Annotated in this window: 51 protein-coding genes, 5 tRNA genes and 1 other RNA gene (1 of these 57 running past the window's edge); 33 read left to right on the top strand and 24 right to left on the bottom strand. The window is 73.3% G+C overall.

Annotated features, from left to right (window positions below; translation table 11 throughout):
• The 5 genes from purM to ACGFSH_RS13860 all read right to left on the bottom strand — a co-directional run.
• Positions 1-657: the 5' portion of a phosphoribosylformylglycinamidine cyclo-ligase gene (gene purM, locus ACGFSH_RS13880; RefSeq protein ID WP_393348021.1), read on the bottom strand. Its footprint begins 411 nt before the window's first position; 657 of the gene's 1068 nt are visible here — the first part of the coding sequence; it begins with the start codon at positions 655-657; the stop codon falls past the left edge of the window.
• 45 nt (positions 658-702) lie between these two features.
• Entirely contained in the window at positions 703-2229 is a 1527-nt protein-coding gene (purF, locus tag ACGFSH_RS13875) for an amidophosphoribosyltransferase (protein ID WP_393348019.1), read from the bottom strand.
• Positions 2230-2459: 230 nt separating this feature from the next.
• The gene (locus ACGFSH_RS13870) at positions 2460-2966 is read right to left on the bottom strand and encodes an META domain-containing protein (protein ID WP_393348017.1); all 507 of its coding nucleotides are present in this window, start codon (positions 2964-2966) and stop codon (positions 2460-2462) included.
• Between the two features lie 160 nt (positions 2967-3126).
• A complete protein-coding gene (locus tag ACGFSH_RS13865; protein ID WP_393348015.1) occupies positions 3127-3924 on the bottom strand; it encodes a sterol carrier family protein in 798 nt (265 codons plus the stop codon).
• Positions 3925-4158: 234 nt separating this feature from the next.
• Positions 4159-4803, bottom strand: a complete 645-nt coding sequence (locus ACGFSH_RS13860) for a TetR/AcrR family transcriptional regulator (RefSeq protein ID WP_393348013.1) — start codon at positions 4801-4803, stop codon at positions 4159-4161.
• A 95-nt stretch (positions 4804-4898) separates the two neighbouring features.
• On the opposite strand from ACGFSH_RS13860, the gene ACGFSH_RS13855 reads away from it, so the two are divergent.
• The gene (locus ACGFSH_RS13855) at positions 4899-6359 is read left to right on the top strand and encodes an MFS transporter (protein WP_393348011.1); all 1461 of its coding nucleotides are present in this window, start codon (positions 4899-4901) and stop codon (positions 6357-6359) included.
• 113 nt (positions 6360-6472) lie between these two features.
• Here ACGFSH_RS13855 and purL read toward each other — a convergent pair whose 3' ends face one another.
• The 3 genes from purL to purS are packed head-to-tail and all read right to left on the bottom strand — an operon-like array spanning position 6473 to position 9677.
• Positions 6473-8731, bottom strand: coding sequence for a phosphoribosylformylglycinamidine synthase subunit PurL (purL, locus tag ACGFSH_RS13850; protein WP_393348009.1), 2259 nt, complete (start codon positions 8729-8731; stop codon positions 6473-6475).
• Positions 8728-9408 (bottom strand): phosphoribosylformylglycinamidine synthase subunit PurQ, encoded by a 681-nt coding sequence (purQ, locus tag ACGFSH_RS13845; RefSeq protein WP_393348008.1) that lies wholly within the window; start codon positions 9406-9408, stop codon positions 8728-8730. The genes purL and purQ overlap by 4 nt, the downstream gene beginning before the upstream one ends.
• On the bottom strand, positions 9405-9677 hold the full coding sequence (purS, locus tag ACGFSH_RS13840; RefSeq protein WP_190154033.1) for a phosphoribosylformylglycinamidine synthase subunit PurS: 273 nt from the start codon (positions 9675-9677) through the stop codon (positions 9405-9407). The genes purQ and purS overlap by 4 nt, the downstream gene beginning before the upstream one ends.
• A gap of 345 nt (positions 9678-10022) precedes the next feature.
• On the opposite strand from purS, the gene ACGFSH_RS13835 reads away from it, so the two are divergent.
• The 8 genes from ACGFSH_RS13835 (at position 10023) to ACGFSH_RS13800 (ending at position 15098) form a co-directional block, all read left to right on the top strand.
• Positions 10023-10340, top strand: coding sequence for an Lsr2 family protein (locus tag ACGFSH_RS13835; RefSeq protein WP_329411467.1), 318 nt, complete (start codon positions 10023-10025; stop codon positions 10338-10340).
• A gap of 233 nt (positions 10341-10573) precedes the next feature.
• A tRNA-Gly gene (locus ACGFSH_RS13830) sits at positions 10574-10645 on the top strand.
• A gap of 80 nt (positions 10646-10725) precedes the next feature.
• Positions 10726-10798, top strand: a tRNA-Gly gene (locus tag ACGFSH_RS13825).
• A 193-nt stretch (positions 10799-10991) separates the two neighbouring features.
• Positions 10992-11981, top strand: a complete 990-nt coding sequence (locus ACGFSH_RS13820; protein WP_393348006.1) for an ABC transporter ATP-binding protein — start codon at positions 10992-10994, stop codon at positions 11979-11981.
• Positions 11978-12793: an ABC transporter permease gene (locus ACGFSH_RS13815; protein ID WP_393348004.1), complete on the top strand. Its 816-nt coding sequence runs from the start codon at positions 11978-11980 to the stop codon at positions 12791-12793. The genes ACGFSH_RS13820 and ACGFSH_RS13815 overlap by 4 nt, the downstream gene beginning before the upstream one ends.
• Positions 12794-13003: 210 nt before the next feature.
• On the top strand, positions 13004-14380 hold the full coding sequence (locus tag ACGFSH_RS13810; RefSeq protein ID WP_393348002.1) for a sensor histidine kinase: 1377 nt from the start codon (positions 13004-13006) through the stop codon (positions 14378-14380).
• A complete protein-coding gene (locus ACGFSH_RS13805; protein ID WP_329411473.1) occupies positions 14377-14985 on the top strand; it encodes a response regulator transcription factor in 609 nt (202 codons plus the stop codon). The genes ACGFSH_RS13810 and ACGFSH_RS13805 overlap by 4 nt, the downstream gene beginning before the upstream one ends.
• 37 nt (positions 14986-15022) lie before the next feature.
• Positions 15023-15098: transfer RNA gene (locus ACGFSH_RS13800), tRNA-Gly, on the top strand.
• A gap of 45 nt (positions 15099-15143) precedes the next feature.
• Here ACGFSH_RS13800 and ACGFSH_RS13795 read toward each other — a convergent pair.
• The 6 genes from ACGFSH_RS13795 to ffs all read right to left on the bottom strand — a co-directional run bounded on the left by ACGFSH_RS13795 (position 15144) and on the right by ffs (position 24695).
• A complete protein-coding gene (locus ACGFSH_RS13795; protein ID WP_393348000.1) occupies positions 15144-16043 on the bottom strand; it encodes a phosphoribosylaminoimidazolesuccinocarboxamide synthase in 900 nt (299 codons plus the stop codon).
• 138 nt (positions 16044-16181) lie between these two features.
• Positions 16182-17696, bottom strand: a complete 1515-nt coding sequence (locus ACGFSH_RS13790) for a N,N-dimethylformamidase beta subunit family domain-containing protein (RefSeq protein ID WP_393347998.1) — start codon at positions 17694-17696, stop codon at positions 16182-16184.
• A 336-nt stretch (positions 17697-18032) separates the two neighbouring features.
• A complete protein-coding gene (locus ACGFSH_RS13785; RefSeq protein WP_393347996.1) occupies positions 18033-20333 on the bottom strand; it encodes a hypothetical protein in 2301 nt (766 codons plus the stop codon).
• A gap of 340 nt (positions 20334-20673) precedes the next feature.
• Complete coding sequence (gene purD / locus ACGFSH_RS13780; RefSeq protein ID WP_393347994.1) at positions 20674-21927, bottom strand: phosphoribosylamine--glycine ligase; 1254 nt, start codon at positions 21925-21927, stop codon at positions 20674-20676.
• A gap of 117 nt (positions 21928-22044) precedes the next feature.
• The gene (locus tag ACGFSH_RS13775) at positions 22045-24522 is read right to left on the bottom strand and encodes a DNA polymerase III subunit gamma and tau (protein WP_393347992.1); all 2478 of its coding nucleotides are present in this window, start codon (positions 24520-24522) and stop codon (positions 22045-22047) included.
• A gap of 74 nt (positions 24523-24596) precedes the next feature.
• Positions 24597-24695, bottom strand: an RNA gene (ffs, locus tag ACGFSH_RS13770) — signal recognition particle sRNA small type.
• Between the two features lie 71 nt (positions 24696-24766).
• On the opposite strand from ffs, the gene ACGFSH_RS13765 reads away from it, so the two are divergent.
• A tRNA-Ser gene (locus ACGFSH_RS13765) sits at positions 24767-24854 on the top strand.
• 283 nt (positions 24855-25137) lie between these two features.
• On the opposite strand, the gene ACGFSH_RS13760 is transcribed toward ACGFSH_RS13765, so the two are convergent.
• Positions 25138-25554 carry a VOC family protein gene (locus ACGFSH_RS13760; RefSeq protein WP_393347990.1) on the bottom strand — a complete coding sequence of 139 codons (417 nt, stop codon included), beginning with the start codon at positions 25552-25554 and terminating at the stop codon, positions 25138-25140.
• A gap of 110 nt (positions 25555-25664) precedes the next feature.
• On the opposite strand from ACGFSH_RS13760, the gene ACGFSH_RS13755 reads away from it, so the two are divergent.
• Positions 25665-26726, top strand: coding sequence for a helix-turn-helix transcriptional regulator (locus ACGFSH_RS13755; protein ID WP_393347989.1), 1062 nt, complete (start codon positions 25665-25667; stop codon positions 26724-26726).
• A gap of 50 nt (positions 26727-26776) precedes the next feature.
• Here the strand turns inward: ACGFSH_RS13755 and ACGFSH_RS13750 are convergent, their stop codons facing one another.
• A complete protein-coding gene (locus ACGFSH_RS13750; protein WP_393347987.1) occupies positions 26777-28078 on the bottom strand; it encodes a wax ester/triacylglycerol synthase domain-containing protein in 1302 nt (433 codons plus the stop codon).
• Positions 28079-28375: 297 nt separating this feature from the next.
• Here ACGFSH_RS13750 and ACGFSH_RS13745 point away from each other — a divergent pair, with 297 nt between their 5' ends.
• Positions 28376-29539, top strand: a complete 1164-nt coding sequence (locus tag ACGFSH_RS13745) for a macrolide family glycosyltransferase (RefSeq protein ID WP_393347985.1) — start codon at positions 28376-28378, stop codon at positions 29537-29539.
• Between the two features lie 29 nt (positions 29540-29568).
• The gene (locus ACGFSH_RS13740) at positions 29569-30063 is read left to right on the top strand and encodes an acyl-CoA thioesterase (RefSeq protein ID WP_393347983.1); all 495 of its coding nucleotides are present in this window, start codon (positions 29569-29571) and stop codon (positions 30061-30063) included.
• Between the two features lie 47 nt (positions 30064-30110).
• Here the strand turns inward: ACGFSH_RS13740 and ACGFSH_RS13735 are convergent, their stop codons facing one another.
• From ACGFSH_RS13735 to ACGFSH_RS13725, 3 genes are all read right to left on the bottom strand, one after another.
• On the bottom strand, positions 30111-32048 hold the full coding sequence (locus tag ACGFSH_RS13735) for a copper resistance CopC/CopD family protein (RefSeq protein ID WP_393348145.1): 1938 nt from the start codon (positions 32046-32048) through the stop codon (positions 30111-30113).
• 269 nt (positions 32049-32317) lie between these two features.
• Positions 32318-32923, bottom strand: a complete 606-nt coding sequence (locus tag ACGFSH_RS13730) for a GNAT family N-acetyltransferase (protein ID WP_393347982.1) — start codon at positions 32921-32923, stop codon at positions 32318-32320.
• A complete protein-coding gene (locus ACGFSH_RS13725; protein ID WP_393347980.1) occupies positions 32916-34997 on the bottom strand; it encodes a penicillin acylase family protein in 2082 nt (693 codons plus the stop codon). Before ACGFSH_RS13725 ends, ACGFSH_RS13730 begins: the two co-directional genes overlap by 8 nt.
• A gap of 78 nt (positions 34998-35075) precedes the next feature.
• Here ACGFSH_RS13725 and ACGFSH_RS13720 point away from each other — a divergent pair, with 78 nt between their 5' ends.
• The 4 genes from ACGFSH_RS13720 (at position 35076) to ACGFSH_RS13705 (ending at position 37269) form a co-directional block, all read left to right on the top strand.
• Complete coding sequence (locus ACGFSH_RS13720; protein WP_393347978.1) at positions 35076-35819, top strand: siderophore-interacting protein; 744 nt, start codon at positions 35076-35078, stop codon at positions 35817-35819.
• A 24-nt stretch (positions 35820-35843) separates the two neighbouring features.
• On the top strand, positions 35844-36440 hold the full coding sequence (locus ACGFSH_RS13715) for an HhH-GPD-type base excision DNA repair protein (RefSeq protein ID WP_393347976.1): 597 nt from the start codon (positions 35844-35846) through the stop codon (positions 36438-36440).
• A gap of 321 nt (positions 36441-36761) precedes the next feature.
• The gene (locus ACGFSH_RS13710; RefSeq protein ID WP_393347975.1) at positions 36762-37091 is read left to right on the top strand and encodes a hypothetical protein; all 330 of its coding nucleotides are present in this window, start codon (positions 36762-36764) and stop codon (positions 37089-37091) included.
• 46 nt (positions 37092-37137) lie between these two features.
• Complete coding sequence (locus ACGFSH_RS13705; protein ID WP_393347973.1) at positions 37138-37269, top strand: hypothetical protein; 132 nt, start codon at positions 37138-37140, stop codon at positions 37267-37269.
• A 27-nt stretch (positions 37270-37296) separates the two neighbouring features.
• On the opposite strand, the gene ACGFSH_RS13700 is transcribed toward ACGFSH_RS13705, so the two are convergent.
• Positions 37297-38919 carry a helicase HerA-like domain-containing protein gene (locus ACGFSH_RS13700; protein WP_393347971.1) on the bottom strand — a complete coding sequence of 541 codons (1623 nt, stop codon included), beginning with the start codon at positions 38917-38919 and terminating at the stop codon, positions 37297-37299.
• Positions 38920-39024: 105 nt separating this feature from the next.
• Here ACGFSH_RS13700 and ACGFSH_RS13695 point away from each other — a divergent pair, with 105 nt between their 5' ends.
• On the top strand, positions 39025-39321 hold the full coding sequence (locus ACGFSH_RS13695) for a type II toxin-antitoxin system VapB family antitoxin (protein WP_004943146.1): 297 nt from the start codon (positions 39025-39027) through the stop codon (positions 39319-39321).
• A 279-nt stretch (positions 39322-39600) separates the two neighbouring features.
• Positions 39601-40266: a LytR C-terminal domain-containing protein gene (locus ACGFSH_RS13690; protein WP_393348143.1), complete on the top strand. Its 666-nt coding sequence runs from the start codon at positions 39601-39603 to the stop codon at positions 40264-40266.
• A 79-nt stretch (positions 40267-40345) separates the two neighbouring features.
• On the opposite strand, the gene upp is transcribed toward ACGFSH_RS13690, so the two are convergent.
• Complete coding sequence (gene upp / locus ACGFSH_RS13685; protein ID WP_069773435.1) at positions 40346-40981, bottom strand: uracil phosphoribosyltransferase; 636 nt, start codon at positions 40979-40981, stop codon at positions 40346-40348.
• Positions 40982-41146: 165 nt separating this feature from the next.
• On the opposite strand from upp, the gene ACGFSH_RS13680 reads away from it, so the two are divergent.
• From ACGFSH_RS13680 to ACGFSH_RS13665, 4 genes are all read left to right on the top strand, one after another.
• Complete coding sequence (locus ACGFSH_RS13680; protein WP_393348141.1) at positions 41147-41341, top strand: hypothetical protein; 195 nt, start codon at positions 41147-41149, stop codon at positions 41339-41341.
• A gap of 337 nt (positions 41342-41678) precedes the next feature.
• Positions 41679-42227 carry a hypothetical protein gene (locus ACGFSH_RS13675; RefSeq protein ID WP_393348139.1) on the top strand — a complete coding sequence of 183 codons (549 nt, stop codon included), beginning with the start codon at positions 41679-41681 and terminating at the stop codon, positions 42225-42227.
• Between the two features lie 50 nt (positions 42228-42277).
• On the top strand, positions 42278-42709 hold the full coding sequence (gene tadA, locus ACGFSH_RS13670; RefSeq protein WP_393347968.1) for a tRNA adenosine(34) deaminase TadA: 432 nt from the start codon (positions 42278-42280) through the stop codon (positions 42707-42709).
• Positions 42710-42766: 57 nt separating this feature from the next.
• A tRNA-Ser gene (locus ACGFSH_RS13665) sits at positions 42767-42851 on the top strand.
• Between the two features lie 219 nt (positions 42852-43070).
• Here the strand turns inward: ACGFSH_RS13665 and ACGFSH_RS13660 are convergent.
• The gene (locus ACGFSH_RS13660; RefSeq protein WP_393347966.1) at positions 43071-43217 is read right to left on the bottom strand and encodes a hypothetical protein; all 147 of its coding nucleotides are present in this window, start codon (positions 43215-43217) and stop codon (positions 43071-43073) included.
• A 78-nt stretch (positions 43218-43295) separates the two neighbouring features.
• Here ACGFSH_RS13660 and ACGFSH_RS13655 point away from each other — a divergent pair, with 78 nt between their 5' ends.
• The 6 genes from ACGFSH_RS13655 (at position 43296) to ACGFSH_RS13630 (ending at position 48630) form a co-directional block, all read left to right on the top strand.
• Positions 43296-44630: a M48 family metalloprotease gene (locus tag ACGFSH_RS13655; RefSeq protein ID WP_393347964.1), complete on the top strand. Its 1335-nt coding sequence runs from the start codon at positions 43296-43298 to the stop codon at positions 44628-44630.
• Between the two features lie 215 nt (positions 44631-44845).
• Positions 44846-45022, top strand: coding sequence for a hypothetical protein (locus ACGFSH_RS13650; RefSeq protein WP_393347963.1), 177 nt, complete (start codon positions 44846-44848; stop codon positions 45020-45022).
• A 30-nt stretch (positions 45023-45052) separates the two neighbouring features.
• Complete coding sequence (locus ACGFSH_RS13645) at positions 45053-45346, top strand: Dabb family protein (RefSeq protein WP_393347961.1); 294 nt, start codon at positions 45053-45055, stop codon at positions 45344-45346.
• 208 nt (positions 45347-45554) lie between these two features.
• Positions 45555-46451, top strand: coding sequence for an RNA polymerase sigma factor SigF (locus ACGFSH_RS13640; protein ID WP_393347959.1), 897 nt, complete (start codon positions 45555-45557; stop codon positions 46449-46451).
• 354 nt (positions 46452-46805) lie between these two features.
• Entirely contained in the window at positions 46806-47723 is a 918-nt protein-coding gene (locus ACGFSH_RS13635) for an RNA polymerase sigma factor SigF (RefSeq protein WP_393347957.1), read from the top strand.
• Positions 47724-47784: 61 nt separating this feature from the next.
• Complete coding sequence (locus ACGFSH_RS13630; protein ID WP_393347955.1) at positions 47785-48630, top strand: hypothetical protein; 846 nt, start codon at positions 47785-47787, stop codon at positions 48628-48630.
• Positions 48631-49008: 378 nt separating this feature from the next.
• Here the strand turns inward: ACGFSH_RS13630 and ACGFSH_RS13625 are convergent, their stop codons facing one another.
• Positions 49009-49206 carry a hypothetical protein gene (locus tag ACGFSH_RS13625; RefSeq protein ID WP_329411524.1) on the bottom strand — a complete coding sequence of 66 codons (198 nt, stop codon included), beginning with the start codon at positions 49204-49206 and terminating at the stop codon, positions 49009-49011.
• A gap of 244 nt (positions 49207-49450) precedes the next feature.
• Here ACGFSH_RS13625 and ACGFSH_RS13620 point away from each other — a divergent pair, with 244 nt between their 5' ends.
• The 4 genes from ACGFSH_RS13620 to ACGFSH_RS13605 all read left to right on the top strand — a co-directional run bounded on the left by ACGFSH_RS13620 (position 49451) and on the right by ACGFSH_RS13605 (position 54189).
• Positions 49451-50032 carry a MarR family winged helix-turn-helix transcriptional regulator gene (locus ACGFSH_RS13620; RefSeq protein ID WP_393347952.1) on the top strand — a complete coding sequence of 194 codons (582 nt, stop codon included), beginning with the start codon at positions 49451-49453 and terminating at the stop codon, positions 50030-50032.
• Between the two features lie 13 nt (positions 50033-50045).
• Positions 50046-52625 carry an MFS transporter gene (locus ACGFSH_RS13615; protein WP_393347950.1) on the top strand — a complete coding sequence of 860 codons (2580 nt, stop codon included), beginning with the start codon at positions 50046-50048 and terminating at the stop codon, positions 52623-52625.
• Between the two features lie 117 nt (positions 52626-52742).
• A complete protein-coding gene (locus ACGFSH_RS13610) occupies positions 52743-53564 on the top strand; it encodes a YceI family protein (RefSeq protein ID WP_393347948.1) in 822 nt (273 codons plus the stop codon).
• 154 nt (positions 53565-53718) lie between these two features.
• Complete coding sequence (locus ACGFSH_RS13605) at positions 53719-54189, top strand: PPOX class F420-dependent oxidoreductase (RefSeq protein ID WP_393347946.1); 471 nt, start codon at positions 53719-53721, stop codon at positions 54187-54189.
• 51 nt (positions 54190-54240) lie between these two features.
• On the opposite strand, the gene ACGFSH_RS13600 is transcribed toward ACGFSH_RS13605, so the two are convergent.
• Positions 54241-55005, bottom strand: a complete 765-nt coding sequence (locus tag ACGFSH_RS13600) for a TetR/AcrR family transcriptional regulator (protein WP_393347944.1) — start codon at positions 55003-55005, stop codon at positions 54241-54243.
• Positions 55006-55136: the final 131 nt, after the last annotated feature.

The raw sequence follows: 55136 nt of genomic DNA, 5'->3' as shown, positions 1-55136 counted from the left end.
GCCGAGGTCGTCGACGCGCGCTTCCAGGGAGAGACCGGCCTGGTTCAGCAGGACGTGCCGGACCAGCGAGTACCCGTTGGAGTGGAGTCCGGAGGCTGCCATGGCGATCACCGCGTCACCCGTGCGGATGCGGTCCGGGCCGAGCAGCCGGTCGGCCTCCACGACGCCCGTACCGGCGCCGGCGACGTCGAAGTCGTCCTCGCCCAGCAGTCCGGGGTGTTCGGCCGTCTCGCCGCCGATCAGGGCGCACCCGGCCAGCACACAGCCTTCGGCGATGCCCTTGACGATGGCGGCGACCCGTTCGGGGTGGACCTTGCCGACGCAGATGTAGTCGGTCATGAACAGCGGCTCGGCGCCGCACACCACGATGTCGTCCATGACCATGGCGACCAGGTCGTGGCCGATCGTGTCGTACACGCCGAGCCGGCGCGCGATGTCGACCTTCGTGCCCACGCCGTCCGTGGCGGAGGCGAGGAGCGGGCGCTCGTAGCGCTTGAGGGCGGAGGCGTCGAAGAGGCCGGCGAACCCGCCGAGGCCGCCGAGGACCTCGGGGCGCTGCGTCTTCTTCACCCACTCCTTCATCAGCTCGACGGCGCGGTCGCCCGCTTCGATGTCGACGCCCGCGGCTGCGTAGCTGGCACCAGTTGTCTCAGACATGGCTAGTGAGAACCTTCGTGTCGTACGGCAGGTGTGGCGGGCCGTCTACGGGCGACGGATCGCGTCGGCGGCGGCCGTGGCGGCGGGCCCGGCTGCCAGTTCCGTCTCCAGGAGCTGCTTGCCGAGCAGCTCGGGGTCGGGGAGGTCCATCGGGTACTCGCCGTCGAAGCAGGCGCGGCAGAGGTTCGGCTTGGCGATGGTGGTCGCCTCGATCATGCCGTCGATGGAGATGTAGGCGAGGGAGTCGGCGCCCAGGGAGGTGCCGATCTCGTCGATGGTCATGCCGTTGGCGATCAGCTCCGCGCGCGTGGCGAAGTCGATGCCGAAGAAGCAGGGCCACTTCACGGGCGGCGAGGAGATCCGGATGTGGACCTCGGCCGCGCCCGCCTCGCGGAGCATGCGGACCAGGGCGCGCTGGGTGTTGCCGCGCACGATCGAGTCGTCGACGACGACCAGGCGCTTGCCCTTGATGACTTCCTTCAGCGGGTTCAGCTTCAGCCGGATGCCCAGCTGGCGGATCGTCTGCGAGGGCTGGATGAAGGTCCGGCCGACGTAGGCGTTCTTGACCAGACCCGCGCCGAAGGGGATGCCCGAGGCCTCCGCGTAGCCGATGGCTGCCGGGGTGCCGGACTCCGGAGTCGCTATCACCAGGTCGGCCTCGACCGGCGCTTCCTTGGCGAGCTTGCGGCCCATCTCCACGCGGGAGAGGTACACGTTGCGCCCGGCGATGTCGGTGTCGGGGCGGGCCAGGTACACGTACTCGAAGACACAGCCCTTGGGCTTCGCTTCCGCGAACCGGGAGGTGCGCAGTCCGTTCTCGTCGATGGCGATGAACTCGCCGGGCTCGATCTCACGGACGTAGGCGGCGCCGCAGATGTCCAGGGCGGCGGACTCGGAGGCCACCACCCAGCCGCGCTCCAGTCGGCCGAGGACCAGCGGGCGGATGCCCTGCGGGTCACGGCCGGCGTACAGGGTGTGCTCGTCCATGAAGACGAGCGAGAAGGCGCCCTTGACCTGCGGGAGGATGCGGTGGGCCGCCTCCTCGATGGTCAGCGGCTTGCCGTCCTCGTCGACCTGGGCCGCGAGCAGCGCGGTGAGCAGGTCGGTGTCGTTGGTCGCCGCGACGCGCGGGGAGCGGCCCTCCTGCTTGGGCAGGTCGGCGACCATTTCGGCGAGCTGGGCCGTGTTGACCAGGTTGCCGTTGTGACCGAGCGCGATCGAACCGTGCGCGGTGGCGCGGAACGTCGGCTGCGCGTTCTCCCACACGGAGGCGCCGGTGGTCGAGTAGCGGGCGTGTCCGACCGCGATATGACCCTGGAGCGAACCGAGCGAGGTCTCGTCGAAGACCTGGGACACGAGGCCCATGTCCTTGAAGACGAGGATCTGGGAGCCGTTGCTGACCGCGATTCCCGCGGATTCCTGGCCCCGATGCTGGAGGGCGTAGAGCCCGAAGTAAGTGAGCTTGGCGACCTCTTCACCGGGAGCCCAGACCCCGAAGACGCCGCAAGCGTCCTGAGGGCCTTTCTCGCCGGGGAGCAGATCATGACTGAGTCGACCGTCACCACGTGGCACGCCTCCGAGTGTAGGCGAGGTCGACCACTGGTCCGAATTGGGGATACCCGCGGGTAACTGGATCACCGGTCGGCGGCCGCTGTCCCGCCGGGTGCGTTTGCGCAGCTCAGGGCGCGATTCCGATGATCCGTCGGCGGGTCGCGCGCACCGCTGCCACCGTCTCGCCGGCCGGCCTCGGGCGGGCGCGAGTGAGGTGTCGCACACCGATCGGGCCGGCGACGGGTCGCGTCTCACATCCTGGTCAGCCGGACCAGGCCGCCGCCGGCCGCGCCGAGCGTCAGCCTGTCGCCCTTGACCTCGGTGGTCAGCGGCCCGTCGGCGAAGGTGCCGGCCAGCAGCCGCTCGAACGCCATGACCGGGCCCGCGCAGGCCATCCGGGTCGTTCTGGCGTCGCCGAACCGGACGCTGCCCCCCTCGATCACGGCCGTGGCGGTGAAGTCGTTGCATCCGTAACTTCCGGCCGCCTTGCCGTCCGTGATCGTCAGCCGGGCGCTGCCGGGCGACCGCCGGGTCTCGCCGTCCACGGTGACGCTGTCGACGGTCCACCGGACGCCGGTCAGCGGCGGTTCGGCGCTCACCGAGGCGCTGCCGGGCCGCCGTCCGTCGGCCTGCTCGTCGCCGCAGGCCGCGGCGAGCGGGGCGAGCACGAGGACGGCCGCAAGGACCGGCGCCGAGCGGGTGCGCCGCTTGCCGGTGCGCGGGGTGCGCGGGGTGCGCGGGGTGCGCGCGGTTCTCATGGGGCGCGTGGCGCGCGTGAGGCTGTGCCTGTGCCGGTGCATGCCGGTTCGACGGGACGGATGGGGCGACCGGTTCCACGCGGGCTCCGGATGAGGACGTTCAGGGGCAGGGCGGGCACCCGGATCGGCCGTCGGGCGGGGAGGGGAGGCGGAGCCGGGATCAGCTCATGAGCGGCAGGAGGGCCGCGAGGTCCGCCCGTTCGCCGCTCGCGCCGACCTTCGCCGACTCGACGGCTTCCTGCCAGGTCACACGGCCGGTCGCCAGCCGGATCCAGGTGAGCGGATCGGTCTCGACGACGTTGGGCGGGGTGCCCCGGGTGTGCCGGGGCCCCTGGACGCACTGGACGACGGCGAACGGCGGGATCCGCACCTCGGTCGCGCCGCCGGGGGCCTTCACGGCCAGGGCGTCGGCCAGCAGCCGGGTGGCGGCGGCCAGCGCCTGACGGTCGTACGGGACGTCCAGCCCGGGGACGGCGTCGTTGAGGTCGTCGGTGTGGACGACGAGTTCGACGGTACGGGTGACCAGGTAGTCGGCGAGCGTGATGGCGCCGGTGCGGGCGGCGAGGACGCGGTCGCCGCAGGCGCCGTCGAGGGCGGCGGCCAGCCGCTCCCCGGCACGGGCGTAGAGGGCGACCGGATCGGGGTGGGCCGCGGCCAGGGCCAGGGTCCCGTCGGAGATGTCGGCGGCCCGCGCCCCTGTGGCGAACGGCCAGTCCAGGAGGGTCAGCTCCGCCTTCGCCGGTTCGTCGCGCTCCAGGTTGCGGCTGACGGTCTCCACCGCCATCGTCACGTGCGCCGCCAGGTCCCGCACGGTCCAGCCCGCCAGCCGGGTCGGCAGGGCGAGCTGCCCGGGGGTCAGCGTGCCCACGGCCCGTTGCACGTTGCCGAACTGCGCGAGGACGGCGGCACGGATCTTGACGGGGTCGTACGCGCGGGCGCGCTTCTTGGCCGGAGGCATGGCGGTGAGCCTAGACCGCCTGGGCGCGGGCGGGCGATGGCGGCGATGACGGTACGCGGTGGCGGTACGGCGGTCGCGTCCGGCTGTCGCGCACGGCGGGCGTGTACGGCGGGCGTGCAGGGCCGGCGTGTACGGCGGTCGTCGCCAGTGGGGCGCAGACGTGGGCGCGGAGTGGGGCGGAGGCCCGTGCGCGAATGGGCCGAGACGTGGGCGCGGAGTGGTCGCGTGGTGCGGTCAGGCCTTGCGGGCGTAGTCGCCCAGGCCCGCTTCCACCAGGGCGAAGGCCCTGCGGGCCCGGTCGGCGGCTTCGGCCGCGACCTCGTCCACGCTCTCGCCCGCGGCGATGCGGCGGTGGTGCTCTTCGACGAGGGCGTTGCGGGCGGCGGTGAGCGTGGCGGCCGCGATCGCCGCGAGGGTCTCGTCCCCCGTCTCCTCGGCCAGCAGCCCGGCCAGCTCGCGGGCGCCCTTCTCCGACAGGACGTAGGCGCGCTCGCGCAGGACGGGCGTCGCGAGGATGACCGAGCGGATCTCACGGGCGAAGGGCTCGCTGTGCAGGCCGATCGCGGGATCACGGCCTTCGATCATCTCCAGGAACTGCCGTCGGACGGCCTCGGCCGCGGACTCGCCCCGGCGCCGCTCCCGTACCGCACGGGCCGCGTCGGAGAAGTGCTCCTCCATCGGCCGGAAGACCAGGTCCTCCTTGGTGCCGAAGTAGTTGAACACCGTCATCTTCGAGACGTCGGCGGCGTCGGCGATCTCCTGGACGGAGACGTCGTCGAAGCTCCGCTCCAGGAACAGCTCCACCGCGGTCCGGTAGATCCGCATCGCGGTCTGGAGCTTCTTGCGCTCGCGCAGGCCCATCGTCGCTTCGGCAGCCATGACGCCACTGTACCAAGCTCATTCTTGAGCCCGGATGAAAAGTAGTACCGGATAAAAGATTGACCCGGTCCACGGATTCCGGGCATGGTGGGCGCATGACCGACACCCAACGCAGAATCGGCTTCCTCGTCTGCCTCGTCACGATCGTGCTCGCCGTGCTCGACCTGCAGATCGTGTCCGCGGCCACCGTCCCGATCGTCCGCGACCTCGACCCCGCGCACGGCATCGACCGCATCCCCTGGCTGGTCAGCGCCTTCTCCCTGGCGTCGGCCGCGGTACTCCCGCTGTACGGCAAGCTGTGCGACGTCCTCGGCGCCAAGAGGGTGTTCCTGGGCGCCGTGGGCACGTTCCTCGTCGGCTCGGCGCTGTGCGGGGCGGCGCAGTCGCTCGACCAGCTGATCGCCGCCCGAGCGGTGCAGGGCATCGGCGCCGGCGGCCTGATGAGCGTCACGATGGTGGTCATAGCCCAGCTCAGAGGAGCCGGCGAGAAGGACGCCAAGGGCGCCGGCGTGGGCGGGGTCGTCGCAGGCGGCGGCATGGCGGTGGGCCCCTGGATCGGCGGGCTGCTCGCCGACCACGCGAGTTGGCGGTGGATCTTCTACGTCAACCTGCCCCTCGGGGCCGCCGTGCTGATCGTCGGCGCACTCGCCCTCAAGTTGCCCCGGAACGGTCCGCGGCACCGCATCGACTTCCTCGGGGCGGGCCTGGCCGCCGCGTTCTCCACCGCCCTGCTGCTGGTCACCGAGTGGGGCGGCAAGCAGTACGCGTGGACGTCGCCGCAGATCCTCGCGCTGACGCTCGCCACGGCGGTCACCCTCGGCCTGTTCCTGCGGCGGCAGGCCACGGCCGCCGAGCCGATCCTCCCGCTGTCCCTCTTCCGCGTACCCGAACTGCGCTGGGGCTTCGCCATACAAGGGCTGATGGGCGCGGCCATGGTCGGCTCGATGTACTACGTGATGGTCTACCTCCAGGTGGCCCGCGGGATCGCCAGCTCATCGGCGGGCCTGTACCTGCTGCCCATGGCCGCGGGGATGACGGCCGTGGGCATCGCCTCCGCCAGGCTCGCCGCGCGCGGCTGGGCCGAACGGACCTTCGCCATAGCGGGGTCGGCGCTGGCCGCGGTCGCCTTTCTGTTCCTGGCCACGCTCGGCACCGACACCTCACTGTGGCTGCTGCGCGGCTACCTGCTGCTCGTCGGCACGGGCTTCGGCCTCCTCCTGGGCCAGCTCATCCAGCTGGTCCAGGACGCGGCCCCGCGCCACCAACTCGGCGTGGCCACCACCGGCGTCCGCTTCTTCCAGACCCTGGGGACCGCCCTGGGCGCGGCTCTCTTCGGCACCCTTATCACCAGGCTCTACGACGGCCCCGGTCAGCTCGCCTCCCTGGCGGGCGCGGCCCGGCCGGCGGCGCTGGAGTCGTACGTGTCCGCCATGGACACGGTGTTCCTGTGCGGGGCGGGACTGATGGCCGTGTGCCTGGTCCTGGCGCTCCTGCTGCCCACGTCCCGTCCGACGGCGAGCACCCCCGAGCCCGCGCCGGAACCGGTGACGGTATGACAGCCGCCCCCGTCCGACCGCGGGGCCCGGCTTCGAACGCCGGTGGACACGGGGAAGGCCCCGCCCGTGGGGAACGGGAGGGGCCTTCACCACCGCGGGTGCGTACGGGCGGGTTACGCGAGCAGCGCCGGGATGGTGTCCTCGTGCGCCCTGCGCAGCTCCTCCAGGGACAGCTCGAACTCGCCCTGGAGCTCGACCGTGTCGCCGTCGACGACACCGATGCGGGTCACGGGCAGACCGCGCGCCCCGCACATGTCGTTGAACCGCAGCTCCTCCGAGCGCGGCACCGCGACGACCGCGCGGCCGGCCGACTCGGAGAAGAGGAGGGTGAAGGCGTCGAGGCCGTCGGGCACGATCAGCCGCGCACCCTTGCCGCCGAGCAGCGCCGACTCGACGACCGCCTGGATCAGACCGCCGTCGGACAGGTCGTGCGCGGAGTCGATCATGCCGTCGCGCGAGGCGGAGATCAGGATCTCGGCGAGCAGCCGCTCCCGCTCCAGGTCGACCTTCGGAGGCAGTCCGCCCAGGTGGTCGTGGACGACCTGGGACCAGGCCGAGCCGCCGAACTCCTCACGGGTGTCGCCGAGGAGGTAGAGCAGCTGGCCCTCCTCCTGGAAGGCCACGGGCGTGCGGCGGGTCACGTCGTCGATGACGCCCAGCACCGCGACCACCGGAGTCGGGTGGATGGCCGCCTCGCCGGTCTGGTTGTAGAGCGAGACGTTGCCGCCGGTCACCGGGGTGCCGAGCTGCTGGCAGGCGTCGGCAAGACCGCGGATGGCCTCCGCGAACTGCCACATCACCGCCGGGTCCTCGGGCGAGCCGAAGTTCAGGCAGTCGGAGACGGCGAGCGGCTTGGCACCGGTCGTGGCCACGTTGCGGTACGCCTCGGACAGGGCCAGCTGCGCGCCCGCGTACGGGTCGAGCTTGGCGTAGCGGCCGTTGCCGTCGGTCGCGATGGCGACGCCGAGGCCGCTCTCCTCGTCGATGCGGATCATCCCGGAGTCCTCGGGCTGGGCCAGCACCGTGTTGCCCTGCACGAAGTGGTCGTACTGGGACGTGATCCACTTCTTGGAGGCCTGGTTGGGGGACGACACCAGCTTCAGGACCTGGTCCTTCAGCTCGTCGCCCGTCTGCGGCCGGGGGAGCTTGCCCGCATCGTCGGCCTGGAGTGCGTCCTGCCAGTCGGGGCGGGCGTAGGGGCGCTCGTAGACCGGGCCGTCGTGGGCGACGGTGCGGGGGTCGACGTCGACGATCTTGCCGCCGTGCCAGAAGATCTCCAGGCGGTCGCCGTCGGTCACCTCGCCGATGACGGTGGCGATGACGTCCCACTTGTCGCAGATCTCGAGGAACCGGTCGACCTTGCCCGGCTCGACGACCGCGCACATGCGTTCCTGCGACTCGCTCATGAGGATTTCCTCGGGCGAGAGGGTGGAGTCGCGCAGCGGGACGTCGTCCAGCGTGACGCGCATGCCGCCGGAGCCGTTGGAGGCCAGCTCGGAGGTGGCGCAGGACAGCCCGGCCGCGCCGAGGTCCTGGATGCCGACGACCAGCTTCTCCCGGAAGGCCTCCAGGGTGCACTCGATGAGGAGCTTCTCCTGGAAGGGGTCGCCGACCTGCACGGCGGGACGCTTCGACGGCTTGGCGTCGTCGAACGTCTCGGAGGCGAGGATCGAGGCGCCGCCGATGCCGTCGCCGCCGGTCCGGGCCCCGTACAGGATGACCTTGTTGCCGGCGCCGGACGCCTTCGCGAGGTGGATGTCCTCGTGCCGCATCACACCGATGGCGCCCGCGTTGACCAGCGGGTTGCCCTGGTAGCAGGCGTCGAAGACGACCTCGCCGCCGATGTTCGGCAGGCCCAGGCAGTTGCCGTAGCCGCCGATGCCGGCGACGACGCCGGGCAGGACGCGCTTGGTGTCGGGGTGGTCGGCCGCGCCGAAGCGCAGCGGGTCCACGACCGCGACCGGGCGCGCGCCCATCGCGATGATGTCGCGCACGATGCCGCCGACGCCCGTGGCCGCGCCCTGGTAGGGCTCCACGTAGGACGGGTGGTTGTGCGACTCGACCTTGAAGGTGACGGCGTAGCCCTGGCCGACGTCGACGACGCCCGCGTTCTCGCCGATGCCGACGAGCAGCGCGTCGGATTGCGGGGCCTTCTCGCCGAACTGGCGCAGGTGCACCTTGGAGGACTTGTACGAGCAGTGCTCCGACCACATGACGGAGTACATGGCCAGCTCGGCGCCGGTCGGGCGGCGGCCGAGGATCTCGACCACGCGCTCGTACTCGTCCTTCTTCAGGCCGAGTTCGGCCCAGGGCAGCTCGACGTCGGGGGTCTCGGCCGCGTGCTCGACCGTGTCCAGAGGCGTCCGGCTCATGCGTTGACCAGCTTCTTGAGGATCGAGGTGAAGAACGGGAGGCCGTCGGTGCGGCCGGAGCCGATGAGCGGCTCGACGGCGTGCTCCGGGTGCGGCATGAGACCCACGACGTTGCCGGCCGCGTTGGTGATGCCGGCGATGTCGCGAAGGCTGCCGTTGGGGTTGACGTCCAGGTAGCGGAAGGCGACCCGGCCCTCCGCCTCCAGCTCGTCGAGCGTGCGCTCGTCGGCGACGTACCGGCCGTCCATGTTCTTCAGCGGGATGTGGATCTCCTGGCCGGCCGAGTAGTCGGTCGTCCAGGCGGTGTCCGCGTTCTCCACCCGCAGCTTCTGGTCGCTGCAGATGAAGTGGAGGTGGTCGTTGCCGAGCATCGCGCCCGGGAGGAGGTGGGCCTCGGTGAGGATCTGGAAGCCGTTGCAGATGCCGAGGACCGGGAGACCGGCCTTCGCCTGCTCGATGAGGGGCTCCATCACCGGGGAGAAACGCGCGATGGCGCCGGCCCGCAGATAGTCACCGTAGGAGAAACCACCGCACAGCACGACTGCGTCGACCTGGTGGAGGTTCTTGTCCTTGTGCCAGAGAGCGACGGGTTCCGCGCCCGCGAGGCGGATCGCGCGCTGGGTGTCCCGGTCGTCGAGGCTGCCCGGGAAAGTGACGACGCCAATACGAGCGGTCACTTCGCGGCTCCCGCGACGGCTTCTTCCGACTCGACCTTGACGGTGAAGTCCTCGATCACGGTGTTGGCGAGGAAGGATTCCGCAAGATCGTGGATGCGGGCGAGGACGGCCTCGTCGACGGGGCCGTCAACTTCCAGTTCGAATCGCTTTCCCTGACGTACGTCGGAGATGCCCTCGAAACCCAGTCGCGGCAGTGCGCGCTGCACCGCCTGGCCCTGGGGGTCGAGGATCTCCGGCTTGAGCATGACGTCGACTACGACGCGTGCCACTGGCACTCCCGGTGGTGTGGTGCTGAGCAGGTTCCTGCGGGTGTCTCCGACAGGTGGCTTCAGACTACCCGCACAAAATTTCTACGCGAGTAGAGTTGGAGGAACCTACGTGACGGCCATCACGAAGGCCCTCGCGATCCGGTACCTGCCGGGGATGTTCACGAAAAGTTACGGGAAAGATCCCCGGCCATCCGCGGATACCTATTGCGCCCGGACACGCGGACAGATTTAGTCGGGCTTCACAATGCATTGCCGCGCACTGTACAAATGAATTGGAAATAGCCGAGACTCGGCACGACGCCACGGCCGAACGGTTTGTGGCGCCGGACGAAGGGACCGATATTCGTGGCGCAGAAGGTCGTGGTCACTCTCTTTGACGACATCGACGGCTCGGAAGCGGCGGAAACGATCGCCTTCGGGCTCGACGGCAAGTCGTACGAGATCGACCTGAATGAAGGCAATGCCGAGAAACTGCGTAAGGCGCTCGAGCCCTACGTCGAAGCCGGCCGCAAGCGGTCCAGATCGGGCAAGGCCTACAAGCAGACGGAGGTCGCCCCCGACCCCGCGGCGGTCCGCGCCTGGGCCCAGGCCAACAAGATGGAGGTGCCGGCCCGGGGCCGCATCCCCAAGAGGGTCTACGAGGCGTTCACCGAAGCGCAGTGAGCCGAGCCCGGTGAGCCGAGGGCGTGAGCGGGGACCGGTGAGCGGGGCTCGTCGGGCGGCGTCCGGTGCGGGGCGTCCGCGGGTGACGCTCGTCGCGCCCTCCCCGCGGGGCCCGACCGACGGCCGGTCACCCGCCCCTCGAACGACTCGACTTGCGCTGCACCCCTCCCGGTCGGCTAGAGTCTGGAGCACGCCGCCGGGCGAGGCCGAAAAGCCCAGCTCACGGAGTACGTGCGGGTGTAGTTCAGTAGTAGAACATCCCCCTTCCAGGGGGAAGGCGCAGTGTGCAATTCCTGTCACCCGCTCTGCACCGCCGATCTGACCGGTCTTCTGGATCAGGTAGGCTGGTGCTCGCGCCGATCGGTGAGAGCCGGTCGGAGGCAATGCGGACGTAGCTCAGTTGGTAGAGCGCAACCTTGCCAAGGTTGAGGTCGCGAGTTCGAGCCTCGTCGTCCGCTCGGGAATAAGGCCCCGGTCCACTGGACCGGGGTCTTTTCGTGCGCCCGGAACATGGCGCGTACGGGCGCCGCGCCGCCGGGCTCGCGCATCCGCCGACCTCGCCGGGCGCTGCCGGGGCCGTCTGACATATGTCATGGGGAGTGGTGACACCTCGCACTGCTCCGGGCCTGCGGTCGCCGGGAGGCTTGGGGCATGAACGCGAATGAACACGTGATCGAGGTCACCGACCTGCGGCGTGTGTACGGGGGCGGGTTCGAAGCGGTCCGTGGGATCTCCTTCCACGTCGGCCGCGGCGAGATCTTCGCGCTGCTCGGCACCAACGGCGCCGGAAAGACGTCCACCGTCGAGCTGCTGGAAGGGCTGGCGCGACCGGACGGCGGGCGGGTCTCGGTGCTCGGCCACGACCCCTTCACCGAGCGCGCCGTCGTCCGGCCGCGGACCGGCGTGATGCTCCAGGAAGGGGGATTCCCCTCCGAGCTGACCGTCGCCGAGACGGCGCGGATGTGGGCCGGCTGCGTGAGCGGCGCCCGTCCGGTCGACGGGGCGCTGGCACTCGTCGGGCTCACCCGGCGTGCCGGCGTCCGGGTCAAGCAGCTGTCCGGCGGTGAGCGGAGGCGTCTGGACCTGGCACTCGCGGTCCTCGGCGAACCCGAGGTGCTGTTCCTCGACGAGCCCTCCACCGGCCTGGACGCCGAGGGCCGGCGCGACACCTGGGAGCTGGTGCGCGCCCTGCGCGACGCGGGCACCACGGTGCTGCTGACCACCCACTACCTGGAAGAGGCCGAGCACCTCGCCGACCGGCTGGCCATCCTGCACCAGGGCCGCATCGCCGCCGCCGGAACGCCCGCCGAGGTGACCGCCGCCCAGCCGTCCCGGATCGCCTTCGAACTGCCCGAGGGGTATCTCCCGGGGGATCTGCCGCCGCTCGGCGAACTGGGCGTGTGCGGGCACGAGATCGACGGCCGCATCATCCGGCTGCACACCCGGGAACTCCAGCGGGCCGCCACCGGGCTGCTGATGTGGGCGCGGCGGACGCACGTCGAACTGCGCCGGCTCGACGTGCGCTCGGCCTCGCTGGAGGAGGCGTTCCTGGGAATCGCCCGGGAGGCGTCGTCCGGCCCGGCGGCCGACGAGACCGGCAGGACCGGGAAGACCGACGGGGCCGAGGGGGTCGCGGCATGAGCGGGACGACGGTGCGCGAGACGGCCGGGCGGGAGGCCGGGCGGATGATCACGACCCCCGCACGCCGGATGGCCGCCCTCGGGCGGGCCGAACTGACGCTGCTCGGCCGCAGCCGGAGCACGCTCCTCATGGCCGTGCTCGTGCCGCTGGCGCTGCCGGTCAGCCTCGCCCCGACGATCGACGGCATGGACCTCAAGGACGCCGGGCTCACCGCGGGCCTGGTGCTGCTGCCCGCCGCGATCGGCTTCTCGCTGCTGTTCGGCGTGTATTCGGCGCTGACCGTCATCTACACCGCCCGGCGCGAGGAGTTGGTGCTGAAGCGGCTGCGCACCGGCGAGCTGCGCGACGCCGAGATCCTCGCCGGGTCCGCGCTGCCGGTCCTGACGACGGGACTGGTGCAGTCGGCGGTGCTGGTGGCGGGCTCCACGGTCGTGCTGGACGTGCCGGCGCCCGAGGCGCCCGTTCTCGCCGTCCTGGGCCTGCTGTTCGGCCTGGTGATGTGCGCGGCGCTCGCGGCCGTCACGGCGACCGCGACCCGGTCCGTGGAGAGCGCGCAGGTCACCACGGCGCCGCTGGTGCTCGTGTCGATGGCCGGCTCCGGGGTGGCCGTCCCCCTGGACCTGCTGCCCGACGGCCTCGCCTCCGCGTGCGCCTTGCTGCCGCTGTCCCCGGTGATCACTCTGATCCGCGGCGGCTGGACCGGCGCCCTGTCGGCGCACGAAGCCCTGGGCGCCGTCGGAACCGCACTGGCCTGGACGGCGCCGGCGGTGTTTGCTGTACGGCGGTGGTTCCGGTGGGAGCCCCGGCGCTGAGCGCCAGGGTCGCGACGGGAGCCCCGGCGCCGGCGACCCGCGGCACCGGCCCGCGCGGAACGGACACCGGCACGGATACGGGCACGGACCCTGACACGGGAGCCGGCACGGGGGAGCACGTGCACGGGGGAGCACGGGGACCGCGGGACACGGGGCACCACGGGACACGGGACGACCGACGCGGCTCATGGGCGAGGAGGGGGCGTGCGGATGCGCAGGCCGGGAGGCTGGTGGCGGCGCAAGAGCACGCCCGCGAAGGTCGAGACGTACACACGGTGGTCGTTCCACTTCTTCGCCGTGGCCGAGTTCATGGCCGTGGGGCTGCCCTCCGCCGGGGCCCTGCCGGCCGGACCCGGGCTGTGGCTGCCGGCGTTGACGCTGGTGCACTGCACGCTCGGCGGGGTGACGGCGTCGCGGGCGCTGGACTGGACGCGCGGACGCCGGCCCCGGCCCGTCCGCCTGCTGTGGGCGCTCGCCGCCCTCACGGCGGCGGTCGCCGTCGCCGCGGCCCTCGTCGCGCAGCGCGGCCCGGACCACGACAGCGTGGACGCCGCCGCGGGCGGTGTCTTCGGCGTCGTCCTGGCCTTCGGGTCCGGGTTCATCGCGCTCGGCGTACGCGTGCGGCGGCGGGTGTTCGCGGTCGTGGCCGGCTTCGCCGTGGGCGCCGCAGTGGTGGCGTACCCGGTCGGGCTGTCGGGCGTTGCCGTCCTGGCGACGATGGCGGCGGTGTTCGTCGGCGGCGGCTTCCTCGCGTTCACCTCGGTCTTCTCGGTGTGGCTGCTCGACGCGGTCTTCCGGCTGGACGAGGCCCGCGACACCCGCGCCCGGCTCGCCGTCGCCGAGGAACGGCTGCGGTTCGGGCGGGATCTGCACGATGTGATGGGCCGCAACCTGGCGGTGATCGCCCTGAAGAGCGAACTGGCCGTGCAGCTGGCCCGGCGCGGACGGCCGGACGCCGTGGACCAGATGATCGAGGTGCAGCGCATAGCGCGGGAGTCGCAGCGTGAGGTGCGTGACGTCGTCCGCGGCTACCGCGAGGCCGACCTCGGCGTGGAACTCGCGGGCGCGCAGGGCGTGTTGACGGCGGCGGGCATCGACTGCGCGGTGAGCGGGGAGCCCGGCGGACTGCCCGCCGAGGTGCAGTCCGCGCTGGGCTGGGTGGTGCGCGAGAGCACCACCAACGTGCTGCGGCACGGAGACCCGGGCCGGTGCTCGGTGGCGTTGCGGAGGACGGCGGGGAGCGTGGTGCTGACGGTGGAGAACGACGGGGCGGGGCCCGTCGGCGCGGGCGGGAGGCCGGGGCCCGCCGCGTCGGGCGGCGGGTCGGGACTCGCCGGACTGCGGGAGCGGCTGCGGGAGGTCGACGGGACACTGGAGGCCCGGCTCGTCGGCGCGGGCACGTTCCGGGTGGTCGCCGAGGTGCCTCTGAACGAGGCGCCGGGGAGCAGGACGCCGCTCGACGGGAAGACACGCGACGGGAAGCCGCTCGACGGGCGGTCGCCCGGCGAGGCCCCGGCCGGCGGGACACGGCGGCTCGGTGAAGGGGCGTCCGGGGAGGCGTCCACTGTGAGAGAGGTCACTTCATGACGGTCCGGGTGCTGCTCGCGGACGACGAGCACCTCATCCGGGGCGCCCTGGCCGCGCTGCTGTCCCTGGAGGACGACCTGGTGATCGTCGCCGAGGCCGCCACCGGTCCGGAGGCCCTGGCCATGGCGCGGGCGCACGAGCCCGACGTGGCCGTCCTGGATCTGCAGATGCCGGGTGCCGACGGTGTGAAGGTCGCCACATCCCTGCGGACCGAACTGCCCGGCTGCCGGGCGCTGATCGTCACCAGCCACGGCCGGCCCGGCCATCTCAAACGGGCGCTTGCGGCCGGTGTGCGCGGTTTTGTGCCGAAGACCGTGAGCGCCCAGCGGCTCGCCGAGATCATCCGCACGGTGCACGCCGGAAACCGTTACGTTGACCCGGAGTTGGCGGCCGACGCGATCGCCGCAGGTGACTCGCCGCTGACCTCGCGCGAGGCGGAGGTGCTCGAACTCGCCGCCGACGGAGCGCCGGTCGCGGAGATCGCGGAGCGGGCCGCGCTGTCTCAGGGGACCGTGCGGAACTACCTGTCGTCGGCCGTCTCCAAGCTCGGGGCGGAGAACCGGCACACGGCGGTGCGGATCGCGCGGGAGCGGGGTTGGGTATAGTTGGCGTCGCGCCACGGCACGTTCACCACGGCGCAGTGCGGACGTAGCTCAGTTGGTAGAGCGCAACCTTGCCAAGGTTGAGGTCGCGAGTTCGAGCCTCGTCGTCCGCTCCACAGCAAAGGCCCCGGTCATCGACCGGGGCCTTTCGCGTGGGCCGCTCACGCCCAGGCGGTGCCCGTCAGACGCTCGTAGGCCTCGACGTACTTCGCGCGGGTGGCGTCCACGATGTGCTGGGGCAGCGGCGGCGGGGGCTGCTCGCCGTGGCGGTCCCAGCCGGACTCGGCGGAGGTCAGCCAGTCCCGCACGAACTGCTTGTCGTACGAGGGCTGCGCGCGGCCCGGCTGCCACTGGTCGGCCGGCCAGAAGCGGGACGAGTCCGGGGTGAGGACCTCGTCGGCGATGACCAGCGTCTCGCCCTCGAAGCCGAACTCGAACTTGGTGTCGGCGAGGATGACGCCCCGGTCGCGGGCGATGTCGCGGGCCCGGCCGTACACGGCGAGGGTGGCCTGCCGGAGCTGGGCCGCGGTGTCGGCGCCGACCTGGCGGGCGACCTCCTCGTAGGAGACGTTCTCGTCGTGCTCGCCGACGGCGGCCTTGGTCGCCGGGGTGAAGATCGGCGCCGGAAGCTCGCTGCCGTCGACGAGGCCCTCGGGGAGGGCGAGACCGCAGACCGTGCGGGACTCCCGGTACTCGACGAGCCCCGAGCCGGTGAGGTAGCCGCGGGCCACGCACTCCACCGGGACCATCCGCAGGGACTTGCAGATCAGGGTGCGTCCGGCCCAGTCGGCGGGGGCGCCGGCGGGCGGCTCCGTGCTCAGGACGTGGTTCGGGACCAGGTCCGCGAGCCGGTCGAACCACCACAGGGAGAGCTGGGTGAGGATGCGGCCCTTGTCCGGGATCTCGGTCGGCAGCACCCAGTCGTAGGCGGACGTGCGGTCGCTGGCGACCATCACGAGGTCGCCCGCCTCGTTCTGGTACAGCTCGCGCACCTTGCCGGTGTGCAGATGCACCAGGCCCGGCACCTGAAGGGGCTCGGGCTTTTCTACGAATCCGGACACGGTTCCTCCCCGTGGTTCTGACCTGGAGGCTCGATTGTCCCTTAGTTCAGCATTGGCCTCGGACGCCGGGTGGCCGGGCCGTCCGGGACGATGACCGAACAGCCGCCGGCCTGCCACTCGGGGACGGCCGGGCGTGGGTCAGTCGCGCTTGCAGATGCGGTCCAGGAGATTGGCCGTCGCACGTTGGACCCGGGGGTCGACATGGCCGGGGCGGTCGAGCGCCGGGGACCAGGCGAAGGTGCCGGAGGCGAACACCAGGGCGCCCGACGGCGCGCGGTAGAGGGACGTCTCCTGGTGCCGCCGGACGCCCTCGCCGTCACGGTACGGCGAGTGGGCGAGGAGGATGCGGTCCTCGTGCCGCGGGAGCGGGGTGCGCGGGAAGTAGCGGTCGGCCTCGCCCGCCACCAGCCCTTCGATGCCCTCGCCCTCTCCCGTGCCGGTCGCCTCCCACAGCCAGTGGCCGGCGTTGCGGACGATCAGCGGATGCGGCTCGGGCACCCGGCCCGCGTACTGGATGCCCACCAACTGCTGCTCGGCGCGGTCGATCTCCCGCCACAGCACGGCCCTGCCGGGCCCCCTGCGCTTGCGGCAGGTGAGCAGACGGCTGGGCACACCGGACGGCGACGGCCCCAACTCCACTTGCCAGTAGACGGAGTTCGCGGACAGGAACACGAGCGATGTGCCGGTGTCGCGGGCGAGTTCCACCGTGCGGCGCATGTTCGCGGACCAGTACTCGTCGTGGCCGGGGAAGACCAGGCCCCGGTACCGGGTGGGGTCGATCAGGCCGGCGTGCAGATCGCGGGCGTCGGCGTAGGCGAGGTCGTAGCCGTAGCGCTCGGCCCAGCGGATGAAGTCGTAGGCGTGACCGACGTGCAGCGGTAAGCCCGCGCCCGCGTACGGCCGGTCGAAGGAGACCGTGGTCGCCGCGTCGGCCTCGCCGAGCAGACGGCCGTTCTCGTCCCAGGCGTGGTAGAGGCTGGCGCCGGTGCGGCCGTCCTCGGGGTAGAGGTTGTAGGCCTGCCAGGTGATGTCGGGCAGCACCAGGAGCAGGTCGGCGGGACGCTGGTCGCGGACGGTGAAGGGCACGTGGGAGCGGTATCCGTCGGCGGTGGTGAGGACGGCGACGTACGCGCCCACGTTCCAGTACGACGGGACCTGCAGACGCCAGGAGAGCCACCAGTGGTGGCAGGAGACCGTGCGGTCGGCGGTCAGAGGCGGCGGCTGGACGATGCCGGACAGGCGCGGGCTGGTGGTGATCTTGGCTGCGCCGTCGCCGTCGTAGTGGCCGATGCGGTAGACGTCGACGCTGAACTCCTGGGGCGGGTCGACGGTGACGTGGAAGTCGACGGCGTCCCCGGGGGCGACCGCGCCCGTCGAGACGAAACCCTTGATCTGACGGCCCACGTCGTCGGCGGAGCGGGGACCGCCGGGCCGCGGGGCGGTCCGGGGTCCGGGGACGCGGGGGGCGCCCTGCGCCGGGGCGGGCGCCGCCTGGTCCACGTACCAGGGGACCACCTGCCCGGTGTCGTCGAAGTACGTCTCGCTGCCGCGCAGCCAGGGCACCGGGCCCTGGCCGAAGGGGTCGGTCACGGCGTGGGCCAGTGCGCCCGACTCCCATCGGCGGATGTGCTCCGGTCCTGGTCCGGGTCCCATGGTGCTCCCCTCCCTCGTGCCCCGTGCCGGCCCGTACGGACGTGACCGTCCTGTGCGTCCGGTCCCGTGCCGTGTGTCCTATGTCGCGAGCCCTTGCCATGGGCCCTATCGGTCCCAGCACATCACATAACGCGCGCATGCAGTCACTAGTCGTTGCGAATTGGCCGAAAGTGGAATTCACTCCTCCGTTAGCCCCTCCGGGGGCGGTGGCCGGCGGCGGCCTGCGGTGGGCCGAGCAGCACCACGACGCCCCCGGCTCCGGGCCGGAGCAGCCAGGGCGGGGCTATGCGGGGAGACGGCGGGCGGCGGTGAACGGCGGGGGTGTCCCGTTCGCGCTCAGCCCAGCCGCACCGGCTTCTCCGGCCGTATGCCGAGTTCCACGAGCCATGTGCGCAGGGGGCCCGCGTCGCCGTCCTCCACGAGGCTGAGGACCCGGGGCGTCAGGTCGGGCACGCGCTCGCCGTCGACCAGGAGGGTCGGCCCGTCGAGCCAGTCGAGGCCCGGCGTCGCGCCGACGGTGTCCATCGCCGCGCAGCAGACCATCGCCGTGACGTGGTCGGCGAGGAGTTCCCGGTCCGTGCGCGGGGGCTGGAGGGGGAAGAGGGGCAACGCCGAGTCGTCCCAGAGGGCCGTGTCGGGCCCCTGCCCCGCGGCGAGCGGCCCCGCGCCGGCCGCGGGCACGGCCGCCGCCTCGTCGCGGCCGACCTCGACACCGAGCCGGGCGGCGAGCGCGGCGCTGCGGGGGTTGGCGGGCGGAAGCTCGTCGTCGCCGTCGGGGGCGAAGGCGGAGGCGAGGTGGGCGAGGTCGTCGGGGGTGACCTCGGGAACCTCCGGGTCTTCGGGAGGCTCGTAGGCGTCAGAGGCCTGAGAGGCCTCCGGGGTATCCGAGTTGTTCGTGGGAATCGCGAGGACCTCGGGGGGCTCGGAGTACTCGGGCATCTCCGGACTCTCGGGGACTTCGGGGGTTTCGGGGGACCCCGGGGTCGCGAGGTGGCCGGCGGGTGCCCCGCCGAGGGAGGGGTCGGGGTGGGCGACGGGGTCCGCCTCAGGGGGGACGACCGGCTCATCCTTGCCGCCGGTGGGCCGCGGGGAGCCGGACGCCGACGTCTGGCCGAAGGACGAGGCCGGGTCGGTGGGCCGGGTCTGCTCGGTGCCACGGGCGGGGTTCGAGGCCTGGGCCGGGCTCGGAGCGGGCGCCGACGCGGAGCCCGCTGTCGGCGCGGGCGGGTCCGTCTGCTGGTGGGCCGGGCCCGTGGCCGGCGCAGGCGGGTCCAAGGGCTGATGGGCCGGGCCCGTGGCCGGCGAGCGGTACGCCGTCGTGCCGGGGGTCGCGGGGAGGCCGTCCGTGAGGTGGTCCAGGACGCGGGCCAGGGTGGGCCCGCCGGGGTGGCGGACGGCAGCGGCCTCGGGAGCGCGCCGGACGCCGAGGGCGTCCAGGACGCGGTGCAGACGGGCCGCGTCGGTGCGCCACTTGCGGTCGACGACCTCGTCCGGGTAGTCGTCCCAGGCGATCGGCGACCAGTCGGGGCCGGGCTCCGCCGGGCCGCCGTGGAAGAGGCGGGCCGCGAGCAGCGAGGCGGCCTCGTCGACCGTGCCGGGCTCTTCCAGCAGGTCGCAGGCGGGACGCTCGCCGAGGCGGGAGGCGAAGCCCTCGGCCAGCCGGTCGCGCCGGGACAGTTCGGTCAGCGCCGCAACGACCCCCGCGTCCAGCCGGGAGGGCCAGCGGCCCATGCGCCACGCGGGCAGCGCCACGCGGGTGAGCAGCCGGTCCCAGCCCGCGTACGCCAGGCCCACCTGCTCCTGGGCGACGATGCGCAGCCCGTAGTCCACGGCCTGGGCGCGCTCGGCGGCCGCGGCGGCCACCGCGCGCTCCATCTCGCCCGCGTGCGGCTGGCAGCCGCGCAGCATCAGGCGCGCGACCCAGCCGACGCCGGCGCACGCGGGCCGCAGCACGGGGTGCCTGCCGCCCTGCTGGACGCAGACGGCCACCGCCGCGTCGAGACCGCGCACGAAGCGCCGCGCCGCCGCTATGTCGGGGTGCGCCGAGGGGCCCGTGCCGGCGACGACCGGGGCGAGGACGGCGCGCAGTTCGCCGACGCGCATCCACCACAGGAACGGGGAGCCGATGACGAGGACGGGCGCCGCGGCGGTACGGCGGTGGAGCGGCCCGTGGGCGCCGCCCGGACCGGCTATCTCGTCGCCCTCGCGGGCCGGGGGCGGGCCGTGGGCCGGATGGGTGCGGTCCTCCAGCCAGCTGTCGCAGTCCGGGGTGAGGGCTATCGCCGAGGGCGCCGGGACGTCGAGACGGTCGGCCAGGTCGCGCACCAGCCGGTACAGGTCGGGGGCCGCTCCCTCGGCGACGGCGACCGTGGGGCTGACGGCCGGCCGGGCCCGGGCGACGACCAGGCCGACGACCGCGGCGGCGAGCAGCACGACGGCGGCGACGGTGCACACGGCCACACGTGCGCCGTCCCAGCCCGGGCCCACGAGGTGCCCGGTGGCGCCGCCCGCGCCCAGGATCACGGCGGCCGCCGCGGGCAGCAGCGCGACGGCCAGCGCCCGGCTGCGGATCCGCAGCACGGCCAGTGCCCTGGCACGGGCCGCCTGCGCGCCCGCCTCCACACCGATACCGGTCACGACCGGACGTCACCCCCTCCCTGCAGTCCTGTGTCCCCCGGCTGTCTTCGCAGTGCTCACTCCCCCACTGTGGCACCGCCCACTGACATCGCAATGCCGGTGGGCCAAGTGCCGGAACGAGGGCCGGGAGGCTTGCGCCGCACCCTAGTTGGCGGTCCGGCCCTCGTCAGCCGGATGCTTCAGCGTCACTCGATGGAATGGCTTTGGGGAAAGGTGTATGACGGTGGGCAACGATCAGGCCCCGGGTTTCCGGGGACCTCCGCGCGGAGGTCCCCGGAAACCCGGGGCCTGGGAAACACCTGGTGAGGCGCCTGGGGCGTCGTCCGTCACGCGACGCCGGTCACGCTTCGGCCGCCGCCTTCGCGGCGATGTCCGTCCGGTGCTGGGAGCCGTCGAGGCCGATGCGCGCGACCGCCCGGTACGCGCGGTCACGGGCCTCGGTGAGACCGGCGCCCGTCGCGGTGACGGACAGCACGCGGCCGCCGGCGCTGACGACGTCGTCGCCGTCGCGCCTGGTGCCGGCGTGCAGCACGTAGGCGTGCGGGGCGTCCTCGGCGGCCACGTCGGCGAGCCCGGTGATCGGGTCGCCGGTGCGCGGGTCGCCGGGGTAGTTGTGCGAGGCGATGACGACCGTGACGGCGGCCTCCTCGCTCCAGCGCAGGGGCGGCAGGTCGGCCAGCTCACCGGTGGCGGCCGCCGCGAGGACGCCCGCCAGCGGCGTCCTGAGGCGGGCCAGGACGACCTGCGTCTCGGGGTCGCCGAAGCGCGCGTTGAACTCGATGACCCGGACACCGCGGCCGGTGATCGCGAGGCCCGCGTACAGCAGCCCGGAGAACGGGGTGCCGCGGCGGCGCAGTTCGTCGACGGTCGGCTGGAGAACGGTCTCCATGACCTCCTCGACCAGTTTCGGGTCCGCCCACGGCAGCGGCGAGTACGCGCCCATGCCGCCCGTGTTGGGGCCCTCGTCGCCGTCGAGCGCGCGCTTGAAGTCCTGGGCGGGCTGGAGCGGGACGACCGTCACACCGTCGGTGATCGCGAAGAGGGAGACCTCCGGCCCGTCGAGGAACTCCTCGATGACCACGCGGTCGCAGGCGGCCGCGTGCGCCGCGGCGGCTTCCAGGTCGTCGGTGACGACGACGCCCTTGCCGGCGGCGAGACCGTCGTCCTTGACGACGTACGGCGCCCCGAACGCGTCCAGGGCCTCCGCGGCCTCTTCCGGGGTGGTGCAGACGTAGGAGCGGGCGGTCGGCACGCCGGCCGCCGCCATCACGTCCTTGGCGAACGCCTTGGAGCCCTCCAGCTGCGCGGCCTCCTTCGAGGGGCCGAACACCGGGATGCCCGCCTCGCGCACGGCGTCGGCGACTCCGGCGACCAGCGGCGCCTCCGGGCCCACGACGACCAGTTCGGCGCCGAGTTCGACGGCCAGCGCTCGGACGGCCGCGCCGTCCAGGGCGTCGACCCGGTGCAGCTCGGCGACCTCGGCGATGCCGGCGTTGCCGGGCGCGCAGTGCAGCGCGGTGACGGCGGGGTCGAGGGACAGTGAGCGGCACAGGGCGTGTTCGCGGGCGCCGCTGCCGATGACGAGGACGTTCACGGGGTCAGCCTAGCCGTCGCGCGTCGGGGCGCTTTGTGCGGGCTGCCGAGGGACGGTCGCCCGGAACCCTGTGCGTTCCTCCAACCGAGACCGCCGGGCGGGCCGGCGCGGGCCGCGCTACTCGTTGGTGAACTCCTCCACCACGGTCGCTCCCAGCTCACGCACGATCAGCTCGTAGCCGGAGAGGGCGGACTCGTTGAGGTCGGGATCGTCGTCCTCGGGGGTGTCGTCCTCGGGGGCCACCGGCTCCGGGGCCGACGGGCGGGACGGGCCGGCCGCGGGACCGGCGGAACCGCCGGAGGCCGTGGACCGCGGCGACGCCGGGGCGGGTCCGTGCCGGTCCGGGCCGCCCCCGGCCGGTCCCGAAGCCTGCGACGAGGAGTAGGAGGAGGGCGGGGGACCCGCCGCCCCGGCGTCCCCGTGACCGCCGTAGCCGCCGCCGGAAGCGGCGGAACCGGCCGGGCCGCCGCCGTGACCGCCGGGCCCGCCGGTCGTCCCGGCCCCGCCGGGAGCGCCTGCGCCGAAGCCGCCCCCGCCGCCGCCGAACCCGCCGGAGGGCGACGGACCCGAACCGCCGGACGGGTCGACGACCGCGTCGATCTTCCACTGGACGTTGAACTGCTCGGCCAGCGCCTGCCGCAGCACGTCCTCGCTGCCACTGCTCGCGAAGTTGTCGCGGGCGCCGGCGTTGACGAAGCCGATCTGGAGGGTGGTGCCGTCGAAGCCGGCGACATGGGCGTTCTGGCTGAGCAGGATCCAGGTGAAGCGACGCCTGTTCTTGACGGCTTCGAGGATGTTCGGCCAGAGCATGCGGGGATCGGGACCGCCGGAGGGCGGCGCATACCCGGCGGGCGCGGGCGCGGCCGCCGGCGACGAGGGCGCGGGGGCCGCCGCCGGTGCGGAGGCCGGGGGGCCCGGGTGGGAGGCGGGGGCCGGGCCGGCCGGGGGCCGTCCGCCGCCGCCCGCGGGCGTGGCCGTGGGCCAGCCGCCGGGTCGCCGCCCGCCGCCGGCCGCCGTCGCGGTGGGCCAGGCGCCCGGAGCGGGCTGGGCGGCAGGCACGTCGGCGGGCGGGGCCGGGGCCGCCTGGGCGGCGGGAGCCGGTGTGGAGGCGGGACCGGCCACGGGTGCGGACGGGTGCGCCGCAGGGGTCGCGGGAGACGCGGCCGCGGGCTGGTCGGGCGCGGACGTCACCGGCGGCCCGGCCGGCGAAGGCGCGGCTCCTTGGCCGGCCCCCTGCCCTGGCCCCTGCCCCTGCCCGGGTGCCTGGCCCCGCACCGCGGCGCGGGCCGCGGCGGCTCCGCCGCCCGGCGGGATCGACGCGTCGTCGCCCACGGCGGCGGCGCCGTGGGCCTGCGGCCCGGGCACGTACCCCATCGCCGGCATGGCGGGCGCCGCCTGCGCGGGCTGCCCGGACACGGCCCCGCCCGCCGAGAAGTTCACGCCGCGCTCGATGCGGTCGAGGCGGGCCATGACGGACCGCTCGTCGCCGTAGGCGGCGGGCAGCATCACGCGCGCGCAGATCAGTTCCAGCTGGAGGCGGGGCGAGGTCGCGCCGCGCATCTCGGTGAGGCCCTCGTTGACCAGGTCGGCGGCCCGGCTCAGCTCGGCGGCGCCGAAGACGCCGGCCTGCGCCTGCATCCGCTCGATGACGTCGGCCGGGGCGTCGATCAGCCCCTTCTCCGCGGCGTCCGGGACGGCGGCCAGGATGACGAGGTCCCGCAGCCGCTCCAGCAGGTCGGCGACGAACCGCCGGGGGTCGTTGCCCCCCTCGATGATCCGGTCGACGACCTCGAAGGCCGCGGCCCCGTCTCCCGTCGCGAAGGCCTCGACGACGGAGTCGAGCAGCGAGCCCTCCGTGTAACCGAGGAGGGAGGTCGCCATGGCGTATGTCACACCCGCGTCGCTCGCGCCGGCGAGCAGCTGGTCCATGACGGACATGGAGTCACGCACGGACCCTGCGCCGGAGCGCACGACGAGCGGCAGCACCGCCTCGTCGACGGGGATGCCCTCCTGCCGGCACACCTCGCCCAGGTACTCCCGCAGCGTGCCCGGCGGGACGAGCCGGAACGGGTAGTGGTGCGTCCGCGACCGGATGGTCCCGATGACCTTCTCGGGCTCGGTGGTGGCGAAGATGAACTTCAGATGCTCCGGCGGCTCCTCGACGACCTTGAGCAGCGCGTTGAAGCCGGCCGACGTGACCATGTGGGCCTCGTCGATGATGTAGATCTTGTAGCGGCTGCGGGCTGGCCCGAAGAACGCCTTTTCCCGCAGGTCACGGGCGTCGTCCACGCCTCCGTGCGAAGCGGCGTCGATCTCGATGACGTCGATGGAGCCCGGCCCGTTCCTGGCCAGGTCCTTGCACGACTCGCACTCACCGCACGGCGTCGGCGTGGGGCCCTGCTCGCAGTTCAGGCATCGCGCCAGGATGCGCGCGCTGGTGGTCTTCCCGCACCCACGCGGACCGCTGAACAGGTACGCGTGATTGACCCGGTTGTTCCGCAGCGCCTGCTGCAGCGGGTCGGTGACATGCTCCTGCCCAATGACCTCGGCGAACGACTCCGGGCGATAGCGGCGGTACAGCGCGAGAGACGACACGCATACGAGGTTATAGGCGACCGCTGACATCGGACCCACGCCCGGCTTCCGCCCGCCCGCCCACCCGGCCCGGGAACGCAAGCGCCCCCCACGCACCCGCCAGAGCCGACCTACCCTTGCTGCCTTCCGGCCCTGGGGGAGTTCAGTCAGATAGCGCCGCGTGAGGGGCTCCGCACAGGCTACAGGATCCGAGCGGGGGGAACGAGTTCGCGAGCACTCCTCAACGTCTTGTATTGTTTGCCGCGGAGGATTCGCCTAGTGGCCTAGGGCGCACGCTTGGAAAGCGTGTTGGGGGCAACCCCTCACGAGTTCGAATCTCGTATCCTCCGCCAGTGCCTCACCGGGCACGATGTCGAAGGGCCCCACCGCTTGCGGTGGGGCCCTTCGTCGTTGTCCGTCCCAGTTTCCCTCTCAGTTCGTCTCTGGGTCGGTTTCCGGGAGCTCCCAGAGCGTCGCCGACTTGCTGCGCGACTCTGCGAAGCTTGGTCCCCGTCACATGCATGTACTGAGCGCGCCGCCTTGGCCGACGACCGCTACCCGAAGACCGAGTTCACCTGCTGGAAGGGCCCCTGCGCCTCGCCATCGGCTGAACCGCGTCCCGGCCCCTCGCCCCGTTCAGCGGGCGTACTTCTCGCGGGCGGCCGCCGTCACCGGCGTGAAGAAGTTGACGAGGTTGCCGTCGGGGTCGCGGACCAGCAGCGAGCGGTTGCCCCAGGGCATCGTGGTGGGCTCGGCCACGACCTCGACGCCGGAATCGGCACCGGCACCGGCGCCGGAGAGGTTCGCGTGCACATCGTCCACGTGATCGACGAGGAACTCGATGATCACGCTGCGGTTGTCCGCCGGGCGCGCGGCCCCCGGGGCGAACAGCGCGACCGTGCGGACGCTCCCGATCGCCAGGGTGGCCGTCGCGGTGGCGAGTTCGGCGAAGTCCTCGGTGGCCCAGGCCGCCGACGCCCCCGTGGCCTTCTCGTAGAACGCGACCAGGCGTGCCACGTCGCCGGTGATGATGCGGGTCGAGACGAAGTTCATGGTGTGCTCCCAGGCCGTCGCGGCGCCGTCCGGCCGCTGTGCACCGCAGGTTAGGACGGCTTCTGGACAGAATCCGTCCACTATTCGCGGAATCGGGCTACCCTCCGTCCATGTCCCGACCCACCGGACGCGTCCTCACGCTGCTTGAGCTGCTTCAGTCGGGCGGTGTCCGGACCATGGGCGAGCTGGCCGACCGGCTCGGCGTGGACGGGCGGACCGTGCGTCGCTACGTGGACCAGCTGGTCGACCTCGACGTGCCGGTGGAGGCCGTGCGAGGCCGCCACGGCGGCTACCGCATCGGTGCCGGATACCGTCTGCCTCCGCTCATGCTCAGCGACGACGAGGCGCTCGCCGTCCTGCTCGGGCTGCTCGCGGGCCGCCGGGCGGGGCTGACGGCGACGGGGGACACCGCGAGCGAGACGGCGGCGGCCAAGATCCGCCGAGTCCTGCCCCCTCGGCTGAGCCGCAGGCTCGACGCGGTCCTGGAATCCCTCGCGTTCACGGCCGCGCCCGAGGCGTTCGCCACCCCGGACGCCGAGATCCTGCTCACCGTCGCCGACGCGGTGCGCCACCGGCGGCCGCTCCGCATCGGATACGCCGACCGCGAGGGCCGCCGCAGCGAACGCAGCCTGCACCCCTACGGGATCGTCGCCCATGCAGGCCGGTGGTACGTCACGGGCACGGACCCCGGGATCGGCGGGGACCGGACCTTCCGGCTCGACCGCGTCGCCGCCGCGCGGACCCTGCCCGGTTCGTTCGAGGCGCCTGACGGACCCGGTCCCGCGCAGCGCGTGGTGTCCGGGTTCGCCGCCGCCGAGTACCGCCACGAGGTCACCTTGCGCATCCACGGGACGGCCGACGCGATCCGCGCCCGCCTCCCGGCCACCGTCGCGAGCCTGAGCCCCGAGGAGACACGGCCCCAGGGGGATCCCGCACCCCAGGACACGGGTGATCCGGCGACCCGGGCCACTAGTGATCCGACCACCCTGGACCCCGGCGATCCGGGGGTCGAACGCTGGTGGCGGGTCGAGTTGCGGGTGGAGCGGCTGGACTGGCTGCCGTCCGTGCTGGCCTCGCTCGACCGGCCGTTCGCCGTCGAGCGACCCGACGAACTGCGCGGCCTCGTCGTCGCGTTCGCCGACCGTCTCGCGTCCCGCGCGCGCCGGGCCTGACGGCGGGGAGGGCGGCCGCCGGGCGGGGGCGGGGGCGGACCGGCGTCCGGTCACCCCCGGCCGGTCTGGGACGGGGTCCGGTCCCGGCCCCGTTCCGCCAGTGCGGCGAGTTCGGTCAGGAAGGCGTCGGCCAGGAGGGCCGCGTCCCGGCCGCCCGAGTTGGTGGCGACGCTCAGCGTGTGGCCCTGGGCGCAGCCGCCCAGGGCGAAGGTGGCCGTGCCCGCCGGGGGCACCATGGGGACGATGTTCAGGCCGCGCAGCGGCCGTCCGGCCAGGGTCTGCCCCTGCTCGCGCAGGTGGACGTAGGAGCAGGCGGCCGGGGCGTAGGCGGGGGCGAAGATCCTGCCGCCGGCCAGCGCCATGGTCGCTCCGGGAAGCGCCGCGAGCGTGCCCTCGACGAGCCGCTCCGAAGCGGTCCGGGCGCGGGTGACGGTCGTCAGCAGGCCGGTGCAGGCGGTGAGGCGGTCGGCGGGGCCGGCCAGCGTCACCGGCGCGGGGACGCGCACGTTGGCGAACGCGTTGCCGAGGAAATCCCCGCAGTCGTCCGGCCGTTCGTCGACCGGGACCGAGAGCCACACCGGACGGGGAGCCCGGCCGGGGCCGGTGTCGGCGTCGTGGTCGGGGAGGCGGGAGCGCAGGACTCCGGAGACCGTCGCCAGGAACACCTCGTTGGTGGTCGCCGTGCGCGCCGGAGCGGCCCGCCGCGCCGCCCGCAGGATGTCGGAGCCGAGCGCGACGAGCGCGTAGGCGGGCTCCCGCGGGCCCTGGTGCGGCAGGGGCACGGGACGACCCGCGCTCAGCAGGCCGGGCGGGCCGCCCGCCGACCGGGCGGCCCGTGCCGTCCGCCGCCGAGGGCCGGGCACGGCCAGGGACGCGGCGCCGTCCAGGGGCCCGCCGTCGTCGAAGAGGGCGCGCAGGAGGGTCGTCAGGGAGCGTCCGTCGAGCAGGCTGTGGTGCATCCGGAACAGCAGCGAGAACTCGCCCTGAGCGGAGCCGCGCAGGAGGTGCAGACCCCACGGGGGACGCCCGGCGGGGAACGGCGAGTGGAACCACTCCCGGACCGCGTCCCGCAGGGTGCCGTCCACTTCGCCGACCTGCCGTCCCAGCGCGTGGCCGTCCGCGCGGGCCCAGCGGTGCCGGCCGGTCCACCAGGCCAGGCCCGCCCGCGCGCCCGGGGGGACCAGGGTCTGGGTGAGCCGGGGCAGCGCCTTCCACCGCTCCTCCACCAGCGCCCGCAGCTCCTCCAGCGCGGGCGGCGCGCCCGTGAAGTCCAGGGCGATCCCGGCGTTGGGCGGGCCGAACGGCCAGCGGGCCATCCCCTCTTCCAGCAAGGGCAGATGCGATCCGGGCATGAGACTGCTCCTGTCGTGGGCCGTCCCTGTCGTGGACCGGTCCTGGCGTGGACCGGCCGCTCGCGGACGACGTCCTGTACCCCCAACGGCCGATCGGACCGGCGGTCACGTGCCGCGCGTCACGCGGGTGTCAACGCGCGGGCCCGCGGGCTCCCTGATGGGGTGACACTGCAGCAGGTTTGCGGCCGGGAGCGGTGCCGGAGCGCCTTTAATCGGGACTCCGCGTCCGCGTTGGGACGCCCCGTCACCCGTTTTCGGTCCCCGCACCGGCTCCGCGCCGGACAGGAGTTACGTGTCGTGCCTGGTACCCGTGCGAATCCCGCGCACATCGCCGTGTTCAACGTCCCGATGCACGGACACGTGAATCCGACGCTGGGGGTCGTCGAGGAGCTGGTCCGGCGGGGTCACCGGGTCACCTACGCCGTCACCGAGGACTTCGTGCACCAGGTGAAGGCGGCCGGCGCCGAGCCGGTCCTCTACCCGGACACGGGCGACGGCTCGGAGGCGCCGGAGGAGATGGGCGAGGGGTTCGCCCGGGTCGTCCGGCTGGCGCTGGCCGGTCTGCCCGCCCTGACCAGGGCCTACGACCGGGAGCGGCCCGATCTGGCGCTGTGCGACGTGTACGGTCTGGCCGGGCTGCTGCTGGCGGCCCGCTGGCAGACGCCCATGGTGGTGGCGTCGCCCACGCACCTCGCCTACGACGGCATCGTCCCCGAGTTCTTCGGCGTGCCGGGGCTTCCCCAGGTGCCGGGCTTCGCGGAGCTCGTGGCCGGCTTCGCCGAGCACGGCGTGGACAGCGCGCGGATCCAGGACCTCGTCCAGCCCGAGCACGCCGTCGCGTTCTTCCCGCGCGCCTTCCAGCGCAGGCCGGACACGGTCATGGCGCGGCGCGTCGCCTATGTCGGGCCGGCGCTCGGGGACCGCTCCTACCAGGGCTCCTGGCGGCCCCCGCAGCAGGACCGGCCGGTGCTGCTGGTGTCGCTGGGCTCCCAGTTCAACCGGCGGCCCGAGTTCTACCGGTCCTGCGTCGAGGCCTTCGCCGAGCTGCCGTGGCATGTGGTGATGTCCGTCGGCCCCGCCGTGTCGCCAGACGAGCTGGGGGCGCTGCCCGACAGCGTCGAGGTGCATCCGCACGTGCCCCAGCTGGCCGTGCTGGCGCAGGCGGACGCCTTCGTCACCCACGCCGGGATGGGCGGCACGATGGAAGCGCTGCATTACGGCGTCCCGCTGGTCGCGGTGCCGCAGATGGCCGAGCAGCGGGTCAACGCGGCGCAGATCGAACGCCTGCGGCTCGGCGTCCACCTGCCGCGCGAGACCGTCACCGCTGAGGCGCTGCGCGAGGCCGTCCTGCGGGTGTCGTCGGACCGCGACATCCGCGCCGCGGTGGCGGACATGCGCCGGGAGATCGCGGCGGCGGGCGGGGCGGGCGCCGCCGCGGACCTCATCGAGCGGGCCCTGTAGACCCGCAGCCCTTTTCTAGGAGTGACGTCGTGACCCACGCCCTGGCGGCCGACATCCGCCGCACGAGCACCGTGCCGGAGTGCCGGCCGCACCTGTATCTGCGCCAGGTCCGCATGAGCGACCTGGACTCGATGAACCACGTGAACAACGTCCGGCTGCTGGAGATGATCCAGGACGCCCACATCGACATGTTCTATCTGCGCCCCGGGCTGTCCGGACAGGAGATCCGCCCCCGGTTCGTCTACGCCCGCCACGAACTGGACTACTCGGAGCCGCTGACGCTCCAGCCGGAGCCCGTCACCATCACCACCACGATCGGCGATCTGCGCCGCTCGTCGTTCCGCGTCACCAGCCGCGTCACCCGTGACGCCCGGGTGTTCTGCACGTGTGTGAGCACGGCCGTCGCCTACGACCCGGACGCCCGCTGCTCGCGCCGGCTGGAGGAGGCGGAGCGCGCCCTGGCGGCCCGGCACGCGACACCCGGCACGACCGGTACCGCGGGCACGGCCGGCCCGGCCCGCTGAGCGGGCTCTGAGCGGGCTCCTCGACTCCCTCCGGCTCCGGCTCCGGCTCAGCGTCCGATCCGGACCGGCTTCGTCTCGCTCACCTGGTCGATGTCCGACACCCGGATCGTCACCTTCATGTCCCACTCGCCCGGCATGGGCAGGTTCACGGCGTCGGCGCCCCAGTAACCGCCCCTGTCGGTGATCTCGGAGTCGAGAGGACCGACGTCCCGTGAGGGAAGGCTGAAGGAGATGCGCAGTTCGGGGACGCTGACGAAACCGCCGTCGGCCCCGTAGACCACGGCCTGGAGCTTGTTGGCGCCGACCCGGCCCGGATCGAGGGTGATCTGCACCTTGCCGCGGACGTCGCCGGCCTGCGGGGAGTCGAGGAAGAAGGGGACGTCGGTCACGGACGCCACGGGCAGCCCGCCCGACTGCTCGGCCGCCGCCGCCTCGGCCGCCGCCCGGCCGGGGAGCGTGCCGGTCAGCACGGTCGTCAGGACGAGGACGACGACCGCGACGGCGACCTCTGCCAGCACGGAGCGGCGCAGCGAACGCCGCCTGTCAGCACCGGCCGGGGCGAGCGGCCCGGCGCCGCGCCCGTCCCGCCCGGCGGAGGATCCCGGGGCTCCGGCGACCGGATCCCCGACGTACCCGTCCCCGCCGACCGGGCCCTCGCCGGCCGCCGCTGCGGACACGGGCGCCCCGGCGGTCACCTTCGCGCCCGACGTCGCCTTCGCGGTCGCGGTCGCCTTCGCGGTCGCGGTCGGCAGTGCGGTCGCGGTCGTCGCCGCGTCGGCCGTCGTCCCCGTACCGGCCGCCGCCGTCGTCGTCGTGCTTCGCGGGGCTCCGTGGACCGTGCGGCGCGACCATGCGCCCGCCAGCAGGAGCAGCGCCACGGCGGCGATCTTGGCCAGCAGGACCCGCCCGTAGGCGGTGTCCGTCAGGGCGGACGCCGAGCCGAGGCCGCGCCAGGACTGGTAGACGCCGGTGGCCACCAGCACCGTCACCGACAGGGCCGCCAGCCTGGAGAAGCGGTGGACCACGTGCGAGGGGACGGAGGCGCGGTGGAGCAGGGTGAGCAGGGCCGTCAGGCCGCCCAGCCAGGCGGCCATCGCGAGCAGGTGCAGCACCGAGGACGTCATCGCCGCCGGGACCTGGATGCCGGCCGAGGCGTGTTCGGCGGCCGCCCAGGTCAGGGTCAGGCCGACCGCCAGCACGGCGCCGGTCAGCAGCGCCGGGCGCGAGGGCCGCCCGCCGTCCCGTTCCCGCACGAGCCCTCGCTGCCGCCACAGGAGGACCGCGACCGCCGCCAGCAGGGCGAGGCGGGCGACCAGGGCCAGGCCCGGACGGGTGCCCAGAGTGCGGCCGAGGCCCGAGAGGTCCAGGGCTTCGGCCGGGCCGGCGCCGGTCTCGTAGGGGGCGCGCAGCAGGAGCAGGAACACCGTCGATCCGGCGAGTCCCCACCAGCCGGCCGCGAGGAGCCGGCGCAGCGGCCGGACGTCGGGCGGGCCGCAGACGGCGACGAAGACGGCCGTGCCGATGAGGAGGGCCGCGGCGAGGTAGGCGACGTAGCGGCCGATGTTGAACAGGCCGCTGGTGGCCGGGTCCTCGACGGAGGCGCTGGGCAGGGCGGGCGGGACGGCGGAGGGCTTGCCGACGGAGAAGGTGAAGGCGCCCGCGATGGGGTGGCTGTCCGCCGACACGACCCGCCAGGCCACCGTGAACGTGCCGGTGCCGATACGGCCGGGCAGGGTCACCCGCGCGGTGTCGGCGCGGCCGTCCGCGTGCTCGGGCCTGCCCGTGCGCAGCCGCTGGTTGCGGGCGTCGAAGACGCGGAAGGAGTCGTCGAGCAGGCCCACGGACTCGGTGAAGGCGAGTGTGATGGAGCGGGGGGCCGTCTTGACGACGCTTCCGTCGACGGGGTCGGCGCCGCGCAGGGCCGCGTGCGCGCAGGCCGGTCCGCCGCCGAGGAGGAGCAGCATCAGCACGGAGCCGAGCAGCACGAGCCCCCGCAGCCCCCGCCGGCCACCGCCGTGACGCGCGTCGCCGTGGGGACCGCCGCCGTGGGGGCCGCCGTCCTGTCGTCCGTCCTCGTGGCCTTCGCTCACGTCACCGCTCCGCCTTGCTCGACTGCTCGAAACCCATGATCCGAGACTCGCGTGCTCGCGGATACGTACGCATGCACAGGGCATCCGGTTCACCGTGGCGGCCTCTTGGGCGGGCCGGGCGCGCGGCCGCCGGACGTCACCGGTCCGCGGCCGCGCCGGGGGCCTCATCCGGGGAAGACCGACTCCCTGCGCAGGAAGGCGAGTTGGGCCTGCTTCTCCGGCAGGTACACGTCGGGCAGGTCGACCTCCGGGAGCGTGACGACCGGGCCCGCGTCGAAGCCCTGCCGCAGGAAGCGGGCGACCGCCTTGGTGTTGCGGACGTCGGGGTCCACCACGACGCGCCGCCGGTCCAGGCCGAGCAGGACGTACGAGGCGAAGACGCTCATCAGCGCCGCCGACCAGCCGGTCCTGGCGCCGTGCTCGCCGGCCGGGGCGATGAGCACGTGGACGCCGATGTCGCCGTCCTCCACGGGGTAGACCTCGCCGACCCGGTCCGCGGCGGGCTCGTAGGTCTGGAGCAGGGCGACCGGGACGCCGTCCAGTTCGGCCAGCAGGGCGTGGTGGGTGTCCAGCGTGTCCAGGTGCGCGTAGACCTCGGCGACCTGCTCGCGTGTCAGGCCGTTCATGCCCCAGAACGCGGCCCGTTCCTGGCTCACCCAGGCGTGGACGGCCGCCGCGTCGCCTTCGGGGTCGAGGGGGCGCAGTCCGACGGCGCCGAGCCCTTCGACGGTCTGCTCGTGGACGTACGCGGGCGGGTGGCGGTCAGCCATGGTCGTTCTCCTTCTTCAGCCGGGCCCAGTCGGTGACGACGGGGGCCAGTTCGCCCCTCAGCCACAGGGGGAGCTGGTCGTGGTGGTGGGGGTGGCCGGGGAGTCCGGACGCGCCGAAGGGGACGACCCACAGGCTGTCCTCGCGGCGGGCCAGGTCCCAGACGTAGCGGGCGGCGGGGCCGCGTGCGGCGAGGTCGGTCCAGCCGGGCACGGCCGAGGTGCACAGCACGCAGTCGTGGTCGCCGTCGAGGGCCGGCGCCTCGTCCGACGGGCCGGGCAGGGCCCGCCAGGCGGCGAGTCGGTGGGTGTCGCCCCAGCGGGGGACGTCCGGTCCGGCGAACGTCCCGGCGACCTCTTCGACGGCCTCGCGCACCAGACGCCCGCGGTCGATTCCGTACAACTCCCTTGCGCGGAGCAGGTGTTCGAGGGCGAAGCCGACGCGGGGGAGGAGCGCCAGCCAAGGGAGGAAGACGTCGGGGTAGGCGGGCGGGGAGGCCAGGGGCGCGAGGGCCGGGTGGGCGGCGAGGCGGCGGACGACGGCGCTGCGCAGGGCCGCGTAGCGGGCGGCGTCCTGGCTGGCGGCGTCCATGCGGCGGTCCCAGCGCAGGAGCCGTTCGCGCAGGTCGGCGGCGGGTCCGATGAGGTCGTCGAGGGCCGCCAGACGGTCCAGGAGGGGGGCGGCGGAGGCAAGGTGGGTGTCGGTGTGGAGGGCCGGCATGTCGGTCGCGGACCAGCGCCGGCGCCGCGCCAGCAGAGCCCCGATCCGGTCGGCGCGGTGCGGGGCGGCGAACTCGACGCCCAGGCCGGCGGCGGGCCCGCGCTGGTTGGCCATCACGGCGACGCCGTCGGTCAGTCCGGCGCGGGGCGGTTCGTGCCAGCCGGTCCACTCGTGGCCGGGCTCCCAGGCGGGCACGAGACGCGTGCCGTTGGCGGCGTCGCGCACCGGCACCCGGCCGGCGACCCGGTGCAGCACGCCGCCCTCGGTGTCGGCGGCCTGGACGACGTTGACCGGCTCGGCCCACAGGTCGAAGGCGCGGTCGACGTCGGCGGTGCGGCGGGCCCGCAGCAACGGCAGCAGCGCCTGGAATCCCAGGTCGGCTGTGACACGGGGCGGGTAGCGCAGGGCGAGGGCGAGCGGGGCGCCGTCGTCCAGCCCTTCCGGGCCGCCCGCGATCACCGGCCCCCGCGCGGTCTCCAGCACCTCCACCTCGACGCTCTCGCCGCCCGCGACGCGCACCGTCTCGGTGTGCCGGGCGATCCGCCGCCAGACGCCGTCCGGGCCGAGCGCCTCGACGTCCGCGCCGGTGCGGCGCAGCCGTTCGCGGTAGAGGTCCTGGTAGTCGGCCATGGCGTTGGTGATGGCCCAGGCGACGGCGCCGGTGTGCCCGAAGTGCGCGATGCCGGGGACGCCGGGGACGGCCAGGCCGACGACGTCGAACTCGTCGCAGGCCAGGCGGATCTGCTGGTAGACCCCGGGGTCCTCGACGAAGCGGTGCGGGTCGCCGGCCATGACGGCGTGCCCGGTGACCGTGCGGTCGCCGCCGACCAGCCAGCCGTTGCTGCCGGAGGAGCCGGGTCCGTCGGCGGCGAACAGGCCGACGGCCTCGGGGCCGAGGCGGCGGGCGGCCTCGTCGCGCCACAGCTTGGCGGGGAACCCGGCGAACAGGATGTGCGTGGCCAGCCAGACGGCGAGCGGGGTCCAGGGTTCCCAGCGGCCGGGGGCGAGCGCGACGCGGGCGAACTCGGGGGCGTCGCAGGCCGACCGGAGCCCCTCGTTGACGCCGTCGACGTACGCCCTCACCCACGCAGCCGTCTCCGGGTCCCGTTCCTCCAGCGCGGCGGAACAGCGTCTCGCCGTGTCGTCGAGACGGGCACGGCGGGCGAACACGTCCCAGGACAGGGCGTCGGGGCCGAGGAAGGCGGCCGAGGTCCCCTGCGCGCGGTGCCGTTCGACCTCCAGCTGCCAGGCGCGGTCGCGGGCCGTGACCAGCCCCTGGAGCCGGGCGAGTTCTAGGGCGCCGTCCGCGCGCAGATGGGGGACGCCCCACGCGTCGCGGTAGATCTCGGTGGTCACCCGGTGGCCCCTCGCTCTTTAGGTTAGGCTGCCCTAACTATTCGGTTGCCGGAATCGTACGCGAGGGGTGGACAGGTCATGGCGCAGGGGCGGGGCTGGGAGGGCGCGGTCCTCCGCATGATGCGGGCGAAGGACTTCACGCTCACCGTCACGGGCACACAGGACGTCACCGGCCGCTACCGGCGGCTGCACCTCTCCGACGGCGGACTGCTCGCCGCCACCGGCGTACACCCCACGATGTGGGTGCGGCTCTGGTTCGACAACGCGGGCCGGCCGCACCAGCGGGCCTACACCCTGGTCGGCCCCGACCCGGCGGCCGGCTCCTTCAGTCTGGAGTTCGCCCTGCACGAGGGCGCCGCCAGCGACTGGGCGCGGGCGGCGAAACCGGGCGACACCATCGACGCGACCGTCCAGGGCACCGGCTTCGAAGCCCCCTCACCGGCCCCCTCCCACGTCTTCGTGGTCGGTGACCCGGCCTCGCTGCCCGCCGTCAACTCCCTGCTCGGCGACGGCGGGAGCGCGCTCGGCCGGGCCCCGGCGACCGTCTGGTTCGAGAGCGGCGCCGACGACGCGGAGGGCCTGCCCTTCCTCACCGACCCCGACCGCCACGAGATACGGCTCGTCCCGCGCCGTGACGGCGGCGCGGGACTCGTCGAGCAGGTGAAGGCGGAACTGCCCGGCCTGCTGCGGGCCACCCCCGACCCGTACGTGTGGATCGCCTGCGACACCGGCACCACCCGGACGCTCGCCGCGTACGTGCGCAAGGAGCTGGGCGTCCCCAAGGACCGCCTGCACGCGCTGGGGTACTGGCGCGCGGGCTGAGGTCCGAGGCGGGATCATCGACGCATGGACGTCACCCTTCACCTCTCCCAGGACCCCGAGGCCGACGAGCTGCTCGGCCGCTCCCCGCTCGCCGCGCTGGTCGGGATGCTGCTGGACCAGCAGGTTCCGATGGAGTGGGCGTTCAAGGGGCCCCGCACGATCGCCGACCGGCTCGGCGCCGACGACCTGGACGCCCACGACATCGCCGCCCGGGACCCCGACGCCTTCGCCGCGCTGCTCTCCGAGAAGCCGGCCGTGCACCGCTACCCCGGCTCCATGGCCAAGCGGGTCCAGCAGCTGTGCGCGTACCTCGTCGAGCACTACGACGGCGACGCCGGGGCCGTGTGGAAGGACGTCGCCGACGGCCGCGAACTCCTCGGCCGCCTGGAGGAGCTGCCCGGCTTCGGCAAGCAGAAGGCGCAGATCTTCCTCGCGCTGCTGGGCAAGCAGCTCGGTGTGCGCCCGACGGGCTGGCGCGAGGCGGCCGGCGCCTACGGCGAACCGAAGTCCTTCCGTTCCGTCGCCGACATCACCGGCCCGGAGTCCCTGACGAAGGTGCGCGCCCACAAACAGGAGATGAAGGCGGCCGCCAAGGCCGCCAAGGCGACGAAGACGACCTAGGCGACCTGGGCGATCTGAGCGACGACGAAGACGTGGACCTGGGCGGCCGGTCGCCCACGGCGAGCGAGCGGGCCGACCCCGGCCGAGCCGGGCCGGCCAAGGTGGCGCGGGACCGCTTCGGTGCCTCCGCCCACACCCCGGCGCCTCGCACGCGGGCGACTGCTTCCAAGGGCCACCGGGCGGCCGGGCCGGGGGCGGACGGGCGGGAGTGTCCACGGCCGGGGCGGTGGTCCTGTCCGGTCGGTGGCGCGTGTGCGCCGTACGGGCGTATCCGGGGCCCGGCGTGCTGAACCGCTCGCGTGGCGCGGGGAGATGCCTTTCATGGGCGCCCCACGCAGTCACCCCGGCAGCCACGCCTGGCTGCGCGTGCTCGTGCTGCTGCTCGCCCTGCTTGCGGCGGGCGCTCCGTCCGGTCCCTTCGCCCCGCCGGCCGCCGCCTCGGGTGTCGCCGGTTTCGCCGCCGGGGAGCACGACGTCCTCGACTCGGCGCTGCGGCCCGCGCCCTGCGTGCACCGTCCCGCCGCTCCCCCGCGTCCCGCGTCCCTCCCGGCCCCGGCGTCCGCGACCGCGACGCGCCGGCCGCTCCTCCTCCCGCCGACCGCCCCCGCGGGCGCCGTGCGCTGTCTGCGCACCGTGGTCCTGCGCTGCTGACCGGCCCCGCGCCGAGTCCCGTCAGCACGAAGCGAGGAGCACCGTCATGCCCACCGACCCCTACGCGGTCCTGCGCGCCCTGCTGCGCGCGGAGGCCGTCCGCAGCACACCCGCCCCGGCGCCGCAGGCGAGGCCGCGGCCCGCGACGCAGCGGCCGCGGACGGAGCGCGACCGCTGACCGGCCGGCGGGGGCGGGGCCGCGCGGCTACCGCCTCCGCCGGGCCGTTCCGAAGAGCGAGCGGGTGATCTCACGGCCGACCTGCGTGCCGACGGAACGGGCCAGCGACCGGAACATCCCGCTTCCCACCACCTGCTCCACGACGGACCGTTCCTGCTTGCGTTCCCGCTTCCGCTCCTCCTGTGACTCCGCCGGCCGCTCCGCCCGCTCCGGCCCCTTCCCCTCGTGCGGTTCCCGCGCCTCTCCGCGCCCGGCCCCGGGCTCAGCCTCGGCCCCGGATCCGGCTGCGGCTCCGGACCCGGCCTCGGCACGGGCCGCGAGCTTCTCGAATGCCGACTCCCTGTCCACAGCCTGTGCATATCGCTCGTGCAGCGGGGACTCCCGCACGGCCCGGTCCAGCTCCGCTCCCTCGACCGGCCCCATCAGCGACTCCGGGGCCCGCAGGCGGATGGCGGCGACCGGCGTCGGGGCGCCCCGCTCGCTGAGGACGGTGACCACGGCCTCGCCGGTGCCGAGGCCGGTGAGCAGCTCCTCCAGCTCGTAGGCCGAGTCGGGGAACGTCTTCACCGTGGCCCGCAGCGCCTTCTGGTCGTCCGGGGTGAAGGCGCGCAGGGCGTGCTGCACACGGTTGCCGAGCTGGCCCAGGACCTCGCCGGGCACGTCCTTCGGGGTCTGCGTGACGAAGAACACGCCGATGCCCTTGGAACGGATGAGCCGGACCGTCTGCGTGATGGAGTCGAGGAACGCCTTCGAGGCGTCGTCGAACAGCAGATGGGCCTCGTCGAAGAAGAAGACGAGCTTCGGCCGGTCGGCGTCCCCGATCTCCGGAAGGTCGTGGAACAGGTCCGCGAGCAGCCACATCAGGAAGGTCGAGAAGAGCTGAGGCTTGTCCTGCACGGCCGGCAGCTCCAGGACGGAGACGATCCCGCGGCCGTCGGAGGCCGTGCGCAGGAACTCGGCCGTGTCGAACTCGGGCTCGCCGAAGAAGCTCGCCATGCCCTGTGCCTCGAAGGCGGTGAGGGAGCGCAGGATCACCCCGGCCGTGGCGCTCGACAGGCCGCCCAGACTCCTCAGCTCCTCCTTGCCGTCGTCGGAGGTGAGGAAGGCGACGACCGACCTCAGGTCCTTGAGGTCGAACGGCTCCAGGCCCTTCTGGTCCGCGTAGTGGAAGACCAGGCCGAGGGACTGCTCCTGCGTCTGGTTGAGCCCGAGCACCTTCGACAGGAGCAGCGGGCCGAAACTGGTGACCGTGGCACGCAGCGGGATGCCGTGACCGAGACCGCCGAGGGCGTAGAACTCGGCGGGGAAGCCGGTCGCCGTCCATTTCTGGCCGACTTCCGCGGCCCGGTCACGCACCCGGTCGCTCACCGTCCCGGGGGCCGCGATCCCGGACAGATCACCCTTGACGTCGGCGAGGAAGACCGGCACGCCCTGCGCGGAGAGCTGCTCGGCCATCAGCTGGAGCGTCTTGGTCTTGCCGGTGCCGGTGGCCCCCGCGACCAGCCCGTGCCTGTTCAGCACGGGGAGGGGGATGCGCACCTGCGCGTCGGGCAGGCAGTCGCCGTCCCACAGGACGGCGCCGAGGTCGAGGGCGGGCCCCGTGAACGCGTACCCGGCGGCGATGTCCGCGGCGCTCGTCGACTCGCTCATGGACAGGCCCTCATTCCGTTTTACCCCCGTTCATCACGTCTTTTCCAGCGTCGCACTCCGTCTCCATGGCTGCGCCCGGAACGTCGGGACCGGTAGGCTTTCCGTGTGATCTTCAAGCGCATCGGAAACGGCCGGCCGTACCCCGACCACGGCCGGGAAAGCACCCGGCAGTGGGCGGACGTCGCGCCGCGCCCGGTCCGCCTCGATCAGCTGGTGACCACCAAGCAGCAGCTCGACCTGGAAACCCTGCTCGCGGAGGACTCCACCTTCTACGGCGACCTGTTCGCGCACGTCGTGAAGTGGCAGGGCGACCTGTACCTGGAGGACGGACTGCACCGCGCGGTGCGGGCGGCGCTCCAGCAGCGCCAGGTGCTGCACGCGCGCGTGCTGGAGCTGGACTGACCGGACCGGACCGGGTCGCAGACCGCGCCGGCGGAGCCGGAGAACGGGCCCGCCGACCGGGAGCCGGCGGCACGCGGCGCCCTCCGGGCCCCGCCCCGGGAGCTGTCCGACAGCCCGCCGCACGGGCCCTCCCCGAGCCGCCGCACGCCTCGCGGCGTACTCCGATTGACCCTTTCGGGTTCTTTCCGCTGCCCACGACCGATGTCGGATGATCGTTTATTAGTCACGGCCGCCCGGGCGCACTACGCTGCGCCCATGAGCATGCTGACTCCCCCGGGCATGGGCGGTAAGTACCGGATCACGGGGGACAAGTACCCCCGCATGCGCCCCCACCGGCGACGCGGCAGGCTGGCCGTCGTGGTCGTCGGCTGCGGCGCGGTGCTCGGCGTGGCCGGATGGGGCACCCTGCAGCTCATCGACGTCTTCACGGGCGGCGGAGGAGCGGCCACGGCCGCCGGCGCCTCCTGCTCCCGGAGCGCCGCCGGGACGACCGCGGCGAACAGGACGAAGGCCGGACCCGCCCCCTCGGCGTCCGGGGCCGCCGCGGGCGGCGTCGCGGGCGCGGTGCCCAAGCCGGCGCAGATCACGGTGAACGTCTTCAACGCCACGACCCGCAGCGGCCTGGCCAAGACCACCGCGGACGAGCTGAAGAAGCGCGGCTTCCGGATCGGCGAGGTGGGCAACGCCGCCAAGCAGTACGACAAGAAGGTCACCGGAACCGGGCTGCTGCTCGGTCCCGCGTCCTCGCTCAACACGTCGCTGCCGGTCCTCGCCACCCAGCTGACCACCGCCGAGCGCCGCACCGACGCGGCCCGCACGGGCCCGGCCGTCGACCTCATCATCGGCAACGGCTTCAAGGCGCTGACCAGCCCGGCCGACGCGACCAAGGCCCTGACGGCCCTGACCGCACCGCGGCCGGCGGCGACCACGAAGAAGGCCTGCTGAGCCCCGTCGTCACGCCTTCCGAGACCCGTCGGGCCGGCTGGGACCCGCCCGACCTGCCCGGCCGGTGTGCCCGCTCGGCCTACTCGGCCGCTCCGTACAGCCGGTCGCCCGCGTCTCCGAGGCCCGGCACGATGTAGCCCAGCTCGTTGAGGTGGTCGTCGACGGCCGCCGTGACGACGGTGACAGGCGAGCCCGCGAGCTCGCGCTCCATGATCGCGACGCCCTCGGGGGCGGCGAGCAGCACGACGGCGGTCACGTCGTCGGCGCCGCGGCGGATCAGCTCGCGGATCGCGGCGACCAGCGTGCCGCCCGTGGCCAGCATCGGGTCCAGGACGTACACCTGGCGGCCGGAGAGGTCCTCCGGCATGCGGGTGGCGTAGGTGGACGCCTCCAGGGTCTCCTCGTTGCGGATCATCCCCAGGAAGCCCACCTCGGCGGTCGGCAGCAGCCGGACCATGCCGTCCAGCATGCCGAGACCCGCGCGCAGGATCGGCACGACCAGCGGCCGCGGGTAGGAGAGCTTGACGCCGGTGGTGGAGGCGACCGGCGTCGTGATGTCGACCTGTTCGGTGCGCACGTCCCGCGTGGCCTCGTAGGCGAGCAGGGTGACCAGTTCGTCGGCCAGCCGGCGGAAGGTCGCGGAGTCCGTGCGCCGGTCGCGCAGCGTGGTGAGCTTGTGGGCGACCAGAGGGTGGTCGACGACGTGGAGACGCATGTCCACAACAGTAACGGTGCCGAACCCGCCCGGCGTCCCCACGGACAGTGAACCCCTCCCCCCGGCTTCGGCCGTTCGTCGGCATCAAACCGCCCGTCGGAGGGAAAATGGGTGACAGGTATGGAGACGGACCGGGGTACCCGGGGTGGTGTGCTGATGCCTGAGCTGCCCGACCTGCCCGACGACAGGCCGCCGGACGCGGCCGCCCGCGCCGAGAGCGACGCCGAGCGCCGACGACGGCGCGCCCGCTTCCTGCGCGAACTGGCCGAGGCGCGCGAACTGCGCGACCGCGTCCAGCCGCGGCGCGCCAAGACCGCCCGGCTGCGCCACGCGATGCGCATGCGCACGTTCCGCTGGTAGCCGGGCGGCGGCAGTTGCCGTACGGGACCTGGGGCGTACCGGGAGGATCCCCGCCGCCACGGGTGCCTCGCGGGTGCCGTCGTGCGTGGGCGCGCGGCAAAGCCGCGTACGATCCGCTCGTGGCCGCAACCGGGGCGCCGGAGAGTCCCTCACGGACGTGACCGCGGACGTGCGATCAAAACCACCGGACACAGGGAGCCGAAGACGTCCCCTGAACGCCTTGTTTCTGCCACGATTCCGAGTGGGTGGGGCTCGGAGCCCTGAATTCCTGCCCCGCCCGCAACCTCCGCCGGGGGGACCCCCAACCGGCACGCCTATGACCAGTGGGAGAGTCACGGTGTACTTCGCCGCACTGCTCGCGCGCACCGAAGACGGGTGGGAAGCGAGCGACACAGAGCTCGACGATGTGGAAACCCTGTCGGATCTGGCCGACCTGGCCCGGGAAGCCTCTCCCGACGAGGACACGGTGCTCGTGCTGATCGAGCAGGAGGGCTCCTGGTTCGGGGTCGTCCGCATCGACGGCGAGGAGGACCCTCGCATCTACGTGTCCGACGCCGCTGCGGCCGCCCGCAGCTCGTACGGCGAGATCCTGCTCACCGACGAACTGCTCGGCCGGGATCCGGGCGACGAGGACGACCTCGACGCCCTCGACCTCGACGGCACCGAGGACGGTGAGACCGACGACGACCAGGACGGTGACGGGGAGGCCCCGGTGATCGTGGGCGGCGGCTCGGCCGAGGCCGTGCCGCACGGTCCCGTCGGCGACCCCGGCATCCTCGACGACCTCGGCGTCGGCGAGAAGGAGCTGAGGTCGCTGACCGAGGACGCCGTCAACGAGATCGCCGAGTCCCTGGGCGCCTCGGAGGTCCTGGAGACCGTCCGCTGACGGCACCGCAGACGCCGCCCGACCCGGTACGCGACCGCTGGCGGACCGCGATGCGGCTCGCCCTCGACCAGGCCCGGCTCGCCGCCCGGGGCGCAGACGTCCCGGTCGGCGCCGTCGTGCTGGCCCCGGACGGCACGACGGTCCTCGCGGTCGGCCACAACGAACGCGAGGCGGGCGGCGATCCGACGGCGCACGCCGAGGTGCTCGCCGTCCGGCGGGCGGCCGAGGCGGTCGGGGAGTGGCGGCTGACCGGCTGCACGCTCGTCGTGACCCTCGAACCGTGCACGATGTGCGCGGGCGCCATCACCCAGTCCCGGGTGGACCGGGTCGTCTACGGCGCGCGCGACGACAAGGCGGGCGCGGTCGGCTCCCTGTGGGACGTCGTCCGCGACCGCCGGCTCAACCACCGCCCCGAGGTCGTCGAGGGCGTCCTCGCCGAGGAGTGCTCCGGCCTGCTCACGGAGTTCTTCCGGGAGCGCTGAGGCAGCCCCCCGATTCCGATTTCAAACCGGGGCTCACCTTGCTGTAAGGTCTCCCTCGGTAGCGTGTCCGAGCGGCCGAAGGAGCTCGCCTCGAAAGCGAGTGTGGCGCAAGTCACCGAGGGTTCAAATCCCTCCGCTACCGCAGATAGGAGAGGCGCCCGGTTCATCGAACCGGGCGCCTCTTCGGCTTCGCCCCAGGTCGGCTTTCGTCCGCCTGTCGCCTCGGCGGACCGCTCGGGCGCCGAAGGTAGGATCCGCGAGCATTGGATGGCGCCCGTCGGGGCCGGCCGGACCTGTGGGGGGACCTTCCGATGACGTTGCGGCTTCGCGCTGTCCACTGCCTCGTGCTGCTGGCCGGCTTCTACCTGATGGGCCTGGTCCTGCTGGCGGCCATGGCGGTGCTCGACTGGTTGCTGACCACATGGCTGTTCACCGAGCGGGCCGCCTGGGGCGAAGGCGTGGTCGTGGCCGTCACCGTCCTGGCGGCGGTGGCGATACTCCGCGGCATGTTCGCCTTCCTGCGAGCCGGCCGTCCGGGACCGCTGCCCCACGCGTTGGCCGTCACCCCTCAGGACCAGCCCGCGCTGTGGAACAGGTGCGCGCCGCCGCCGACGTCGCGGGCGAACGACCGCCGGACGAGCTCTACCTGGTCGCCGAGGTCAACGCCGGCGTCGCCGAACAGAGCCGCCTGCTCGGGATGCTGCCCGGACGACGCCGGATGCTGCTCGGCGTGCCGCTGCTCGCCGGGATGACCGCGTCTCGGCTGCGCGCCGTCCTGGCCCATGAGTTCGGCCACTACGCCAACCACGACACCCGGCTGGGCGCCCTAACGATGCGCGGGCGGGAATCGGTGCTGCACACGGTGGAAGCGTTCCGCCAGGGCAGCACCCGCCTGGACTACGTGATCGGCTCGCTGTACGTCGGCTACGCGCGGATGTTCCTGAACGTCTCGCAGTCCGTGGCCCGGGAACAGGAGTTCGCGGCGGACCGGATGGCCGCCAGGCATGCGGGCCGTGACGCGACGGCCGCCGTGCTGCGCGGGCTTCCGGTGCTGACCGCCGCGCACACCCACTATCAGGAGACGTACGTCGCGATGGGCGGTGCGCTGGGCGCGCTGCCGCCCGTGGGCGAGGTCCACGGCGGCTTCCCGCGATTCCTCGCCGCGCGGACGCAAGAGCGGCTCGCCGCACTCGCTGCGGGTCGGCGTTCACCGCGGCCGCACCGGTACGACTCGCACCCGCCGACCGCCGAACGGATCGCCCTCATCGAGCGGCTGCCCGACGACGGGCGGCCCGACGGGTCCGACGGCGAACCGGCCGCGCTCAGCCTCCTGCACGACCCGGAGCGGGTGTTCGCCCGGCTGGAGGCGCGCACCCTGCCGTTCGAGGCGGCCCGACTGCGGCGCATGACCTGGGACGAACTCGTCATGGCCCGCGCCGTCGACGACGCCGAGGGTTGGTCCCGGCCCTTGCGCGTCGCCGTGGTCAGGGCGCTGCGCTCCTCGGCGCAGGGCACGGGCGACGCGGCCACCGCCCAGCGGAACGCCACGCCGGAAGGGGCGTCGGACGACGAGTTGCCCGGGCTGGAGGAGGTGCTGGACGCGTTCGACCGCGGCCTGTTGTGGACCGAGACAGCCGATCGCATGCCCAAGCCGGCGCAGGCCTCACGGCTGACCGGGCAGTCGGCCCGTAACTTCATCCGGCCCAGGATCTTCGACGGGCTCGCCGGCCTGGTCCATCTGCGTCTCGTCGAGGCCGGACAGGCCACTGCGGACGTCGCATGGTCGGGGCAGCCCGGACTCGCCCTGCACCCGGCGTGGGAGAAGGACATGGACGACGCTCTCGACGCGGCCGTCGCCGACGTACCCGACACGGCCCCTCTGCGCGCTCTGCTGGCCGGAACGCGACCGGCGGCGGTCTGACGTGCATCGTGCAGCCGACCGTCTGCGACCTCATGAACACGCGCCTCCCTTCCCCCGGGCCGGCGCCTGCACCGTCGTCGGCCGGGGAGCCGTGCGTGTCGCCTCCCGTTGTTCATGAACGCGCCGCGATGGTCAAAAGCGGTGTGTAAATCGCACTTACAGATACACTCGCCGCCGTCAACAAGGGCCCGCGCGGGCACTACTGGGGAGGCCAGGTGGCGGTGAACGCCAAGAAGATCGCCATCTACATGCTCGTGGTCTTCGTGCTCTACGTGATCATCACCGACCCGGCGAAGGCGGCGGACTACGTCCAGATAGGCTTCGAGGGCATATCGGACGCCGCCAAGGCCATCGGCGACTTCTTCACCTGGCTCGCCGACGGGGCCAAGTAGCCCAGACCGTCGTACGCACAGGGAGTGCCCATGATCCGCCACCTGGTCCTCTTCAAGCTCAACGAGGGCGTCCGGCGCGACGACCCCCGGGTCGTGCGGGGAGAGGCCGCCTTCCGCGCGCTGGGCGGCAAGATCGAGGAACTGCGCTTCTGGGAGCTGGGCTGGAACGTCAGCGACCGCCCCATCGCCTACGACTTCGCGATCAACTCGGCGGTCGAGGACGCGGACGCCCTCAAGCGCTACATCGAGCACCCCGAGCACCAGTCGGGCGTCGCTCTGTGGCGCGAGTTCGCCACCTGGGTGGTCGCCGACTACGAGTTCTGAGCCGTCCCGCCCGGCCCGCCGCTCCGGCGGCACGAAGCCCTCCGCCCTGACGGCGGAGGGCTTTCGCACGTCCGGCACGACCAGAAGGGCCCAACTTATCCCTCAACACGGCGTTATGGGGTGCTTGCACACAGTGCACATGTCTTGTGATGCTATGACCGCTTTTGACGGATGAGTTGACCGATGTTGACCTGACGAAGAGGTGGCGTTGACCGTGTCGGCCAGTACTGCGCCGCCTCAGGAAGAGGCACCCCCGGCACCCGCACCGGCACCCGCACCGGCCCCCGCCCTGGAGACCGTGCCCGAAGCCGCCACGGAACCCGCGCCGGCCCCCGAACGGCGCCGCGGCGCGGACACCCGGGCGCTGACCCAGGTGCTCTTCGCCGAACTCAAGGAACTCCAGCCGGGCACGCCGGAGCACAACCGCGTGCGCGGGGCGCTCATCGAGGCCAACCTCCCGCTCGTGCGCTACGCGGCCGCCCGCTTCCGCTCCCGCAACGAGCCGATGGAGGACGTCGTCCAGGTCGGCACCATCGGCCTGATCAACGCCATCGACCGCTTCGACCCCGACCGGGGCGTGCAGTTCCCCACGTTCGCCATGCCCACGGTCATCGGCGAGATCAAGCGGTACTTCCGCGACAACGTCCGCACGGTCCACGTGCCGCGCCGCCTCCACGAGTTGTGGGTGCAGGTCAACAGCGCCACCGAGGACCTCACCACCGCCTTCGGCCGCACCCCGACGACGGCCGAGATCGCCGAGCGGCTGCGCATCGCCGAGGAGGAGGTCCTCTCCTGCATCGAGGCGGGCCGCTCGTACCACGCCACCTCGCTGGAGGCGGCGCAGGAGGGCGACGGCCTGCCCGGCCTCCTGGACCGCCTCGGCTACGAGGACCCGGCGCTGGACGGCGTGGAGCACCGCGACCTCGTCCGCCACCTCCTGGTCCAGCTGCCGGAGCGCGAGCAGCGCATCCTTCTCCTGCGCTACTACAGCAACCTGACGCAGTCCCAGATCAGCGCCGAACTCGGTGTCTCCCAGATGCACGTGTCCCGGCTCCTCGCCCGCTCCTTCCAGCGGCTCCGCTCGGCCAACCGCATCGAGGCCTGACGGAACCCGGGACGGCCTGTCCGGTACCCCGCATGACGGGGCGCGGGACGGGAACCGGGTCAGGACACGTCACTCGTTGAGGGATCGCAAGCACGATCGAGCCGTCACCGCTGAGAGCGAATCGCCCAGTGGGACCGTTCCCGGTGGAACCACGCTGAAAAGCCGTCAGACCGCCTGTTTCCAGGGCCGATTCGTCACTCACGTGTCGACATGTCACTACAGCGTGTTGCCGACATGTGACATTCTGCCGGAAGAGCGTTTGCCGGGGCTTCGGCTCCGGTATTCAGGTGAAGGCTGACGTTCCTCAAGCGGGGGCGTTGCGCCGCGACCGTCCCGCGACCCAAAGGGGGTGGCATGTCCGCAGAACAGGGCAGCTCGAAGGTGCTCACGCTCACGCTCACGCCGAGCGAGTCCGCGCCCGTCGCGCCTGTCGCGCCGGTCGAGCCCGACGTGCTCGACGACGTCACAGCCCCCGAGGCCCCCGCGGCCCCGGCTCTCACGGCCACGGGGGCCATCGACACCCGCACCCTGTCCCGCTCCCTGTTCCTGCGACTCGCCACGCTCGCCGAGGACAGCCCCGAGCGCGTCTACGTCCGGGACACGCTGATCGAGCTCAACCTCCCCCTCGTGCGCTACGCGGCGGCCCGCTTCCGCTCGCGCAACGAGCCCATGGAGGACATCGTCCAGGTCGGCACCATCGGCCTGATCAAGGCGATCGACCGCTTCGACTGCGAACGCGGCGTCGAGTTCCCGACGTTCGCGATGCCGACGGTCGTGGGCGAGATCAAGCGCTTCTTCCGTGACACGTCCTGGTCGGTGCGCGTCCCGCGCCGGCTCCAGGAGCTGCGTCTGGCCCTCACCAAGGCCAGCGACGAGCTGTCCCAGAAGCTGGACCGTTCGCCGACGGTCGCCGAACTCGCCGCGGTCCTGGGTGTGTCCGAGGAGGACGTCGTCGACGGCCTCGCGGTCGGCAACGCCTACACGGCCTCCTCGCTGGACTCCCCGGCCCCGGAGGACGACGGCGGCGAGGGCTCCCTGGCGGACCGCCTCGGCTACGAGGACACGGCCCTGGAGGGCGTGGAGTACCGGGAGTCCCTCAAGCCCCTCCTGGCCAAGCTGCCGCCCCGCGAGCGCCGCATCATCATGCTGCGCTTCTTCGCCAACATGACCCAGTCGCAGATCGGCGAGGAGGTCGGCATCTCCCAGATGCACGTCTCCCGCCTCCTCACCCGGACCCTGGCCCAACTGCGCGAGGGCCTGATCTCCGACTAGAGGAGTGAGAGGCCCGGTCCGGGGGCTGTTTTCCTGACTGAGCGTCAGGCACACTGCCGTGATGCGAAGTCCGGCACGGGCACGTGAGCGGCGGCGCGCCGTTCGGGGCGCGTCGGCCGCCGCCGCGGTCGTCGTGGCGGCGGCGGTCCTGGCCGTCGGCTGCGGAGGCGGCGGACACGGCGGTGACTACGTCGCCATCGACGCGGTCGGCGACCCGGCCGCCCCGGACGCTCCCGCGGACCCGACCGGCGGGGTGCGTCTCGTTCCGCTGGACGGACAGCGCGGTTCTCCCGGCGGCACACCGGGCTCCGGCGGCACGGCGAACGACGGCTCCGGGACGACGTCCGCCACCGGGCCGCCCGACGGGACACCCGGCTCGGCCGGCGACGGCGGCACGGCCGTCGGAGGCGGTTCGACGAGCGAGACCGGTTCGGCCGGGGGCGGCGCGGGCGAGGGCCGGTCGGACGAAGGCGGTCCGGGCGGCCGCGCGGGTTCCGTCCCACCCGCGTCCTCGTCCTCGCGCCCGCGCCCGCAGTCACCGGCGCCCGTGCCGACGTCCACACCCCCGGGGCCGGGGCCGTCCGGGGGAGCGTCCGGCGGACCGGCCGCCCTCTCCGTGAGTGAGCCCGTCCGCGCGAGGACGGACCGGCGGTGGTGCGAGGACGTGACCCTGACGTTCGTCAACTCGGGCGGCCGCGCGGTCGGTTCGGGGACGGTCACCTTCGGCGCCCATGTCGTGGACGCCCTCGGCACGGACTGGGCCACCCGGAAGTCCACGGTCCCACTGCCCGCGCCCCTCGCCGCCGGCACGCGCACGGCGCGGACCTGGACGGTGTGCGTCGATGCGTGGCGCGTACCGCTGGGCATGCACATCGAGACACGCGACGTCGCGGTGCGGTGGGAGTGAGGCCCTCGCCGGACCGGTGAGGGGGAGACAGGCACGGGACGGCGGCGGGACACCTGCCGGGCGGGCCGAGCGGGGACCGTGGGACAGCCGTCTCGACAGCGCGGGCGCGACCGGCAGACGCGGGCGCAGGCGCTGATGCGGGCAGGGCGGGCGTAGGCACCGCAAGGCGCGGGCGCGCGACGCGGGCAGACGCACGTTCCTGCAAGGCGCCGGTGCGGCAGGGCGCAACGGGCGGGCGGGGGGCGGAACTCGGAGCGGGGAGGCGCGGGGTCGGGAAAGCGGGGCGCGGCGGCGTCGTCGGGACGGCGTCCCGTGCCGGTCGTCGCGCCCGGTGCCCGTCCGGGCGCCCGCGCCCACCCGTACCGCGTGGTGCGGGAGTTACTTCAGCGCGAGCCAGGCGACAGCCGCGACGATCACGACGGCGGCGACGACGCCGATGATCAGGCCGATGCGCGAACCGGCCGCCGCGGGGGCCGGCTGGGCGGCCCGGGGGGCGCCCTCGTCGACGAACGCGCGGAACATCTGGGTGCTGCCGGCGGGGTCGTGGTTGCCCTGGGGGCCCTGGGTGTTAGCCATGGGCCGAGACACTAGCGAAAACGCGGGGGCGAGCCCAAGCGGGGGTAGGCGCGGAGTTCCTGACGCTCGTGCGCGCGAGCCCGGTCCGGCGGCGGGTCGCGCCCCCGGGCTCGTCCATCACCTGCGCGTTTACCGCGCCAATACTTGCCTTTGCCAACTTTTTGCGGCCCAGAACCCCTTTTTATTTGCCTGCAGCAACCAACCGCTTCTATGGTTGCCCTAAGCAACGATACCGGGAGGTGTGATGGCAGGGCAGGCGCAGTACGAGGAGCTGGCACGCCAGCTCAGCGCCGTCGGGGCCGTGAAGCGGGACCTCGGACGGATCCTGCCGCAGGACTGCTCCGCGGGCTCCGCCGCCGTACTGGCGCTGCTGGGCAGCCACGGCGACATGCGCATGAGCAACCTCGCCGAGCTCCTCGCCGTCGACATGTCCGTGACCAGCCGCCACGCCGCGCACCTCGCCGACCGCGGCTGGATCGAACGCTCCCCCGACCCCGCGGACAAGCGCTCGCGCATCCTGCACCTCACCCCCGAGGGCCACGCGATGCTCGTCGAGCTGTCGCGGCGCAGCGCCGGCCTCCTGGCCGAGCGCCTGGAGGACTGGACGGACGCCGAGGTCGGCCAGCTCATCGGACTGCTGACCCGGCTGCGCGCCAGCTTCGGCGACTGCCGGACCGTCGCCCACCGGCCGCCGCCCCCGCCCGCGCCCCGGCCCCCCGCACCCGCCGCTCCCCGCATTCCCCCCGTTCCCGCCGCCCCGGCCGCCTCGGCCGTCCCGGCAGGCGAGCGGACACAGACCACCCGTACACCCGCGCAAGCAACGTAAGAAAAGGAAGCCCATGGCAACGACCACACCAGCCGGTGTGCGGGCTCACGCGAAGCACGGCGGAGGGTCCCACGGCTCCGCCGGCGACGCTCCGATGACCCACCGGCAGATCATGGAGGCCCTCTCCGGGCTCCTGCTCGGCATGTTCGTCGCGATCCTGTCCTCCACGATCGTCTCGAACGCCCTCCCCGAGATCATCGGCGACCTCGGCGGCGGCCAGTCCGCCTACACCTGGGTCGTCACCGCCGCGCTGCTGTCCATGACCGCGGCCACGCCCCTGTGGGGCAAGCTCTCCGACCTGTACAGCAAGAAGGCGCTCGTCCAGATAGCGCTGGTCATCTACGTGCTGGGCTCGGCCGCGGCCGGACTCTCCCAGAACGCCGGCATGCTGATCGCGTGCCGTGTCGTCCAGGGCATCGGCGTCGGCGGCCTGTCCGCCCTCGCGCAGATCGTGATGGCCGCGATGATCTCCCCGCGCGAGCGCGGCCGTTACTCCGGCTACCTCGGCGCGACCTTCGCCGTCGCCACCGTCGGCGGACCGCTGCTCGGCGGCGTCATCACCGACACGAGCTGGCTGGGCTGGCGCTGGTGCTTCTACGTCGGGGTGCCCTTCGCCGTCATCGCGCTCGTCGTGCTGCAGAAGACCCTGCACCTGCCCGTCGTGAAGCGGGACGTCAAGGTCGACTGGAGCGGCGCGTTCTTCATCTCCGCTGCGGTCTCGCTGCTGCTGGTCTGGGTCACCTTCGCCGGTGACAAGTACGACTGGATGTCCTGGCAGACGGCCGCGATGGTCGGCGGTTCGATCGTGCTCGGCCTGATCTTCGTACTCGTCGAGTCGAGGGCCGCGGAGCCGATCATCCCGCTGCGGCTGTTCCGCAACCGCACCATCACCCTGTCGTCGCTGGCCTCGCTCTTCGTGGGCGTCGCCATGTTCACCGGCACCGTGTTCTTCAGCCAGTTCTTCCAGCTGGCCCGTGACAAGTCGCCGACGATGTCGGGTGTCATGACGATCCCGATGATCGGCGGCCTGTTCATCTCCTCCACGGTCTCCGGCCAGTTCATCACCCGCACCGGCAAGTGGAAGGTCTGGCTGGTCAGCGGCGGCGTCCTGGTCACGGCCGGCCTCGGCCTGCTGGGCACCATCCGGTACGACACGGACTACTGGAAGATGGCCGTCTTCATGGCCCTGCTGGGTCTCGGCATCGGCATGATGATGCAGAACCTGGTGCTCTCCACGCAGAACCAGGTCGCCCCCTCCGACCTCGGCTCGGCCAGCTCCACGGTCACGTTCTTCCGCTCCCTCGGCGGTGCGGTCGGCGTCTCCGCGCTGGGCGCCGTGATGGCCCACCGCATCACCGACTACGCCCAGGACGGCATCGCCGACCTCGGCCCCAAGTACGCCTCCCTCGCCGGTTCGGGCTCGTCGGGCCAGATCCCGGACATGGACAAGCTGCCCGCGCCGCTGCGCACCGTCATGGAGAGCGCGTACGGCCACGGCATCGCGGACGTCTTCCTGATCGCGGCCGGACTCGCCCTGCTGGCCTTCCTCATCACCCTGTTCATCAAGGAGGTCCCGCTGCGGACCAAGGGCGCGCTGGCGCAGGCCGCCGACCCGGACACGGTCCCGGACACGGCCGCGACCACGGCCATGGGCTCCTCCGCGGACGTCCCCGCCGTCACGGACGCGGCCGCGGCTTCCGCCTCCGGCACGGCCGGCGGCGGCGAGAAGGTCCCCAGCTGGGCCGTCGCCGGACCGGACGCCGAGGGCGGCGCCGAGAGCGCCCAGCCGCTGTCGGCCGTCGCCACCGCCGAAGCGGCCCCGGCGGCTCCGGCCGGCATCCCCGTGCACGGGTTCGTCCGGGGCGCGGAGAGCGCGCCCGTCCCGCAGGCCGCCGTCACGCTCATCTCCCTCGCCGGACGGCAGCTCGGCCGCTCGATCGCGCAGGGCGACGGCTCCTACGCGCTGGACGCGCCGGGCACGGGTTCGTACGTGCTGATCGCCTCCGCCGACGGCTTCCAGCCCCAGGCCTCCACGATCGTCGTCAACGGCGAGCCGGTCGCGTACGACATCCTGCTCAGCGGGACCAGCGGACTCGCCGGCGTCGTGCGCGCCGCCGAGTCGGGCGAGACCGTCAAGGGCGCGATGGTGATCGTCACCGACGTGCGCGGCGACCTGCTCGCCACCGCGGCCACCGGTGAGCAGGGCGAGTTCTCCTTCGCCGAGCTGGTGCCCGGCACGGTGACCGTCGCGGTGAACGCGCCCGGTTTCCGGCCGCGCGCCCTGCCCGTCGAGGTCGGCGCCACGGGCGTGACCCGTGCGGAGGTCGCCCTCGACGCGGGGGCGCAGCTCCAGGGCGTCGTCCGGGCGCCGCACGGCCCGCTGGCCGACGCGCGGGTGACCCTCGTGGACGCCGCCGGCAACGTGGTCGGCACGGCCACCACGGGCGCGGACGGGGCGTACGCCTTCGCCGACCTCGACGGCGGCGACTACACCGTCATCGCGACCGGCTACCCGCCGGTGGCCACCGCACTGACCGTGTCCGGCGCCGGCGTCGACGGCCACGACATCGAACTGGCCCACCCCGGCGAGTAGTCCGGACGGTCGGCTGACGACTCCGGCCCGGTGCGGGGCGATCCCCCGCACCGGGCCGGTTCCAGTTTTCGCAGGACGAACAGCACGAGCAGACGAGCAGGACGAGGAGTACGTGAGATGGGACTGACCGCGAAGATCCGCACGCGGGACGGGTGGGCCGTGTCGCACGCGGTCGTCACGGTGACCGACATGGCGGGCGGCCAGGTGCTGCGCGCCGAGGCCGACGGCGAGGGCGCGGTGCGCGACGGGACGGAACTCTCCCCCGGCGCCTACACGGTGATCGTCACCGCCGTCGGGTACGCGCCCGCGGCCGCCAGCGCGATCGTGACGGCGAGCGGCCGCGCCGAGGTGGGGACCGTGACCCTGGCCCGGCAGGGCGGCACGGAACTGCCTCCGCCCGGTCCCTGGACCGTCGACCCCGCGCACTCGACCGTCGGCGCGGTCGCCCAGCACCTGGGCATCTCCAGCGTCCGCGGCCGGTTCACCGACTTCACGGCCTCGATCGAGGTCGCCCCCGACGACGTCGCCCGCTCCCGCGTGGACGCGGTGATCCGGGCGGCCTCCATCGACACGGGCAACGCCATGCGCGACACCCACCTGCGCTCGGCGGACTTCCTCGACGTCGGGACGTACCCGGAGATCACGTACCGTTCGACGGGCCTGACCCCGGCCGGCCCCGACCGGTGGACCGTCCACGGCGACCTGTCCCTGCACGGCGTCGCCCGCCCGGTGAACCTGGAGCTGGCCTACCTGGGCACCGGCACGGATCCGTGGGGCGGCACCCGGGCGGCCTTCCGCGCCACGACCGAGCTGCGGCGGGAGGACTTCGCCATGAACTACAACCAGGTCGTCCAGGCGGGCATCGCGGCCATCGGCACGACCCTGAAGGTCGAACTGGACGTCCAGGCGGTCCAGGGCGACGCCCTGCCGGGGATGTAGACGCAGGCGACGCCCTGCCGGGGATGTAGACGCAGGCGACGCCCTGCCGGAATGCGGACGGAGGCGGAGCGGTGCGGCGTGGTGGTGGGTGCCGCAGGGTCAGCCGGAAACGGCGGGCCGCCGCCCAGGGCGTGTTTCGCCCTAGGCTGGCCCCATGGCACCGAACATCGCGACGAACACCAAGGTCACCCTGGACGAGCTGCTGGACTTCGTCCGCCCCCGGCACCGCGCGATCCTGCTGACCCGGCGCACCGACGGCAGCTCCCAGGCCTCGCCACTGACCTGCGGGGTCGACGACTCGGGCCGCATCGTCGTCTCCACGTACCCCGAACGGGCCAAGACGCGCAACGCCAAGCGCGACGACCGCGTCGGCGTCCTCGTGCTCAGCGACGACTGGAACGGCCCCTGGGTCCAGATCGACGGCACCGCCGAGGTCATCGACGCGCCGGAGTCCGTCGAGCCCCTGGTGGAGTACTACCGCAACATCGCCGGTGAGCACCCCGACTGGGACGAGTACCGGCAGGCCATGCTGAAGCAGGGCAAGTCGATCATCCGGATCACCCCGCGGCGCTGGGGCCCGGTGGCCACCGGCGGCTTCCCGGCCCGCCTCGCCCAGCAGGACTGACGGCAGCACCGGCGGCGGGACGCCCGGCGCGACGAGGGCGACGGTCCCGGCTCAGCCGCGCCGCACCATCGCCTCGATGCCCGCGACCAGCAGGTCCAGGGCGAAGGTGAAGTCGCGGTCCATCATCTCCGCCACCGTGTCGCCGCCGCGGGCCGCCATGAGATCGCGGGACCGCTCGACGACGCCCCCGGTGTCCGGGGCCCCGGCCGTCGCGGTCATGGCGTCGCGGAAGTACTCGTCCGGCGTCAGACCGGTGTCGGCGACCCGTGCGAAGAAGTGGCCCTCGATCGTCCCGTAGCCGTACACGAACTGGAAGACGGCCGAGATCGCGCCGGTGACGCCGTACGCGGGCAGCCCCGTGCGCAGCACCACCTCCTGGACGGTGCGGGCGAAGCGCAGCCAGTTCGGGCCGATGTTGAGGTAGCGGCCGGCGAGCGGCGACAGCCAGGGGTGGCGGACCAGCAGCGCGCGGTAGGCCGTGGCCAGCGCGCGGATCCGCTCGCGCCAGTCGGCGTCCTCGTCCTGCGCGTCGGGCAGGTCCGCCAGCTCGCCGAAGGCCCTGTCCATGGCGAGTTCGAGCAGGTCGTCCTTGGTGTCGACGTACCAGTACACCGACATCGCCGTCACGTTCAGCTCGGCCGCCAGCCTGCGCATGGAGAACCTGGCCAGCCCCTCGGCGTCCAGCAGCCGCACGGTGACCTCGGTGATCCGCTCCCGGTCGAGCCCGGACGGCTGTCCCCCGCCCCGCGCCCGCCGACGCGCCCTGTCCTCCAGCCACACACTGTGCCGCGCGGCGTCCTTGGCGGTCTCGGCCATGGCTGGGCACCTTCCTGGACTGTGGTCACTGCTGGAGGTGGTGGTCACTGCTGGTGGCGGTCACTGCTGAAGATGCTAAGCGGAGCCGACGGCGACTACGCGGGCCACCGCCGGGCAGCGCCGCCCCCGGG

Source organism: Streptomyces sp. NPDC048481 (assembly GCF_043200075.1).
GTDB lineage: Bacteria > Actinomycetota > Actinomycetes > Streptomycetales > Streptomycetaceae > Streptomyces.
This window is presented reverse-complemented; position numbering and strand designations above follow the sequence as displayed.

What these genes read in the sequence shown, in the direction of transcription:
- ACGFSH_RS13790 (WP_393347998.1), bottom strand. Translation starts at nt 17,696, where the DNA reads ATGGGACCCGGACCAGGACCGGAGCACATCCGCCGATGGGAGTCGGGC.
- ACGFSH_RS13705 (WP_393347973.1), top strand. Translation starts at nt 37,138, where the DNA reads ATGCCCACCGACCCCTACGCGGTCCTGCGCGCCCTGCTGCGCGCGGAG.
- ACGFSH_RS13755 (WP_393347989.1), top strand. Translation starts at nt 25,665, where the DNA reads ATGTCCCGACCCACCGGACGCGTCCTCACGCTGCTTGAGCTGCTTCAG.
- ACGFSH_RS13860 (WP_393348013.1), bottom strand. Translation starts at nt 4,803, where the DNA reads ATGGCTGCCGAAGCGACGATGGGCCTGCGCGAGCGCAAGAAGCTCCAG.
- ACGFSH_RS13620 (WP_393347952.1), top strand. Translation starts at nt 49,451, where the DNA reads ATGGCAGGGCAGGCGCAGTACGAGGAGCTGGCACGCCAGCTCAGCGCC.
- ACGFSH_RS13630 (WP_393347955.1), top strand. Translation starts at nt 47,785, where the DNA reads ATGCGAAGTCCGGCACGGGCACGTGAGCGGCGGCGCGCCGTTCGGGGC.
- ACGFSH_RS13700 (WP_393347971.1), bottom strand. Translation starts at nt 38,919, where the DNA reads ATGAGCGAGTCGACGAGCGCCGCGGACATCGCCGCCGGGTACGCGTTC.
- ACGFSH_RS13710 (WP_393347975.1), top strand. Translation starts at nt 36,762, where the DNA reads ATGGGCGCCCCACGCAGTCACCCCGGCAGCCACGCCTGGCTGCGCGTG.
- ACGFSH_RS13645 (WP_393347961.1), top strand. Translation starts at nt 45,053, where the DNA reads ATGATCCGCCACCTGGTCCTCTTCAAGCTCAACGAGGGCGTCCGGCGC.
- ACGFSH_RS13615 (WP_393347950.1), top strand. Translation starts at nt 50,046, where the DNA reads ATGGCAACGACCACACCAGCCGGTGTGCGGGCTCACGCGAAGCACGGC.
- ACGFSH_RS13810 (WP_393348002.1), top strand. Translation starts at nt 13,004, where the DNA reads ATGCGCAGGCCGGGAGGCTGGTGGCGGCGCAAGAGCACGCCCGCGAAG.
- ACGFSH_RS13690 (WP_393348143.1), top strand. Translation starts at nt 39,601, where the DNA reads ATGGGCGGTAAGTACCGGATCACGGGGGACAAGTACCCCCGCATGCGC.
- ACGFSH_RS13760 (WP_393347990.1), bottom strand. Translation starts at nt 25,554, where the DNA reads ATGAACTTCGTCTCGACCCGCATCATCACCGGCGACGTGGCACGCCTG.
- ACGFSH_RS13865 (WP_393348015.1), bottom strand. Translation starts at nt 3,924, where the DNA reads ATGCCTCCGGCCAAGAAGCGCGCCCGCGCGTACGACCCCGTCAAGATC.
- ACGFSH_RS13805 (WP_329411473.1), top strand. Translation starts at nt 14,377, where the DNA reads ATGACGGTCCGGGTGCTGCTCGCGGACGACGAGCACCTCATCCGGGGC.
- ACGFSH_RS13855 (WP_393348011.1), top strand. Translation starts at nt 4,899, where the DNA reads ATGACCGACACCCAACGCAGAATCGGCTTCCTCGTCTGCCTCGTCACG.
- tadA (WP_393347968.1), top strand. Translation starts at nt 42,278, where the DNA reads ATGCGGCTCGCCCTCGACCAGGCCCGGCTCGCCGCCCGGGGCGCAGAC.
- ACGFSH_RS13820 (WP_393348006.1), top strand. Translation starts at nt 10,992, where the DNA reads ATGAACGCGAATGAACACGTGATCGAGGTCACCGACCTGCGGCGTGTG.
- ACGFSH_RS13870 (WP_393348017.1), bottom strand. Translation starts at nt 2,966, where the DNA reads ATGAGAACCGCGCGCACCCCGCGCACCCCGCGCACCCCGCGCACCGGC.
- ACGFSH_RS13715 (WP_393347976.1), top strand. Translation starts at nt 35,844, where the DNA reads ATGGACGTCACCCTTCACCTCTCCCAGGACCCCGAGGCCGACGAGCTG.
- purL (WP_393348009.1), bottom strand. Translation starts at nt 8,731, where the DNA reads ATGAGCCGGACGCCTCTGGACACGGTCGAGCACGCGGCCGAGACCCCC.
- ACGFSH_RS13720 (WP_393347978.1), top strand. Translation starts at nt 35,076, where the DNA reads ATGGCGCAGGGGCGGGGCTGGGAGGGCGCGGTCCTCCGCATGATGCGG.
- ACGFSH_RS13605 (WP_393347946.1), top strand. Translation starts at nt 53,719, where the DNA reads ATGGCACCGAACATCGCGACGAACACCAAGGTCACCCTGGACGAGCTG.
- ACGFSH_RS13635 (WP_393347957.1), top strand. Translation starts at nt 46,806, where the DNA reads ATGTCCGCAGAACAGGGCAGCTCGAAGGTGCTCACGCTCACGCTCACG.
- upp (WP_069773435.1), bottom strand. Translation starts at nt 40,981, where the DNA reads ATGCGTCTCCACGTCGTCGACCACCCTCTGGTCGCCCACAAGCTCACC.
- ACGFSH_RS13730 (WP_393347982.1), bottom strand. Translation starts at nt 32,923, where the DNA reads ATGGCTGACCGCCACCCGCCCGCGTACGTCCACGAGCAGACCGTCGAA.
- ACGFSH_RS13660 (WP_393347966.1), bottom strand. Translation starts at nt 43,217, where the DNA reads ATGCCGCGGAGTATCGCCACCGCCGCCAGGACGGTGACGGCCACGACC.
- ACGFSH_RS13610 (WP_393347948.1), top strand. Translation starts at nt 52,743, where the DNA reads ATGGGACTGACCGCGAAGATCCGCACGCGGGACGGGTGGGCCGTGTCG.
- ACGFSH_RS13815 (WP_393348004.1), top strand. Translation starts at nt 11,978, where the DNA reads ATGAGCGGGACGACGGTGCGCGAGACGGCCGGGCGGGAGGCCGGGCGG.
- ACGFSH_RS13600 (WP_393347944.1), bottom strand. Translation starts at nt 55,005, where the DNA reads ATGGCCGAGACCGCCAAGGACGCCGCGCGGCACAGTGTGTGGCTGGAG.
- ACGFSH_RS13625 (WP_329411524.1), bottom strand. Translation starts at nt 49,206, where the DNA reads ATGGCTAACACCCAGGGCCCCCAGGGCAACCACGACCCCGCCGGCAGC.
- ACGFSH_RS13750 (WP_393347987.1), bottom strand. Translation starts at nt 28,078, where the DNA reads ATGCCCGGATCGCATCTGCCCTTGCTGGAAGAGGGGATGGCCCGCTGG.